53 protein-coding genes and 2 tRNA genes (2 of these 55 only partly in view) are annotated in these 56,064 nt (G+C 67.7%); 23 read left to right on the forward strand and 32 right to left on the reverse strand.

Annotated features, from left to right (window positions below; all coding sequences use genetic code 11):
• Positions 1 to 281: the end of a Nif3-like dinuclear metal center hexameric protein gene (locus TRAD_RS02855; protein WP_013177083.1), read on the forward strand. It extends 472 nt beyond the left edge of the window; only the last 281 of its 753 coding nucleotides appear in the window; its start codon lies beyond the left edge, outside the window; its stop codon occupies positions 279 to 281.
• Positions 278 to 931 (forward strand): dTMP kinase, encoded by a 654-nt coding sequence (tmk, locus tag TRAD_RS02860; RefSeq protein ID WP_013177084.1) that lies wholly within the window; start codon positions 278 to 280, stop codon positions 929 to 931. Before TRAD_RS02855 ends, tmk begins: the two co-directional genes overlap by 4 nt.
• On the opposite strand, the gene TRAD_RS02865 is transcribed toward tmk, so the two are convergent.
• From TRAD_RS02865 to TRAD_RS02890, 6 genes are all read right to left on the reverse strand, one after another.
• Positions 928 to 1,704, reverse strand: a complete 777-nt coding sequence (locus tag TRAD_RS02865) for an ABC transporter ATP-binding protein (protein WP_013177085.1) — start codon at positions 1,702 to 1,704, stop codon at positions 928 to 930. The genes tmk and TRAD_RS02865 overlap by 4 nt on opposite strands.
• Positions 1,701 to 2,492: an ABC transporter ATP-binding protein gene (locus TRAD_RS02870; RefSeq protein WP_013177086.1), complete on the reverse strand. Its 792-nt coding sequence runs from the start codon at positions 2,490 to 2,492 to the stop codon at positions 1,701 to 1,703. The genes TRAD_RS02865 and TRAD_RS02870 overlap by 4 nt, the downstream gene beginning before the upstream one ends.
• A gap of 42 nt (positions 2,493 to 2,534) precedes the next feature.
• Positions 2,535 to 3,707 (reverse strand): ABC transporter substrate-binding protein, encoded by a 1,173-nt coding sequence (locus TRAD_RS02875; RefSeq protein WP_013177087.1) that lies wholly within the window; start codon positions 3,705 to 3,707, stop codon positions 2,535 to 2,537.
• A 107-nt stretch (positions 3,708 to 3,814) separates the two neighbouring features.
• Positions 3,815 to 4,825 carry a branched-chain amino acid ABC transporter permease gene (locus tag TRAD_RS02880; protein ID WP_013177088.1) on the reverse strand — a complete coding sequence of 337 codons (1,011 nt, stop codon included), beginning with the start codon at positions 4,823 to 4,825 and terminating at the stop codon, positions 3,815 to 3,817.
• A 52-nt stretch (positions 4,826 to 4,877) separates the two neighbouring features.
• Positions 4,878 to 5,855, reverse strand: coding sequence for a branched-chain amino acid ABC transporter permease (locus TRAD_RS02885; protein WP_013177089.1), 978 nt, complete (start codon positions 5,853 to 5,855; stop codon positions 4,878 to 4,880).
• On the reverse strand, positions 5,852 to 7,612 hold the full coding sequence (locus TRAD_RS02890; RefSeq protein ID WP_041947111.1) for an AMP-dependent synthetase/ligase: 1,761 nt from the start codon (positions 7,610 to 7,612) through the stop codon (positions 5,852 to 5,854). The genes TRAD_RS02885 and TRAD_RS02890 overlap by 4 nt, the downstream gene beginning before the upstream one ends.
• A 409-nt stretch (positions 7,613 to 8,021) precedes the next feature.
• On the opposite strand from TRAD_RS02890, the gene TRAD_RS02895 reads away from it, so the two are divergent.
• The gene (locus TRAD_RS02895) at positions 8,022 to 8,807 is read left to right on the forward strand and encodes a glutaminyl-peptide cyclotransferase (RefSeq protein WP_013177091.1); all 786 of its coding nucleotides are present in this window, start codon (positions 8,022 to 8,024) and stop codon (positions 8,805 to 8,807) included.
• On the opposite strand, the gene TRAD_RS02900 is transcribed toward TRAD_RS02895, so the two are convergent.
• Positions 8,804 to 9,049, reverse strand: coding sequence for an FmdB family zinc ribbon protein (locus tag TRAD_RS02900; protein WP_013177092.1), 246 nt, complete (start codon positions 9,047 to 9,049; stop codon positions 8,804 to 8,806). The genes TRAD_RS02895 and TRAD_RS02900 overlap by 4 nt on opposite strands.
• A 216-nt stretch (positions 9,050 to 9,265) precedes the next feature.
• Between TRAD_RS02900 and TRAD_RS02905 the strand changes: the two genes are divergently transcribed.
• From TRAD_RS02905 to TRAD_RS02920, 4 genes are all read left to right on the forward strand, one after another.
• Positions 9,266 to 10,288, forward strand: coding sequence for an NAD(P)H-dependent glycerol-3-phosphate dehydrogenase (locus TRAD_RS02905; protein WP_013177093.1), 1,023 nt, complete (start codon positions 9,266 to 9,268; stop codon positions 10,286 to 10,288).
• 99 nt (positions 10,289 to 10,387) lie between these two features.
• Positions 10,388 to 11,299 (forward strand): ABC transporter ATP-binding protein, encoded by a 912-nt coding sequence (locus tag TRAD_RS02910; RefSeq protein WP_013177094.1) that lies wholly within the window; start codon positions 10,388 to 10,390, stop codon positions 11,297 to 11,299.
• 25 nt (positions 11,300 to 11,324) lie between these two features.
• Positions 11,325 to 12,284 (forward strand): ABC-2 transporter permease, encoded by a 960-nt coding sequence (locus TRAD_RS02915; protein ID WP_013177095.1) that lies wholly within the window; start codon positions 11,325 to 11,327, stop codon positions 12,282 to 12,284.
• 3 nt (positions 12,285 to 12,287) lie between these two features.
• Positions 12,288 to 13,490 (forward strand): MFS transporter, encoded by a 1,203-nt coding sequence (locus tag TRAD_RS02920; RefSeq protein ID WP_013177096.1) that lies wholly within the window; start codon positions 12,288 to 12,290, stop codon positions 13,488 to 13,490.
• A gap of 32 nt (positions 13,491 to 13,522) precedes the next feature.
• Here TRAD_RS02920 and TRAD_RS02925 read toward each other — a convergent pair whose 3' ends face one another.
• Positions 13,523 to 14,077: a molybdenum cofactor guanylyltransferase gene (locus TRAD_RS02925; RefSeq protein WP_013177097.1), complete on the reverse strand. Its 555-nt coding sequence runs from the start codon at positions 14,075 to 14,077 to the stop codon at positions 13,523 to 13,525.
• Between the two features lie 181 nt (positions 14,078 to 14,258).
• On the opposite strand from TRAD_RS02925, the gene TRAD_RS02930 reads away from it, so the two are divergent.
• Positions 14,259 to 15,050, forward strand: a complete 792-nt coding sequence (locus tag TRAD_RS02930; RefSeq protein ID WP_013177098.1) for a dienelactone hydrolase family protein — start codon at positions 14,259 to 14,261, stop codon at positions 15,048 to 15,050.
• Between the two features lie 12 nt (positions 15,051 to 15,062).
• Here TRAD_RS02930 and hemG read toward each other — a convergent pair whose 3' ends face one another.
• The 8 genes from hemG to TRAD_RS02970 all read right to left on the reverse strand — a co-directional run bounded on the left by hemG (position 15,063) and on the right by TRAD_RS02970 (position 24,980).
• On the reverse strand, positions 15,063 to 16,415 hold the full coding sequence (gene hemG, locus TRAD_RS02935; RefSeq protein WP_013177099.1) for a protoporphyrinogen oxidase: 1,353 nt from the start codon (positions 16,413 to 16,415) through the stop codon (positions 15,063 to 15,065).
• A 46-nt stretch (positions 16,416 to 16,461) separates the two neighbouring features.
• Positions 16,462 to 17,790, reverse strand: a complete 1,329-nt coding sequence (locus TRAD_RS02940; RefSeq protein ID WP_013177100.1) for a DEAD/DEAH box helicase — start codon at positions 17,788 to 17,790, stop codon at positions 16,462 to 16,464.
• Between the two features lie 296 nt (positions 17,791 to 18,086).
• On the reverse strand, positions 18,087 to 18,869 hold the full coding sequence (locus TRAD_RS14995) for a response regulator transcription factor (protein WP_013177101.1): 783 nt from the start codon (positions 18,867 to 18,869) through the stop codon (positions 18,087 to 18,089).
• A gap of 192 nt (positions 18,870 to 19,061) precedes the next feature.
• Entirely contained in the window at positions 19,062 to 19,952 is an 891-nt protein-coding gene (locus TRAD_RS02950) for a carbohydrate ABC transporter permease (RefSeq protein ID WP_013177102.1), read from the reverse strand.
• A complete protein-coding gene (locus TRAD_RS02955; RefSeq protein WP_013177103.1) occupies positions 19,949 to 20,881 on the reverse strand; it encodes a carbohydrate ABC transporter permease in 933 nt (310 codons plus the stop codon). Before TRAD_RS02955 ends, TRAD_RS02950 begins: the two co-directional genes overlap by 4 nt.
• 319 nt (positions 20,882 to 21,200) lie before the next feature.
• Positions 21,201 to 22,526 (reverse strand): ABC transporter substrate-binding protein, encoded by a 1,326-nt coding sequence (locus TRAD_RS02960; RefSeq protein WP_013177104.1) that lies wholly within the window; start codon positions 22,524 to 22,526, stop codon positions 21,201 to 21,203.
• A 249-nt stretch (positions 22,527 to 22,775) separates the two neighbouring features.
• On the reverse strand, positions 22,776 to 24,629 hold the full coding sequence (locus TRAD_RS02965; protein WP_013177105.1) for a protein kinase domain-containing protein: 1,854 nt from the start codon (positions 24,627 to 24,629) through the stop codon (positions 22,776 to 22,778).
• A 126-nt stretch (positions 24,630 to 24,755) separates the two neighbouring features.
• Positions 24,756 to 24,980 carry a hypothetical protein gene (locus TRAD_RS02970; RefSeq protein WP_013177106.1) on the reverse strand — a complete coding sequence of 75 codons (225 nt, stop codon included), beginning with the start codon at positions 24,978 to 24,980 and terminating at the stop codon, positions 24,756 to 24,758.
• A 315-nt stretch (positions 24,981 to 25,295) separates the two neighbouring features.
• Here TRAD_RS02970 and murA point away from each other — a divergent pair, with 315 nt between their 5' ends.
• Positions 25,296 to 26,591, forward strand: coding sequence for a UDP-N-acetylglucosamine 1-carboxyvinyltransferase (murA, locus tag TRAD_RS02975; RefSeq protein WP_013177107.1), 1,296 nt, complete (start codon positions 25,296 to 25,298; stop codon positions 26,589 to 26,591).
• Between the two features lie 145 nt (positions 26,592 to 26,736).
• Here murA and clpX read toward each other — a convergent pair whose 3' ends face one another.
• From clpX to uvsE, 6 genes are all read right to left on the reverse strand, one after another.
• Entirely contained in the window at positions 26,737 to 27,933 is a 1,197-nt protein-coding gene (gene clpX, locus TRAD_RS02980) for an ATP-dependent Clp protease ATP-binding subunit ClpX (RefSeq protein ID WP_013177108.1), read from the reverse strand.
• Positions 27,933 to 28,562, reverse strand: coding sequence for an ATP-dependent Clp protease proteolytic subunit (locus TRAD_RS02985; protein WP_013177109.1), 630 nt, complete (start codon positions 28,560 to 28,562; stop codon positions 27,933 to 27,935). The genes clpX and TRAD_RS02985 overlap by 1 nt, the downstream gene beginning before the upstream one ends.
• 94 nt (positions 28,563 to 28,656) lie before the next feature.
• Positions 28,657 to 30,096 carry a trigger factor gene (gene tig / locus TRAD_RS15000; RefSeq protein ID WP_013177110.1) on the reverse strand — a complete coding sequence of 480 codons (1,440 nt, stop codon included), beginning with the start codon at positions 30,094 to 30,096 and terminating at the stop codon, positions 28,657 to 28,659.
• Between the two features lie 182 nt (positions 30,097 to 30,278).
• Positions 30,279 to 30,363: transfer RNA gene (locus TRAD_RS02995), tRNA-Leu, on the reverse strand.
• A gap of 108 nt (positions 30,364 to 30,471) precedes the next feature.
• Positions 30,472 to 30,548: transfer RNA gene (locus tag TRAD_RS03000), tRNA-His, on the reverse strand.
• A 178-nt stretch (positions 30,549 to 30,726) separates the two neighbouring features.
• The gene (gene uvsE, locus TRAD_RS03005) at positions 30,727 to 31,659 is read right to left on the reverse strand and encodes a UV DNA damage repair endonuclease UvsE (protein WP_013177111.1); all 933 of its coding nucleotides are present in this window, start codon (positions 31,657 to 31,659) and stop codon (positions 30,727 to 30,729) included.
• A gap of 181 nt (positions 31,660 to 31,840) precedes the next feature.
• Between uvsE and TRAD_RS03010 the strand changes: the two genes are divergently transcribed.
• The 3 genes from TRAD_RS03010 (at position 31,841) to TRAD_RS03020 (ending at position 35,093) form a co-directional block, all read left to right on the forward strand.
• Entirely contained in the window at positions 31,841 to 32,449 is a 609-nt protein-coding gene (locus TRAD_RS03010; protein WP_013177112.1) for a hypothetical protein, read from the forward strand.
• A gap of 126 nt (positions 32,450 to 32,575) precedes the next feature.
• Positions 32,576 to 33,445 (forward strand): 3-keto-disaccharide hydrolase, encoded by an 870-nt coding sequence (locus TRAD_RS03015; protein ID WP_013177113.1) that lies wholly within the window; start codon positions 32,576 to 32,578, stop codon positions 33,443 to 33,445.
• Positions 33,446 to 33,554: 109 nt separating this feature from the next.
• A complete protein-coding gene (locus TRAD_RS03020; RefSeq protein WP_013177114.1) occupies positions 33,555 to 35,093 on the forward strand; it encodes a helicase C-terminal domain-containing protein in 1,539 nt (512 codons plus the stop codon).
• Positions 35,094 to 35,179: 86 nt separating this feature from the next.
• Here the strand turns inward: TRAD_RS03020 and TRAD_RS03025 are convergent, their stop codons facing one another.
• On the reverse strand, positions 35,180 to 36,334 hold the full coding sequence (locus TRAD_RS03025) for a nucleoside hydrolase (protein ID WP_013177115.1): 1,155 nt from the start codon (positions 36,332 to 36,334) through the stop codon (positions 35,180 to 35,182).
• Between the two features lie 156 nt (positions 36,335 to 36,490).
• On the opposite strand from TRAD_RS03025, the gene TRAD_RS03030 reads away from it, so the two are divergent.
• The 5 genes from TRAD_RS03030 (at position 36,491) to malQ (ending at position 43,244) form a co-directional block, all read left to right on the forward strand.
• Entirely contained in the window at positions 36,491 to 37,474 is a 984-nt protein-coding gene (locus TRAD_RS03030) for an AAA family ATPase (protein WP_013177116.1), read from the forward strand.
• Between the two features lie 29 nt (positions 37,475 to 37,503).
• A complete protein-coding gene (locus TRAD_RS15005) occupies positions 37,504 to 38,346 on the forward strand; it encodes a DUF58 domain-containing protein (protein ID WP_185095194.1) in 843 nt (280 codons plus the stop codon).
• A gap of 54 nt (positions 38,347 to 38,400) precedes the next feature.
• Positions 38,401 to 40,668, forward strand: coding sequence for an ABC transporter permease (locus tag TRAD_RS03040; protein WP_013177118.1), 2,268 nt, complete (start codon positions 38,401 to 38,403; stop codon positions 40,666 to 40,668).
• Entirely contained in the window at positions 40,665 to 41,597 is a 933-nt protein-coding gene (locus TRAD_RS03045; RefSeq protein WP_013177119.1) for an ABC transporter permease, read from the forward strand. Before TRAD_RS03040 ends, TRAD_RS03045 begins: the two co-directional genes overlap by 4 nt.
• Positions 41,598 to 41,690: 93 nt before the next feature.
• Positions 41,691 to 43,244, forward strand: coding sequence for a 4-alpha-glucanotransferase (gene malQ, locus TRAD_RS03050; protein WP_013177120.1), 1,554 nt, complete (start codon positions 41,691 to 41,693; stop codon positions 43,242 to 43,244).
• Here the strand turns inward: malQ and TRAD_RS15010 are convergent.
• The 5 genes from TRAD_RS15010 to TRAD_RS15945 all read right to left on the reverse strand — a co-directional run bounded on the left by TRAD_RS15010 (position 43,241) and on the right by TRAD_RS15945 (position 46,658).
• A complete protein-coding gene (locus TRAD_RS15010) occupies positions 43,241 to 43,828 on the reverse strand; it encodes a YceI family protein (protein ID WP_013177121.1) in 588 nt (195 codons plus the stop codon). The genes malQ and TRAD_RS15010 overlap by 4 nt on opposite strands.
• Positions 43,829 to 43,903: 75 nt before the next feature.
• Entirely contained in the window at positions 43,904 to 44,491 is a 588-nt protein-coding gene (locus tag TRAD_RS03060) for a phosphoribosyltransferase (RefSeq protein ID WP_013177122.1), read from the reverse strand.
• A gap of 195 nt (positions 44,492 to 44,686) precedes the next feature.
• Positions 44,687 to 45,247, reverse strand: a complete 561-nt coding sequence (locus tag TRAD_RS03065; protein WP_013177123.1) for a hypothetical protein — start codon at positions 45,245 to 45,247, stop codon at positions 44,687 to 44,689.
• A 594-nt stretch (positions 45,248 to 45,841) separates the two neighbouring features.
• Complete coding sequence (locus TRAD_RS03070; RefSeq protein ID WP_013177124.1) at positions 45,842 to 46,327, reverse strand: LuxR C-terminal-related transcriptional regulator; 486 nt, start codon at positions 46,325 to 46,327, stop codon at positions 45,842 to 45,844.
• A gap of 106 nt (positions 46,328 to 46,433) precedes the next feature.
• Positions 46,434 to 46,658: a helix-turn-helix domain-containing protein gene (locus TRAD_RS15945; RefSeq protein WP_148221172.1), complete on the reverse strand. Its 225-nt coding sequence runs from the start codon at positions 46,656 to 46,658 to the stop codon at positions 46,434 to 46,436.
• A gap of 129 nt (positions 46,659 to 46,787) precedes the next feature.
• On the opposite strand from TRAD_RS15945, the gene TRAD_RS16230 reads away from it, so the two are divergent.
• Genes TRAD_RS16230 through TRAD_RS03085 form a run of 4 tightly spaced genes read left to right on the forward strand, consistent with a single transcriptional unit; the run spans position 46,788 to position 48,743 of the window.
• Entirely contained in the window at positions 46,788 to 46,943 is a 156-nt protein-coding gene (locus TRAD_RS16230) for a hypothetical protein (RefSeq protein ID WP_013177062.1), read from the forward strand.
• A complete protein-coding gene (locus TRAD_RS03075; RefSeq protein WP_013177063.1) occupies positions 46,943 to 47,149 on the forward strand; it encodes a hypothetical protein in 207 nt (68 codons plus the stop codon). The genes TRAD_RS16230 and TRAD_RS03075 overlap by 1 nt, the downstream gene beginning before the upstream one ends.
• Positions 47,149 to 47,544 carry an IS200/IS605 family transposase gene (gene tnpA / locus TRAD_RS03080; protein WP_013177064.1) on the forward strand — a complete coding sequence of 132 codons (396 nt, stop codon included), beginning with the start codon at positions 47,149 to 47,151 and terminating at the stop codon, positions 47,542 to 47,544. Before TRAD_RS03075 ends, tnpA begins: the two co-directional genes overlap by 1 nt.
• On the forward strand, positions 47,544 to 48,743 hold the full coding sequence (locus TRAD_RS03085; protein ID WP_013177065.1) for an RNA-guided endonuclease TnpB family protein: 1,200 nt from the start codon (positions 47,544 to 47,546) through the stop codon (positions 48,741 to 48,743). The genes tnpA and TRAD_RS03085 overlap by 1 nt, the downstream gene beginning before the upstream one ends.
• Positions 48,744 to 48,925: 182 nt before the next feature.
• Here TRAD_RS03085 and TRAD_RS15015 read toward each other — a convergent pair whose 3' ends face one another.
• Complete coding sequence (locus TRAD_RS15015; RefSeq protein ID WP_013177125.1) at positions 48,926 to 50,002, reverse strand: sugar-transfer associated ATP-grasp domain-containing protein; 1,077 nt, start codon at positions 50,000 to 50,002, stop codon at positions 48,926 to 48,928.
• Positions 50,003 to 50,289: 287 nt separating this feature from the next.
• Here TRAD_RS15015 and TRAD_RS03095 point away from each other — a divergent pair, with 287 nt between their 5' ends.
• Positions 50,290 to 52,215: an acetoacetate--CoA ligase gene (locus tag TRAD_RS03095; RefSeq protein WP_013177126.1), complete on the forward strand. Its 1,926-nt coding sequence runs from the start codon at positions 50,290 to 50,292 to the stop codon at positions 52,213 to 52,215.
• A 102-nt stretch (positions 52,216 to 52,317) separates the two neighbouring features.
• Complete coding sequence (locus tag TRAD_RS03100; protein WP_013177127.1) at positions 52,318 to 53,079, forward strand: SDR family NAD(P)-dependent oxidoreductase; 762 nt, start codon at positions 52,318 to 52,320, stop codon at positions 53,077 to 53,079.
• Between the two features lie 96 nt (positions 53,080 to 53,175).
• On the opposite strand, the gene TRAD_RS03105 is transcribed toward TRAD_RS03100, so the two are convergent.
• The 3 genes from TRAD_RS03105 to TRAD_RS03115 form a co-directional block, all read right to left on the reverse strand.
• Positions 53,176 to 54,021, reverse strand: a complete 846-nt coding sequence (locus tag TRAD_RS03105; RefSeq protein ID WP_013177128.1) for a carbohydrate ABC transporter permease — start codon at positions 54,019 to 54,021, stop codon at positions 53,176 to 53,178.
• Complete coding sequence (locus tag TRAD_RS03110; protein WP_013177129.1) at positions 54,018 to 55,124, reverse strand: carbohydrate ABC transporter permease; 1,107 nt, start codon at positions 55,122 to 55,124, stop codon at positions 54,018 to 54,020. Before TRAD_RS03110 ends, TRAD_RS03105 begins: the two co-directional genes overlap by 4 nt.
• 120 nt (positions 55,125 to 55,244) lie before the next feature.
• Positions 55,245 to 56,064 carry the 3' portion of an ABC transporter substrate-binding protein gene (locus TRAD_RS03115; protein ID WP_013177130.1) on the reverse strand. Its footprint extends 521 nt past the window's final position, so only the last 820 of its 1,341 coding nucleotides appear in the window; its start codon lies beyond the right edge, outside the window; the stop codon is at positions 55,245 to 55,247.

Raw genomic sequence — 56,064 nt, forward strand, 5'->3', positions numbered from 1 at the left:
TCTTGGTGCACGCGGGGGGGGCGCTCGAGATCGAAACGCTGGGGATCATCTCGGGCGGTGCGGCGCGCGAGGTCGTCGCGGCCGCCGAGGCGGGGCTCGACGCCTTTTTGACCGGCGAGCCCAAGCACGAGGTCTTTTACGACGCCTTTGAACGCAAGATCAACGCGCTCTACGCCGGCCACTACATGACCGAGACGGTCGGGGTGAGCCTCCTAGCGGACAAGCTCGAGCAGGAGTTCGGCCTCGCTACCGAGTTTATCCTGCTGCCGACCGGCCTTTGAGCGGGGAGCCAGAGACCCGGGGCGTCTTTATCGCCTTCGAGGGGCCCGAGGGGAGCGGCAAGACGACCCAACTGGGGCGCCTCGCCGCGCGCTTAGAGGCGCTCGGGCAGGTGCCTTTGACGACCAAAGAGCCGGGCGGCACGGCGGTCGGCGAGCGCCTGCGCGCGCTCGTCTTGGACCCCGCGCTGCGGATGCACCCCGAGACCGAACTCCTGCTCTACGCCGCCTCGCGCGCCGAACTCGTGGCGAGCGTTCTTAAACCGGCGCTCGCGGCGGGCCGCGTGGTGCTCTGCGACCGCTTTACGGGGGCGACCGTCGCCTACCAGGGGGAAGGTCGGGGGTTGCCGAAAGACTGGATAGGGGTCCTTAACGCCCGCGTGACGGGGGGGCTCAAACCGCACCTGACGCTGCTCTTTGACCTCCCGCCCGAGGTCGGTCTGGCGCGGGTGGCGCGGCGCGGCGCGCGCGACCGGCTCGAGCAAGCCGCGTTCGCCTTTCACGAACGGGTGCGCAGGGGGTTTTTGCAGCAAGCCGAGCAAGACCCGTCGTGGCACGTGCTCGACGCGTCACGCCCCGAGGAGGAGGTCGCCGGCGCGGTGTGGCGCCTCGTCGCGCCGCTGCTCCGGGATAGGGGGGCTTTGGGGCGCTAGTTCCAGCGCCGTTTGCGTTTGACGAACGCGTCGCTCGCGTGCGCGCCCCCGACGCCCAGGTAGAGCTCGCGCACGTTTTCGTTGGCCAAGAGGTCTTGCGCGCCCCCCTCGAGCACGAGCCGCCCCGCCTCCAGCACGTAGCCGTAGTCGGCGATGGCGAGCGCTTGCGCGGCGTTCTGCTCGACCAACAAGACCCCGGTGCCCTCACGGTTGATGCTGCGGATGGTGCCGAAGATCTCCTCGACGAGGCGCGGCGCGAGCCCCAGGGAGGGTTCGTCGAGCATGAGAAGCGTCGGGCGGCTCATCAGGGCGCGGGCGATCGCTACCATCTGCTGCTCGCCCCCCGAGAGGGTGCCGCACGGCTGCTTGGCTCGCTCCGCGAGGCGTGGGAAAAGCGCGTAGATGCGCTCCAGGTCCCCGCGCACCGCCGCCGCGTCGCGCCGGTGAAAGGCGCCGAGCTGCAGGTTCTCGAGCACGCTCAGCTCGGGGAACATGCCGCGCCCCTCGACGACGTAGGCGATCCCCGCGCGGGCGATGCGCTCGGTTGCCCACCCCGCGACGCGCTCACCGCGCACGGTGACCTCACCCTTGCGCGGCTCGCCCTCTAAAAGCCCCATAATGGTCTTTAACAGGGTGCTTTTGCCCGCCCCGTTCGAGCCTAAAAGCGCGACGCACTGGCCCGGGGCGACCTCCAACGACACGCCGTGAAGCACGCTCAGGCGGCGCAGATAGCCGCTCTCGACGCCGACGAGCTTGAGGAGCGCTTCGCTCACGCGCTCACCTCCGCGAGGCGCGTGTCCCCCAAGTAGGCGCGGATCACCTCGGGGTCGCGCTGCACGGCCCCGGGGGGGCCGTCGGCGATCTTGACGCCGTAGTCGAGGACGATGATGCGCTCGGCGAGGCGGCTCACGACCCGCAGGTCGTGCTCGATCACGAGGAGCGTGATGCCGAGCTCCGCGCGCAGGCGCAGGAGCCGGAACATCATCTCGTCCTTTTCCTCGGCGGTCATCCCGGCGGTCGGTTCGTCGAGGAGCAGAAGCCGCGGCTCGGAGGCGAGCGCGCGGGCGACCTCGATGAGTTTTTGCACCCCGTAGGGCAGCGCCAGCACGGGGAAGTTCCGGTAGGGTTGCAGCTCGAGCAGCTCCAAAAGCTCCTCGGCGCGCCGGCGCTGCGCGGTCTCGTCGCGCCACCAGGCGCGCGGGGCGAAAAGTGCCCCCAGAACCCCCGCGCGCACGTGCAGGTGCCGGCCCAAGAGCACGTTGTCGAGGCAGCTCAGCGTGCCGAAGAGCTCGATGTTTTGAAAGCCGCGCCCAACGCCTAGGCGCGCGACGCGGTGGGGCTTGAGCCCGCTCACCCGCGTTCCGCGCAGGCGGATCTCGCCCTCTTGCGGGGTGTAAAAGCCGCAGATGCAGTTAAAGACGCTCGTCTTGCCCGCACCGTTGGGGCCGATCAGCGCGGCGACCTCACCCTCACGTAAGGTGAAACTCACCTGGCTGAGCGCCTGAATGCCGCCGAAGCGGAGCGTCACCTTGGCGAGCTCGAGTAGCGGCGCCTCAGGCACGGGGCGCCCCCGACGGCGAGCGAACGGGTGGGTGCGACGCCATCAATAGGTCAGGTAGTCCGAGGCGGGGCGCAGCCCTTCGGGGGTCATCTGCAGGAGCATGACCGAGTTGTTGCCCTGGTAGCCCTCCGTAAAGTCGAGGTTGGGAAAGAGCCCCTCGTCGTAACCGGAGATGCCCCGAAGCGCCTCTAAAAGGGCCTCGCGGGTCAGGTCGGGGCCGGCGGCCTCGAGGGCGACGATGAGCGGCTGCGCGAAGCCGACCCCGGCGAGCGCGCGAAAGGGGTCTTGCGCCGCTTCGGGGGCGTAGGGGACGACGATGGTGTTAAAGACCTCGTCGGCGATGGGGTCGCCGTTGCCCTCACCCACGATGACGCTGGGTAGGCGCATAAAGGTCGCGACGAGCGCCCCTTGCATGCCGGGGTTGGCGAGCAAGCTAGGGTCGAGCAGCGTCGAGCTCGCCAGGATGCGGGGGGTGTACTCGAGGCGTCCAAATTCGGCGATGAGCGAAGCGGCCGCCCCCGGGGTGCTGTACATCACCACCGTGTCGGCCTCACCGCCGCGCAGCCGCAGCGCCTGCACCGCCATGTTGGTCTCGCCCCGCTCGTACGAGACGCGGTCGACGATGGTGACGTCGTGGCCGGCCTCTTGCAGCGCCGCGACCTCGCGCTCGAGGCCGCGCAAGCCCTCCTCGCCGTAGCCGTCGTTTTGGTAGAAGATGGCGATGCGTTCGCTTTCAAGGTCCTGCACCGCGTAACGGGTCATCAGCGCCGACTCGACTTCGTAGTTGGTGTACGTGGCGAAGATGAGCCCGTCACTCTGGGCGGCGAATTCGCTCGAGCCGCTCGAAGGGCTCACCCAGGGAATGCCCTCGCGTTTGACGATCGGCATCACCGCCAGACCGTTGGCCGTACCGACGCCCCCGACGAGCGCAAACACCCGCTCCCGGTCGATGAGTTCGCGCACCGCCGCCACGCTCCGCGCCGGGTCGTAGCCGTCGTCGCGGGTAATCAAGACGAGGTTGCGCCCGTGAATCCCCCCTTGCGCGTTGACGTGGTCGAAGAGCGCCCCTATAGCCGTCATCACCGTGCCCCAAGCGGCGGCGGGCCCCGACTGCGGGCCAAAGGAGCCGATGCGGATCTCCGTGTCGCTGACGCCGGGCGTTTGGGCGAGGGCGACGCCGAACAGTGTCAGGAGGCTGAGGAAAAGTCGTTTCATCACCGTGTCCTTTCTACGGAATCTACGTGAGGGTTGCGTCAAAAGGGTTTGCGTTTGGGGGCCGTCGACAGCCTTTGCTGGCTTCTGGCCCCTGACGGCTGATCTCGTTACACCCGCCGCACCTCCGGTTTGCCCAAAAGCCCGTGCGGCCGCAGCACGAGCACCACCAACACGGCCAGAAAGGCGAACGAGGCGCGGAACTCGTTCGAGAGGTAGACACCCACGAGAAGCTCCAACACGCCGAGCACGTAGCCCCCCAAGATCGCCCCCGGCAGGCTCGTCATGCCGCCGATGACCGCCGCGACAAAACCCTTGGAGATGGGGTCGAGCATCATTGCGGGCGAGAGCAGCGTCGTCGGGGCGAGCAGCAGCGCGGCGGCGGCGGCGAGCAGCGCCGAGACGCCCCAGGTGGCAAACAGCACCGTGCGTACGGGCAGCCCCATCGCCTTGGCGACGTCCTCGCGTTGGGCGGTCGCGCGCATCGCCAGGCCGATCTTGGTGCGGCTTAACAGGAGCCAGAGGAGCAGCATGAGCCCGACGCCGATCCCCGACGTGAGCAGCGACAGCTGACTCACCGCCGCGCCGCCGAGGCGCAGCGGCACGTCGGGCACCAAGGGCGGGATGACCTTGTTGTCGGTGCCGAAGTAGAGCGCGTAAAAACCGCCCAGCGCGAGGCTGACGCCCAGGGTCAGGATAATGAGCCCGAGCGCGTTTGGCGTCCTCGCCGTGGGCTCCAAACGGGCAAAGGCCAGCACCCCCGTGAGGACGGCGACGAGCGCGGTGACCCACCACGCCGCCGCCAACCCGTAGGCGAGCGCGCCCGCTAAGACCCCTAAACCGACCGCGAGCGCCGCGCGGCCTGGTTTGACGAGCAAAAGCGAGTTAAAGCCGCCTAGGAGCAGCGCCGCCAAGAGCGAGAGGAGCAGCGCGAGCCCGTAGGGGAGCCCCGCGCCATGGAGCAGCGTAAAGGCGACAAAGGTGCCTAGGAGCCCGAACTCGCCGTGAGCGAAGTTGAGCACGTTGGTGGTGCGGTAGAGCAAGACGAGCCCGAGGGCGATAAGCGCGTAGATGCTGCCCGCTGCCAGGCCGCTCACCAGCGCCTGCAAAAGCCCTGCCATCAGCTGGGCCCCTGCTGACTTCTGACTACTGACTCCTGAATGCTGACGCCTCTCATAACGGCCACGTCTGCCAGTAGCGCCGCACCTTCTGCCAGCGCCCGTAGAGGCCCCTGGGCTCGAGCAGCATAATGAGGATCACCACGACCCCGAAAAGGAGCTGCGAGCGGTTTTGCTGCGCCGATAAGACCACCTCCAGACCCGTGATAAAGGCCGCGCCGAGGATCGCCCCTGGCAAAAAGCCGAGGCCGCCCACGACGATCATGAGAAGGAACTTCACCGACAGGATGAGGTTAAAGCTCTCCGGCGTGATGTACCCCAAGAGCGCCCCGTAGAGCCCCCCCGCGACGCCCGTCATGGCGGCGGAGAGGGCAAACGCCAGCGTTTTAAAGCGTGCCACGTCGACCCCGCTCATCTGCGCGGCGAGCTCGGCGTCGCGGATCGCCACGAACGCCCGCCCGACGTGTGAGCGCTTGAGGTTAAAGGCCAACCAGACGAAAAACCCCACGATCACGAGGGTGAAAAAGTAGAAGGGCGTGTCGCCGAAAAAGTCGACGCCGAGCAGCCGGGGCCTATCAGCCAGCATCCCCGTCGAGGCGCCCACGAGGCGCCAGTTGTTGAGGATCTGCTGAATGGCGAGGCCAAAACCCAAGGTAGCGATGGCGAGGTAGGGACCCTCGAGGCGCAGCGCGGGGAGGCCGATGACGACCCCCAAGGCGCCGCTGACGAGAAGCGCGGCGACGAGCGCCAGCACAAAGGGCCACCCCACGCTCACCAGGTAGGCCGTCGTGTAGGCGCCCGCGGCCAAAAAGCCCGCGTGGCCCAACGAGACCTGGCCGGTAAAGCCGACGAGGATCATGAGCGCCACCGCTACGAGGCTAAAGACGAAAAACAGCGTGACGTTGTAGACGATGTACCCCGGGGCTACCAGGGGCAAGAGGACGAGGGCGGCCAAGAGCCCGAGCAGCAGCACCCACCCCTGGGCGTCCTTGATGTGCTGCAGGTCCTGCTCGTAGCGCTCTAGGAGCCTCACGCGCGCCCCCCCACAGCGTCCTCGTAGAGGCTCTCGATGAGGTCGCGGTACCTCTCGGCGATCGCCCGGCGTTTGACCTTCATCGTGGCGGTGACCTCGCCGTCTTCAAAGTGCAGGCGCTTGGGCAAGATCGCGAAGCGCTTGAGGGTCTCCACGCGGGCGAGCCCCTTGTTGACCGCCGCGACCTCCCCCTCGATGAGCTTGACCACCTCGGGGTGACGCGTCAGGTCGGTGTAGGTGGTGTAGCTGACCCCCTTGTCGGTCGCCCAGCGGCCCACGTTGTCCTCGTCGAGGACCAAGAGGGCCACCAGGTACTTGCGCCCGTCGCCGATCACCACCGCGTCGCCGATAAAGGGGCTCGCTTTAAGGAGGTTCTCGAGCTTTTGCGGCGCGATGTTTTTACCGCCCGCGGTGATCAAGATGTCCTTTTTGCGGTCGGTGATCCTTAGGTGCCCCGCGTCGTCGAGCTCGCCGACGTCGCCGGTGCGCAGCCAGTCGCCGGCCATCGCCTCGGCGGTCGCTTCGGGGTCGTTCCAGTAGCCCTGGAAGGTACCGGGGCTGCGGGTGAGGATCTCGCCGTCCTCGGCGACGCGCACCTCGACCCCTGGAAAGGGGGTGCCGACGGTGCCCATCCGGAATTCGCCCTGGTGAATCGTCGCGAGGCCGCTGTTTTCGGTCATGCCGTAGCCCTCGCGCAGGTCGAGGCCGAGCGCGCGGAAGTAGAGCAGGATGCTCGGGCTAATCGGCGCCGCCCCAGAGATGGCGACGCGCACGCGGTCGAGCCCGAGCCGCAGCCTGAGCCAGTGGATCACGGTGAGGTCCGCCAGGGTCCGTTGGGCGCCGCGCCGGGGGCCGTGCGCGGCGCGCAGCGCCCAGCTGTAGAGGGCGCGTTTGAGGGTGTGGTTTTCGCGCATGTGCAGCTCGACGCGCGCGTGCAGCTTTTCCCACACGCGCGGTACGGCAAAGAGCACCGTCGGGCGGACTTCTTGGAGGTTTTGGGCAAAGGTCTCTAGGCTCTCGACAAAGGAGATGACAAACCCCGCGCGGAGCTGCGCGTAAGCGCCGTTGCGTTCGACGATGTGCGACAGAGGGAGGTACGAGAGCGCCTCGTCGCGCGCCGTGTAGCCGAGCGCTTGGGTCAAGGACGCCGACGACCAGAGCAGGTTGCCGTGGCTGAGCTGCACCCCCTTGGGGTTGCCGGTGGTGCCGGAGGTGTACATCAGCAGGGCGGTGTCGTGGGGGGTGAGCGCCCGGACGCGCGCCGCGACCGGTTCGGGGTCGCGCGCGTAGAGCGCTTCGGCCTCCCGCATCAGCGCGTCCCAGGCGAGCGCGTCCGTGGCGCCCTCGGGCTCGAGCGCGATGGCAAAGCGCAGCGCTGGGAGCGAGGCGCGCACCTCGCGCCACTTCTCGAGCTGCTCGGCGTTTTCGAGAATGACCCCCACGGCGCCCGAGTGCGCCAAGACGTAGCGCACCCCCGCCGCGCTGTTCGTCGTATAGATGCCTACCGAAATACCCCCCGCGCTCTGGATGGCGAGGTCGGCCACCAGCCACTCGGGGCGGTTTTCGCTCAGGATCGCGACCCGGTCGCCCGGCTCCACGCCGAGCGCGATGAGCTGGCGCGCGAGCGCCCACACCGAGCGCGCGTACGCCGACCAGGGGATGCGCTGCCAGAGCCCCAACCGCTTGACGCGGTGGGCGATGCCGGGGTCGTGCTCCCGCTGCGCGAGCAGGGCGGGGAGACACCTAGCTTCGGTCACGCTTACGCCATGGGGTGGAGCCTCGGTCACGTACACCTCAACACCTGCACCTTCATCATGGGCACCTCGGTTACCCGCTCTTGGGTGACCTGCCCCCGCAGCTCGGTAGCGTTCGCCGGGTCGGCGTAGGGAGCTGCCACGCAAGGGACGATTAAGGCGGGTCGGCGTCCCCATAGAGCCGACGGGAGCGGTTTGGTCGCGTTGCTGGTACCGAAAGTGTACCGACTGAGGCCGCGCTGAGGCAAGTGCCCGGTCACCGGGGTGCGGCGCGCGGCTACACACCGGGTCGCTACACCGGAGCCCGGAGCGCTAGGCTCCGGCGCCAAGGCCCTCAGCCCTTACGCCTCAAGGACGCCTTGGGGCCGCCTGGCGCCCCGGAGGGGCTTCGGAGCCCGGTTTATACTGGCTCATGCGTTGTTCGGTTAAAAGCTTAGGGCGGCGCGTCGCCACGCTGGTCGCCGCGTCGCTGCTCGGCGGGTGCAGCGCGCAGGCGGCGGTGCCGCTCGTGCCCGAGGTGCTCGCGACGTACCCGCACGACCCGGAGGCGTTTACCCAGGGGCTGCTCTGGGACGGGGGGCGCCTTTTCGAGAGTACCGGCCTCTACGGCGCCTCGACGCTGCGCGAGGTGGTACCGGAGACCGGTGAGGTGGTGCGCCTCGTCGCGCTAGACGCGCGGTACTTCGGCGAGGGCTTGGCGCTCGTCGGTGACCGGCTGATTCAGCTCACCTGGCAGGAGGGGACGGCCTTTGTCTACGACCGCGCGACCTTCGAGCGCGTCGGGACGTTTTCGTACGAGGGGGAGGGGTGGGGGCTCTGCTTCGACGGCGAGGCGCTCTATATGAGCGACGGTAGCGCGACGCTGACGCGGCGCGACCCGGAGACCTTCGAGGTGTTGGAGACGGTCGAGGTGACCCTGCGCGGCGAGCCCGTAGCGCTCCTTAACGAGCTCGAGTGCGCCAAGGGGAGGGTGTATGCCAACGTCTTTACCACGGACGTGATCGTCCGCATCGACCCCGCTAGCGGGCGGGTGCAGGGCGTCGTGGACGCGTCGGCCTTGCTGAGCGCCGAGGAGCGCGCGCGTCTCACGCGCGACGCCGTGCTCAACGGGATCGCCTACAACCCCGAAGCGGATACGTTTTACCTGACGGGCAAGCTGTGGCCCAAGCTCTTCGAGGTCCGCTTCGTCGCGCCTTAGTTGCCCTTGTCGCCCTTGCTGTCCGCGCTGCTCTCTTTGGCGCCGCCTTTGCCCTCTTGGCCGGTGCGGCGCGAGTCGGTGACGTAAAAGCCCGAACCTTTAAAGGCGATGCCGACCGGTTGCACAAGGCGCTTGACGGGGTCGCCCGTCTCGGGGTGGGTGCTCAGGGCGGGTTCGGTGATGCGCTGCTCGAACTCAAAGGTTTCGCCGGTGCTCAGGTTGCGGTAGACATACACGGGCATGTATGGGTTCCTCCAACGCGGTTTTAAGGTGGGGACGGGTGGGTGCTAGCCCACACCGACCTTACTATAGCAGATTCTCATGGAAGTTGATAAGAGCGCGCTAAGCCGCGGCGGGGGACGGGGCGACGGAAGCCGGGGGCGGGCGCTCATCGGGTGAGGGTAACACACGAGCACACCCGCAGATCAGCTGACGCGCGCCTGTTAAAGTGGGCGCGTATGGTGAGCGCCCATCACGACGCCTCTACGCCCCCCACGCGCGTCGCGGTTCTCGGCGCAGGGGCGTGGGGGACGGTCGTGGCGCGGCTTTTAACGCACCATGTGGGGCTTAGGGTCCGGTTGTGGGCGCGCCGCCCCGAAGCGGCCGAGGCGATGGCGCGCCTTCGCGAAAACGCCCCCTACGTGCCGGGGTTGCGGTTGCCCGAGAGCCTGCACGTTACCAGCGACCTCGCGGAGGCCGTGAGGGGGGCCGAGGCCGTCTTCGTAGCCGTGCCGAGCCGCGGCCTGCGCGAGGTGATGGCGCGGCTGAAGGCCCTCGGGGGCTCGAGCGCGCTCGTCAGCTGCGCCAAGGGGCTCGAGCTCGGCACCTTTAAACGCTTTAGCGAGGTCATGGCCGAGTACCTCCCCGAGGCGCCCTTGGCGGCGCTCTCGGGGCCCAACTTGGCGCTCGAGATCGCCCGCGGGCTCCCCGCTTCGGCAACCGTCGCCTCGCTCGAGGGCGCGCTCGCCCTGCGGGTGCAGGGGTGGCTCAACCAGCCGACCTTTCGGGTCTACACGAGCGGCGACCTCATCGGGGTCGAGATGGGCGGGGCGCTCAAAAACGTCGTCGCGCTCGCGGCGGGGATGAGCGACGGCCTCGGGCTCGGCGACAACGCCAAAGCGAGCCTCATCACCCGCGGCCTCGCCGAGATCGTCCGTTTAGGGGTGCACATGGGGGGGGAGGAAAAGACCTTCTACGGGCTTTCGGGTTTGGGCGACCTGGTGGCGACCTGCAGCAGCCGCGGTTCGCGCAACCACCTCGCGGGCGAGCGCCTCGCGCGCGGCGAGACCCTACAGGACCTCGAGGCGAGCCGCCTCACGGCCGAGGGGATCCCCACGGTGCGGGCGGTCGTGGTGTACGCGCAGGAGGTGGGGCTCGAGCTGCCGATCGCCCGCGCGGTCTACGACGTCATCTACGAGGGCAAAGCGCCGCAGCGGGTGTTGGGTGAACTCATGGCGCGGGGCGCGAAGCCAGAGCACTAGCCTTGGCGTGAGGGCCTCATGGCGTCTCATGGCGCGCTCTGACCCCTGCTGCACCCCCGACGCCTGTTAGCCTAAGCACGGGCAGCTTCGAGGAGGGTCATGTCGGCGATTAGAGCCACCCACTTAACCAAACGCTACCGGCGCGCGCACGCGGTCGATGACGTGAGCTTCGAGATCCAACCGGGGGAGATCGTCGGGTTTCTGGGGCCCAACGGGGCGGGGAAGACGACGACGCTGCGGATGCTGGCGGGGCTCGTGCGCCCGACGGCGGGCGAGGCCCGCATCTTGGGTGCGCGGGTGCCCGGGCCGAGCCTGTTGTCGGTCGGTACGATGATCGAGGAGCCCTCCTTCTACCCCTACCTGTCGGGGTGGGACAACCTGCGCCACACGGCGCTCTTGCACGGCGCTCTGGACGAGGCGCGCATCCGCGAGGTGCTCGCGTTTGTGCGGCTCGAGGACGCCGCGCGGAAAAAGCTCTCGGCCTACTCCCAAGGGATGCGGCAGCGTTTGGGGCTCGCGCGCGCGCTCCTGTCGCGCCCCAAGGTGCTGCTTTTAGACGAACCGACGAACGGCCTCGACCCCGTGGGCATCGCCGAGATCCGCGAGAACCTGCGGGAGGTGGCGCGCGGCGGGGTGACGATCCTCATCTCGAGCCACATCCTGGCGGAGATCGAAAAGCTCGTCGAGCGCGTGCTGGTGATCGAGCAGGGGAAGCTGCTCTTCGACGGGCCGCTGCGGAGCCTCACGGGGCGCTTGGAGGCGGCGTCGGTGACCTACGTGCTCGCCGCGACCGACCTCGCGGCGCTCCGGCAGGCGCTGCGGGGCTACGGCTACACCGTTGCCGAGGAGGCTGGCGGCCGCCTCAGCGTGCAGCTGCCCGAGGCGGACGCCGCCGGGTTGCTCGCGCGCCTGGCGAGCGACGGCCACAGCGTCACCGAGGCGCGGCGGCGCGAAGCGAGCCTCGAGGACGCCTACTTGCGCCTTGTGCGCGCCGACCAGCGGCCCGCTTGAGGCCGCTCACCATAGGGAGCACTTCGTGAAAGGTTTTCTGAGTACCGTCCGCGCTGAACTCTTTAAGCTCGCCCGCAAACGCCGCACCGTCGTGCTCGCGGCGTTTCTCTGGCTGCTCGTGCCCGCGCTGTTGCTCTTTATCGGCTGGCTCATCCAGACGCGCGTCGCCGGGACCTTCGCCGACGGGGGGCTTAACGTCCGCGAGCTCGTGCAGCTCGTCGCCTCGCCCGTAAGCATCGCCCGCAACCTGCTGCTGCTGTTGGGCAACCTCTCGCCGAGCTTGCTCATCATCCTCGTGGCGCTCACGGCGGCCCTGCTTATGGGCGAGGAGCGGACGCAGAACATGTGGAAAACGGTCCTCACGGTGCAACCAAACCGCGTCGCGGTGCTCTCGGGGAAGCTGGCCGCCGGGATGCTCTACCTCGGCGCGCTGCTCTTTGGCATGTTCCTGAGCGGCCTCCTCTGGGGCGCGCTCGGGACGCTCTTTTTACCCACGACCTTCGGTGCGGGGCTCGGGGAGCTCGCGGGGCTCTACGCGCTGCAGTGGCTTTTCTCGCTTGCCGCGCTGCTCTTCGCCTTTTTGATGGTCTGGCTTTTGCGCTCGTTGACCTTGGGGATCGTCGCCATCTTTTTCTTACCGGCGCTCCTCGAGGGGGCGTACGGCTTTTACCAGGTGGTGGTGGGGTTCGAGCGGCTAAACCGCTTCAACGCCCTGTTGCAGGCGCTGCGGCTGCGGAGCACCTTAGAGGAGCTGCCGCGCTACTTTTTTAGCACCAACCTCTACGCCCCTGCCAGGGAGCCCGTCGCCGCGCTCGCGCGCCTTTTCGGCGGTTTGGGCGGCGACGCTGCGGTGCAGCCCGGCTCCACCCCCTTCGGCAACCTCCTCGCGCCCAGCTTGTCGCATGCGGCGCTCGTCATGGGGGTGTACGCCCTCATTTTCGGGGTGCTCCTCTTCTGGAGCTTTGCGCGCCGCGACATCGTCTAGCCGGTGCGCACCCCCCCCGCCAGCGAGCACGCCACCGGCGCCGCGGCGGCGCTTGTCTACCTCGCGGTGCTGGCCGCCTTTATCAACATGTACCTGCCCCAGGCGATCTTGCCGGTGTTGGGGCGCGAGTTCGGCGTCTCGCCGAGCACCGCGAGCCTGTCGGTGAGCGTGATGATCCTCGGCATCGCGGTCTCGTCGCTCGTCATGGGGCCGCTCTCGGACCGGATCGGGCGCAAACCGCTCCTGGTAGGGTGCGCGCTCGCGCTCACGGGGCCGTCGCTCGTGTGCGCGCTCGCCCCCTCCTGGCCGGTGCTGCTCGCCGGCAGGTTGGTGCAAGGGCTCTTTATCCCCGGCCTCACGGCAGTCGGCGTCGCGTACATCGCCGAGGAGTTCCCCGAGGGCCGCGTCGGGCGGCTTTTGGGCGGCTACGTCGCGGCGACCGTCTTAGGGGGGCTTTTAAGCCGCGTGCTCGCCGGGCTGATCGCCGAGGCGGCGGGGTGGCGGTGGGCGTTCGTGTTGGGCGCGGCGAACGCGCTCGCGGTGGGCGGGGCGCTCACGCGGCTGCGCCCGTCGCGCCGCTTCGTGCCCTCGAGCGCCCTTAGAGGGGCGTACGCGGGGATGCTCGCGCACCTGCGTTCGCCGCGCCTCGTCGGTGGCTTCGCGGTCGGGTTCAGCCTCTTTTTCGCCTTTATGGCGGTCTTTACCTACCTGCCCTTCTACGTGGAGGCTCCCCCCTTCGGCTTCTCGCCGGGTGAGGTTGGGCTCGTTTACCTCGTCTACGCCGCGGGGGTCGTCTCGTCGCCGCTCGCGGGCGCCCTCGCGGCGCGCGTCGGGCCGCGCGGGGTGATGGTCTTGGGGCTCGGTACGGCGCTCGTCGCCGGCGGGTTCACGCTGCTGCCGAGCGCGCCGCTGCTGATCGCCGCGCTTTTGGCGCTCTGCTTCGGCAACTTCGCCGCGCAGAGCACCGCGACGGCGTTCGTCGCGACCCAAGCCGAGGGGGAGCGCGCCGGTGCGAGCGCGCTCTACCTGTTCGCCTACTACGTCGGGGGGAGCCTGGGGGCGTTCGTCCCCGGCCTCGCCTTCGCGCGCTCGGGGTGGGGCGGGGTGCTGCTGCTCAGCACCGCGGCGCTGCTTGCAGGGATGAGCGCGGCGGCGCTGCTCTGCCGCGCCGACGAGCCCGTGTCCGGTACGCAACCGTCACCCTAGAGGGACGCAGGGCGCGGTTTCACGATGGGCGCTCAGGGGAGGTCGCTCGGGGTGTTGGCGTTAAGCAGCACCTGCGCGCCGACGGCGGCGCGGACCCGCTCCCACGGCACCTCGCGGGCGTTGACGCGCGCCACAAGCGCGTGCATGCGCCCCTCCCCGGCCTCTAACTGCTCGGTCACGGTGGGGAGCAGGGCGCGGTGGTAGAGGGCGGCCAAGGGCTCGAGCCGCCCCGCTGCGGAGCGCACGACGACGACCTCCGCCCCCGCGCGCTCCGCCCACAACAGCGACCAGTAGGTGGGAGTCAGGTGGGGCAGGTCGCACGCGGCCAGGGCTACCCAGTCGCGGGTTGCGTAGAGGAGGGCGGCGTGAAGGCCGCTCAAGGGGCCGCCTCCGGCGATCACGTCGGGGTAGACGGGCACCCCGACCGCGTAGGGGCGACCCGAGACGACGAAGCGCTCGTCGGCCCCTGAGAGGCTCGCCAAGGCGCGCTCGAGCAGCGTCTTCCCGCGGTAGCGGTAGCGCGCCTTGTCCGAGCCGAAGCGGCTCGAGCGCCCCCCCGCTAAGACCGCGCCGCTAAAGCCGCTCACGGTAGCGGCCCCCTAGCGGTTTCGGCCCCGCTACCGACGGCTCCCACGAGCCGCCCGTCCCGGAGGGTGCCTGCAGGGCCACGCGCTTTTTGTGGGTGCACCTCCTCGCCAACGTCGTGCCTCGCTCGCTAGATGATACCTGCGCTTGTTGCGTCCCCGAGTGAAGGGGCATGATAGACGGATGCGCACCCTCCGGAGGCTCCTCATCGGCTTGCTGGCCGCTCTCACCCTCACCGCACTCGCCGTGGCCCTCTCCATCCCGCTCGGGTGGGAGCTCGCGCCCGACCGCGTGGCGGCGCTCACCAACGTGCGGGTGCCGGGTGGGGGCGCGGGGGCGGTGGCGGCCTACCTCGCGCGCCCGCCCGGCGAGGGGCCCTTTCCCGCCGTGGTGATGATCCACGAGTTCTGGGGGCTGCGCGAGGACATCGTTCGCAAGGCGGACGCGCTCGCCGAGGAGGGGTACGTGGTGCTCGCCCCCGACACCATGCGCGGGCGCAGCACGGCGTGGCTGCCGACGGCGATCTACCAGACGGCGACGCAAGCGCAAGAGGACGTCAACGCCGACCTGGACGCCGTTTTCGCCTGGCTTGCGGCGCGCCCCGAGGTGGACCCCGAGCGGGTCGCGGTGATCGGCTTCTGTTACGGCGGCCGGATGGCGCTGCGCTACGGCCTGCACAACCCGCAAGTGGCGCTTATCGGCAACGTCTACGGCGAGACCGAGACCGACGTCGCGCGGCTGCGGGCGCTGCCGGGGCCGCTGCTGGGTATCTTCGGCGCCGAGGACCGGATGATCCCTTTAGCGGACGTGCGCGCCTTTGAGCGCGCTTTGGAGGCGGCCGGGGCGACCTTCGAGGTGACGGTCTACGAGGGCGTGGGGCACGCTTTTATTGACGCCGGTGACCCCCGCGCCGCGGGGGGCGCGCAGGCGGCGGCGTGGGCGCAGATCGTGCGGTTTTTGGCGCGCCACCTCTAGGGCGCGTGGCGTCTAGAGGGTCTCGGCGAGCGCCTGGGCCGCGTCGCGCGCGCTCCGCACGGTGTCGTTGACGCCGACGCCGTCGTAGGCGTTACCGGCGAGCAGGAGCCCGGGAAAGCGCCCTAGCGCCGCGCGCGCCCTCCGGACGCGCTCCTGGTGCCCGAGGGTGTACTGCGGGATCCCCTTGGGCCACGGCACGCGCTCGACCCACTCGGGTTCGGCGACGACCCCCAAGGTCACGCGCAGGTCGCGCCGAACCGCCTCGAGCTGCGCCGCCTCGGAGAGCCCCCCGAAGTCGGGGTCGAGGCTGCCCCCGGCGATGACGCGCAGCAGCACCCGGCCCGCGGGCGCCTGGTCGGGGAAGATCGACGAGCTGTAGAGCACGCCCAAGACGCGCACCCCTTCGCCGCGCGGGACGAGGAAACCGAAGCCGTCTAGGGGGTTGGGGACGTCGACGCGGTGGTAGCCGAGGCCGAAGACGGTGACGTCGGCGTAGGGGATGCTGCGCAGCAGGGAGCTCGCCTCGGCGCAAACGCTTTGGAGGAGCTCGGCCGCGACGAAAGCCGGCGCGGCCAGGATGAGCGCGTCGGCGGCCAAGCGCTCGCCGCCCCAGGCGACCTCGTACCCCGTCGCGGTGCGGCGGAGCGCGGTGACCTCCGCGCCCGTGCGCACGCAGTCCCCCAACTGCTGGCGCAGCCTCTCGGTCAAGCGGCTCATCCCCCCCCCGCGAAAGCTCGTGAGGCGCTCTGGTGTACCCGCCGCGCTCTTGGCGCGCCGCTGCGCGCGCAGGAGCCCGAGCAGGACGCTGCCGTGCTCGCGCTCGAGCGCCCGCAGGCGCGGAAAGAGGGCGTCGAGGCTGAGCGCCCCCGCGTCCCCGGCGGTGATGCCGAGGACGAAAGGCCCCGCGAACGCCTCGGCGACGCCGCGCCCGAAGCGCCGCGCCACAAACGCGTAGACGCTCTCCTCGCCGTCGGCGCGCCGCGCGAGGAGGGGCTCCAACGCTGCGCGCAGCTTCTGTGAGGGGAGTAGCAGGGGCGTGGTGAGCAGCTCGGGGGGCGAACTCGGCAGCGCCCTCAGCCCCCCCTCCCGGTAGAGAAAGCGTTTGGCGGCGACCGGCGAGGCCTCCTGCAGCTCGCCCGCTAGCCCGAGCGCGCGCGCTAGGTCCAAGGTCTCGGGGACCGGCAAAAAGCCGTTCGCGGCCCAGTCGACGGTGTAGCCCCCGTGGGTGCTCGAGCCGATCTTGCCGCCCGCGAGGGGCGCCTTTTCAAGGACCGTGAGGCGCAGCTCCGGCCGCGCTCGCCGCAGAAAAAACGCCGCGCTGAGCCCCGCGAGCCCCCCACCGACGATGACGACGTGACGGTTCATGGCCCTAGCCTACGGCATGGGCGCGCGTCCCGGCGCTGCGCGGAAGCTACCTCGAGCGGTCCTTGGGCGCCGGTCGCCCGCCGCTCCGCGCCCGGCGCGCGGGTGTTTGCGCCCCCGAGCGGCCCGACCGTGGAGCGCCGCTCGGGGCGTGGCGCTTGTGCCCCGGCGACTTGCCGCGCGGGCCTTGCGGCCAGGCGGCGCGCGCCGCCTGGCCGCTTTCGGAGGGCGCTGCCACGGGGTCGAGGTAGGCGAAGCCCTCTAACCGCACGCGCCGCAGGGGCCCCTTGAGGGCGCGCTCGATCTGCCGCACCACCCCCTCGTCGTCCGGCGTGACGAAGGTGCAGGCTTCGCCGGTCCGCGCCGCCCGCCCCGTGCGCCCGATGCGGTGCGTGTACGCCTCGGCGGTCGTCGGCACGTCGTAGTTAAAGACGTGGGACACGCGCGCGACGTCGATGCCGCGCGCGGCGATGTCGGTGGCGACCAGCACGTGCACCTCCCCAGCGCGAAAGGCGTCGAGGGCCTTTTGCCGCTTTGTCTGCGAGAGGTTGCCCTGCAAGGAGGTCGCGAAGAAGTTGTCCCGCTCGAGGCTCTCGGCGAGGCGCTTGGCGCCGCGTTTCGTGCGGGTGAAGACCAGGGCGCTCCGAATGTCGTGGTGCCGCAAAAGGTGTTTGAGGAGCGCCGTCTTCTGCTCCCGTGCGACGGGGTAGAGGGCGTGAGAGACGGTCGCGGCGGCCTCGGTGCGGCCGATCTGGAGCGTTACGGGCGCGCGCAGCAGCGCCTCGGCGAGGCGGCGCAGTTCGGGGGGCATGGTGGCCGAGAAGAGCAGCCGCTGGGCCCCTTCGGGGACGCGTCCGACGAGCTTGCGCACGGCGGGCAGGAAACCCATGTCGAACATGTGGTCGGCCTCGTCGAGGACCAACACCTCGAGCTTGGCGAGCGTGCCGGTGCCGCGCTCGAGGTGGTCTAAAAGCCGACCGGGGCACGCCACGATGATCTCCGCGCCGCCGCGCAGCGCCCGCGCCTGCGGCGCCATCCCGACGCCCCCGTAGACGGTGGCGCTGCGTAAACCCGTCGCGCGGCCCAGCACCCCGATCTCACCGTGGATCTGCTCGGCCAGCTCGCGCGTCGGCGCGACGACAAGGGCGCGGACGCAGCTCCTGGGGCCGTCCATGAGGCGGTGCAACAGGGGCAGGACGAAGGCGGCGGTTTTGCCGGTGCCGGTCTGCGCCAGGCCCAACAGGTCGCGCCCTGCGAGGGCCGCCGGGATGGCCGCTCGCTGAATGGGCGTCGGGGTGGTGTAACCCGCGGCCTGCAGCCCTTGGTCGAGGCGCGGATGCAAGTGAAAGCCGTGAAAACTGTTCTGTGGATCGGTCATAAGGTCTCCTGGCGTGCAGTCGAGCACGCCGTGATCAAAGGGGCGAAGGGAGCGGGCTACCGTAACGGCCTACCGTAAGGGTGTGGGCGCAAGCGGCCCGCTGCTCGCGGGCGAGGGTGAGGGGCGCAAGCGGTGCGCCTGCGCTCCGGTGACCAACGTGGCGGCAGCCAGCGACCTGGCGGGTCACAGAGGTAGCGCAAGGTGTGCAGCGTACCCCACATGGACGCCAAAAGGGGTCGCTAGCTTACCGATGGGTGTCGTTCGTCGGCGGCGGGGGCTAGGGCCCCGAGCCCCGTTTAGGTGAGCGTCGCCCGGATCTTTTCGACCAGCTCGCGCGGGTTAAAGGGTTTTTCGATAAACGCTTGCGCGCCGAGCGCCTGGCCCCGCAGCATCTGCTCCTCTTGCCGCAGCGCCGAGAGGATAAAGACGGGGGCGTCGGTGCGGTCGCGGATAAGCTTGAGGAGCTCGAAGCCGGTGCCCCCGGGGAGGTTGATGTCGAGCAGGATGAGGCTGACCAGGTGCGCCCGGCTTTCGATCAGAGCGCGCGCCTGCGGAACGGTCGCGGCGCTCTCGACGCGGTAGCCCTGACGGTGCAAGATGTCGCCGATCAGCCCGCGGAGCGCCGCCGAGTCCTCGATGACCATGACCGTGTGCTGCTGCACCGGGCCGCTCGGTGCCGGGGCGTCGAGCAGCGCTTCGACCGCCCCCCGGAGCTGGCCGCCGGTAAAGGGTTTGGGGAGCCGCGCGGCGGCGAGCTCGGTTGCGGGGGCCGTTTGGGCGCCCCCCAACAGCAGCAGCTTGGTCTGCTGCAGGCGCGGGACGCGGCGCAAGCGCTCGGCGAAGGCGCGTTGCGGGTCCTCGCCGCTGCGGTTCGGGTCGGCCTCGAGGTCGCCGACGATGACCAGCGCGGGCGTGCTGTCTTGCAGCTGAGCGAGCGCCGAGGCGCCGCTAGCGCAGTCCAGCACGGTGTAGCCGCGCGCGCGCAGGGTGAGCGTGACGAGCTCGAGGAGCCTAGCGTCGCGCTCGACGACCACGATGTGGGCGCCCTGCTTCGGCACCTCTTCGGGAGCACCCCTCACGCGACCGCTCCCGGGTGTCGGGGGCGGGGCGGCGCGGGGACCGCGCGGTGCGCCCTGCGGTGGGTGGGGCGCGCTGCGGTCGGTAGGAGCGTCAGGGGGGCGCGGGTCATGTCCCCATTGTAGGTGCCCCGTCGCCTCGCTTCGGGGCAGCGCTCACGCGGCGTTCACGGGGCGCCGCCCCCCGACGCGCGCTTACTTGTCCGACGAGAGCGCGAACCCGCGCATGAACTGCTCTTGCAGCAGCCCGAAGACCACGAGGGGCGGCAAGATGGTGATGAGCGCTGCCGCCATCACCTGCCCCCACTCGGTGCGGTCGCTGGCGTTAAGGATAAACGAGAGCCCGACCTGGACGACCTGCGTCTCCTCGCGGCGGATGATGATGCGCGGCCAGAGGTACTGGTCCCAGACGTAGACGAACTGGATCACCGCCAAGGCCCCGATGGTGTTCCAGCTCATCGGTACGAGCACGTTGGCGAGAAAGCGTAGCGGCCCCGCCCCGTCGATCTTGGCGGCGTCGGCGAGGCTCCTGGGGATCGAGCGGAAGTGTTGGTGAAAGAGGAAGACGCCCGTCGCCGAGGCCAAAAAGGGGACGATGATGGCGAAGTAGGTGTTCGCCCAGCCGAACCCGAAGGGGCCGGGCTCGAGGAGCACCGCGCGCGGGTCCCTGAGCCACGCCCAGAGCGCCTCCCAGGAGGCCGGAGGCGGCTGCGAGACGAGGTCGAAAAGGGGCAGCACGAGCACCTCTAGGGGGGTGAGCAGCGTCAGCAGGATAAAGCCGAAGAAAAAGCGCTTGAAGGGAAACTGAAAGTAGACGAGCGCGGTCGCCGCCATCAGCGACAGGAGGGTTTTGCCGAAGGTCACGGCGAAGGCCACGACGAGCGAGTTGCGCATGTAGACGCCCAAGTTACCCGTCGTCCAGGCGGCCCGCACGTTGTTGACGAGCTCGGTACCCGGGACCAGGCTCGGCGAGAGCACCTGCGCGCGCGTCTGCGTCGCCTTGACCATCGCAAAGACGATGGGCGCCGTGACGATCACGCACGACAGCACGAGGAGCAGGTGGATCAGCCACGTGCGCCGGCTCACGCCCCCTCCCCCCCGTAGTAGACGCGGCGGTTGCCGAAGCGGAACTGCAACAGCGCGAGCGTCGCTACGATAAAGAGCAAGATGATGCTCTGCGCGGCGGCGGCGCCCAAGTTGCCGGTGCCCGAAAAACCGTCCTGGAAGATCTTGTACATCAAGGTCGTGGTCACCCCCGTCTCGTCGAAGGGGGGGCGGCCGATGGGCCCGCCGCGCGTCATGATGTCAATCAACCCGAACGAGTCGAAAAAGGCGAACGTCAGGTTGGTAAACACCAAAAAGAAGGTCATCGGCCCGAGCATGGGGAAGGTCACGCGCCAGAAGCGCCCCCACGCGCTCGCCCCGTCGAGCTGCGCCGCCTCGCCGAGTTCGGCGGGGATGTTGCGCAGCGCCGCTAGGTAGAACACGATGTTGTACCCCAGGTTTTTCCAGATGGCGGCGGCGGTTACGAGCGGAAACGTCAGGCTCGGGGTGTCGATCCAGCGCGGCCGGATCCCGAAGAGGCTGCCGAGGATGTCGTTGACGACCCCGACTTGGGGGTTAAACAGGAAGAGGAAGATGGTCCCCGCGACGGCGGGGGAGAGGGCAAAGGGCCAGATGAGGAGCAGGCGGTAGACGCGGGCGCCGCGCACGTTCTGGTTGGCTAGGCTCGCCATCGCGAGCCCCACGGCGAGCCCGATGACGACGACCAAAACGCTAAAGACGAGGGTCTGCCCCATGGCCTGGTAGTAGGCGGGGGCGAGCGGACCGGCAAAGAGCGCCCGGAAGTTGTCCAGACCGACGAACTGCCGCGTGCCGAGGAAGAGGTTGCTGCGCGTGGTGCTCAGCACGAACGACTGCAGCAAGGGGTAGTAGATGAAAACGAGCAAGATAAGGAGCGTGGGCAGCAGCAGCAGCAGCGCCAGCCAGCGGCTTTTAAAAACGGGTTGGGTCATGGCTGACAGCGCCCCGGGCGTTCGGGAGCCCGAGGCCGTTGCGCCCTCCGGCGCGGGCGGGGGGCAGGGAGCGTGGGGGAGGGTGGGGGTAAGAGGGTCGACGGCGCCCAGCTGGTGCGGGTGGGGCCTGCTACGCCGATGCGAAAACCGAGTTGGACCAAGGGTGCACCTCGAGAGTCTAAAAGGGGAGAGTCTAAAAGGGGAGAGTCTAAAGGGGTTCAAAACGCGTTGCTACCGGTATCGCCTGCGCGCCCAAGGCGCTTTCGGGGGTGACGCAAAGGGGGTGGCCGAGGCCACCCCCTCTGTTATCGGCAGCGGCTTAAAAGTTGCTGTTGTACTCGGCTAAGCGCGCTTCGGCTTGCGTCTTGGCGCGCTCGAGTTCGGCCTGCACGTCGGCGCCGTTAAAGATGCGCTGCATGGTCTCGGCGACGATGGTGCGCAGCTCCTGAAAGTTGCCCATGAGCCCCCCCGCGGTCGCGGGGCTCACCCGCGTGTTGAGGAGTTGGTCGAACGCCACGCGGTAGGTCGGGCGCTCGTCAAACCACCCTTCGGCCTCAAGCGCCTCCACGGCGCTCGTGCGCACGGGGTAGTAGCCGGTCGCCTTGTGCCAGTCGACCATGTTCTCGGTGTTGGTCATGTACAACACGAAGTCGAGAGCGGCCTGCTGCTCCTCGGTGGGTTTGTCGGCCAGCAGCCAGAGGCTGGCGCCGCCGATCACCACGCCGTTGCGCTCGACGCCGTCGGGGATCGGCATGAGCCCGGCGCCGAGCTCGAAACCGTTCTCCTCGGCGGCGGCACTCAGGTTGGCGAGGTCGGCGGTCGAGGTGATGTGAAAGACCACCTCTTGGTTGGCGAAGATGGCGTCCGAGCCGTCCCAGTCCTCGAGCCTGCCCGTGTACGTGTAGAAGCCGCGGTCGTTCATCTCCTTCATAAACTCGGCGACGCGCACGAACGCTTCGCTGGTGAGGTTGATCTCCGTGGCGCGGGCGCTGCGGCCGTTGTCGTTATTCAGCAGCGGCTCGCCCTGCTGCGCCATCCACTGCTCGAAAAACCAGCCGTTTAGGCTCATTCCGAAGCAGCTCGCGCTAAGGCCCGCCGCCTCGACCGCTTCGCACGCCGCTAAAAGCTCGCCGAAGGTCTCGGGCGGGTTCTCGGGGTCCAGGCCCGCCTCCTCCATGAGGTCGCGGTTAAAGTAGAGGATCGGCGACGAGCTGTTAAAGGGGATCGAGTTGACTTGCCCGTTGATGGTGTAGTAGTTGATCACCGGTTCGATGTAGTCCGACAGGTCGAACGCGCCCTCGACTTCGGCCACGGGGACGAAGATACCCGCGTCGAGCGCGAGCTGCGAACCGATCTCGTAGATCATCACCACGTGCGGCGTGTCGCCCTGGCGCGCGCCCAGGATGGTCGCCTGGAGCGTTTCGGCGTACGAGCCCTGCGAGGTGGTGTTCATGACGTACTCGGGGTTCATCTCGCTCCACTCGGCGGCGCGCTCGGCGATCCAGTTCGAGCGGGGCGCGTCGGAAAACGCGTGCCAGAAGTCGAGCTGCGTCTGGGCGTGGGCCACGCCGAGAGCGGCGGCCCCCAAACCGAGCGCGAGCACGCGGCGCGGCACCCCACGGCGTTTCGTTACACGGCGTTTCATCACACGGGTCCTCCTATGGGTTTGTACGCTCTGCCGGCCGTAGTGTAGCAGATGTGCGGTAGACGCTTGCCATCGTACCAAGCGCCCGTCAGGCGTTCGTCAGCTTGGGGCTAGCGACCTTCGCGCGCCACCTAACCGACGCGTTGGCCTTTAGCGCGGGCGCGGCTCGTGGCCCACAGGCTACGAGCCACAGGCCACCGACCGCTCTCGAAACGGTTTGTGTGGCAGCTGAAGCAGCGTCAACGGCACCTAACGGTAAGCCCGCACCGTGCCGTCGAGGGCGGCCACGAGGAGCGTTTCGCCGAGCACCAGCGGGCTCGCCTGGATGGGGCTGGGCGCGACCTGGTCGCTAAAGAGGCGCGCGCCGGTGCGCGCGTCCAGGGCGACGAGCTCGCCCGCCTCGGTCGCGACGTAGAGCACCCCGCTCGCGAGCACCGGCGCGGCGGTGACGCGCGCGCCGAGGTCGGCCTCCCAGAGGTCGTCGCCGGTCTCGAGCGCCAAGCAGCGCATCACCCCCGCCCACGAGGCGCAGTACACGAGGCGCCCCCACAAGAGCGGGGAGGCCCAGAGGGGGCCCTCCATGTCGTAGCTCCAGCGCACCTCGAGGCGCTGCAGGTCAAACGCATGCAGGTCGCCCGAGCGCTCGGGCAAGAGCAGCACCTCGGGGGTCGCGGCGCACTGCGCGACCGTCTCGCCCAGGTGCAGCTTGAATCGCCCCGACCCGTCGCGGGCGTCCACGCAGTGCAGCCACCCCGAACGGGTGGTGAAAAAGACCCCCCCCGCGACGGCCGTCGGGGCGGTCGCCGCTTCGTCGCTGGGGTAGCGCCAGCGCACCTCGCCGCTCAGGGTGCGGCGCTCGAGCCCGCTCTGGGTGGTGAGCAGGAGCTCCCCCGCGTAGGGCAGCAGCCCCACCGCGCCCGCGCCCTCGTCCGTCCAGGCCAGGTCGCCGCTCGGCCAGCGGTGGAGGCTGAGAGCGCCCGCGCGCGAGGTGTAGGCGAGGTGCTCCTCGCACCAGACGACCGCGCTGTTGACCTCGTCGTCGGCCGCAAAGCGCCCCTGCACGCTGCCGTCGGTCGGGTGCAGCACGATGACCTCTTCGCTGCGGGTGCCGAGCAGCACGAAGCCGTCGGCGGCGGTCAGCGCGGCGGGCCACTGTGGCCCCTCGGGGAGTTTGAGGTGCCACCGGCGCGTTAAGCGCACGGGGTGAAGTGGTCCCTCGGCGAGCACCCCGCGCTGCCCCGGCCCCCCGAGGCGCTGCGTGAGGCTGCGCCTGGCGACCTCCGCGCGCACGGTGCGCAAGGCGTCGGCGACCCGCTCCCCCGAGGCGGGGCGTTCCTCGGGGCGTTTGGCGAGGAGGCTCTCGATGAGACGAGCGAGGCTCGGCGGCAGCTCGGGGTTGAGCGCCTCCGGTGGCACGAGGTCGCTGTAGACGTGTTTGTAGAGGAGCGTGAGGTCGTTTTCCGCCTCGAAGGGCGCCTCCCCCGTGACCGTTTTGTAGAGCACCGCGCCGAGCGCGTAGAGGTCGGTGTGCGCGCCCGTCGCGCCCCCTTGGGCCTGCTCCGGCGCCATGTACTGCGGGGTGCCCAGGGTGAGGCCGGTGCGGGTGAGCTGCCGGCTCGCTTCGGCGAGCTGCACGAGGCCGAAGTCCATCACCTTGGGTTGGCCGGAGGGGGTGAGCAGGATGTTGCGCGGGGTGAGGTCGCGGTGCACCATGCCGAGGCGGTGCACGTAAGCGAGCGCGTCGGCGACGGCGATGGCGGCGTCTAAAAAGTCAAGGAGCGGCTCGAGGTCGCCCGTTAGGGGGCCGAGGTCGGTAAAGGCGCCGCCGGAGACGAGCTCCATGGTGAAGTAGATGTGCTCGCCGCGCCCGAGGTCGAAGATCGAGACGATGTTGGGGTGCGCGAGCTTGGCGAGCGTCATCACCTCGCGGCGGAAGCGCTCGCTGTCGGCTTCGGTGAGGTGCGGCCGCAGCACCTTGAGGGCGACTTCGCGTTCGAGGTGCCGGTCGAGCGCGCGGTAGACCTGCGCCATGCCGCCGTGCCCCAAGCTGCCGGTAATCTCGAAACGCCCGTCGATAAGCTCGCCTACGGAAAAGCGCGACACGCTAAGAGGATAACGCGTTTCGCGGTTGCAGCGGCCTTCGGCGCTCTTGGGACGATGCTCTTAAAGCGGCGCGCCTCGGGGCGGTGGCCTAGGTGACGGTAGGCGTACGTGTGGTCGCGCGGCCCTTTACCCCTCCTCCCCTTCGCCCTCGCTTAAAGTCGCTAAGAGCTTGGGGTCGAGCTGCCCCTCCTCGACCGCGCGGTTAAGCATCTCGATGCCTAGGCGCACCACTTCGGATTTGGAGACGAGCCGCTCGGGGTTCGACAGCTGGTACGCCGTTTTGGTCAGCAAGGAGTCCTGTTTCTCGGTAATGACCACCTGGAGTCGCTTGCTCTTCTCGCGTTTGGGCATCCTTGAGCCTCCGTGAAAAACCCGGGCGGGCCGCTGCGACCGGAGCCGAGGCCGCCGACTACGCACCGCGCGTTACGCGCCCACAGCGTCGCCGCACCACCCGATACCCTAGTGTAGCATTAACTTACACACCTTGACAGTACGGAAGTCGGCACTTAAACTATGTTTGTGTAGCTCATGGAGATGTGTAATTTACACAATCCCATGATAATGTGTCAAGCAAAGGCCTGCACGGCGGCGTGCAATCTGCTAAGTTAAAGCACGCCCCGCAGGGTGCTTCGCGTACGGACCCTTGGGTAGGGTTGTAAGGAGACTATGGAACTTCATCATGACGCCTTTTTTGTGACGGGGGGCGTCCCCCTGCGCGGCGAGGTCGGCGTCCACGCAGCCAAAAACTCCGCGCTCTACCTGATGCTGGGTGCGCTCTTGACCCGCGACGAGGTCGTGCTCGAGGAGGTGCCGCAGCTCAGCGACATCCTCGCTCTCTGCGACCTGCTGCGGCACTTCGGCGCGCGCGTCACCTGGCGCGGGCGTGACCTTCACCTCGACGCCGCAAAGCTCGTGACCTGCGAAGCGCCCTACGCCTTGGTGAGCCCCTTGAGGGCGAGCTTCGTGGCGATGGGGGCGCTTTTAGGCCGCTGCGGCGAAGCGCACATGTCGATGCCGGGGGGGTGCGCCTTCGGACCGCGCCCGGTCGACCGCCACATCAAAGCGTTTCGGCAGCTCGGGGTCGCTTTCGAGGAGACCAAAGGCGACTTTCACGCGCGCCGCCTTCAGCCACTTAGGGGGCGGGTGCTCTTCGACGCGCCAACCGTTGGTGGGACGCAAAACGTCATTTTGGCGAGCGCCGTGGGCAGCGAGCGGGTGATCATCGAGAACGCCGCTTTGGAGCCCGAGATCGCCGACCTCGCGGCGATGCTGAACGGCATGGGGGCGCGCATCGCGGGGGCGGGCACGCCGACGATCACCATCGACGGGGTAAGCGCGCTGAGCGGGACGCGCTACCGCCCGCTACCCGACCGCATCGAGGCGGGGACGCTGATGCTCGCCGCAGCGGCCACGCGGGGGCGGGTGACCCTCACGGGCGCGCGCGCCGAGCACCTGCGGGCCGTTATCGCCAAGCTCGAGGAGACCGGGGTGCGGGTGTGCGAGGAGGGGCCCGAGCGGCTCTCGGTCGACGCGACCGGTTCTCTCAAACCGACCGACATCACGGCGCTCGAGTACCCCGGTCTGCCCACGGATCTGCAGGCGCCGTTTGGCGCCTTTCTGGCGACCATCCCCGGCCGCAGCGTGGTCACCGACCGCGTCTACCCCGACCGCTTCACCCACGTCGGTGAACTTGCGCGCACGGGGGCGCAGCTCGAGCTCGATGGGCGCACGCTGGTGATTCACGGCGGGGTGCTGCGCGGCGCCACCATGCACGCCGCCGACATCCGCGCCGGGGGCGCGCTGGTGATCGCCGCTTTGGCTGCTCACGGCGACTCGACGATCACCGGCGTGCAGTATATCCGCCGCGGCTACGAGCGCCTCGCAGAGCGGCTCAACCTCCTGGGGGCCAGGGTGCGCCTCGGTGCGGCGCCCGCGCTCGCGGCCGGCCTCTGCGGCGACTAAAGGGTGCTGTTGCGGCGCAACGTCGGCGCGAACGTCGGCAAACCCGCGCCTTCTGGGAGGGTGGCGGCTTCCCGAAAGGTTCAACCCAAAAAAACCGGCAGCGCTAAGCTGCCGGCTGGCGTTATGGTTGCATGGTTGACGCCGCTTAGGCGGTGCGGCGCCTCTCGGCTTGTGCCAGGATGAGCTGCGGGTCGTCGAGGTTCTCGAGGGTGATGTTGACGGCCGTGATGTCGCTGCCCGGTACCTCGAACATCAGCTCCAAAAGCGTTTTTTCGAGCACCGAACGGAGCCCCCGCGCCCCCGTACCGAGCGCTTTGGCGCGCCGCGCGACCTCGTAGAGCGCCCCTTCGCTAAACGTCAGCTCGACCCCCTCGAGCCGAAACAGCTCCCGGTACTGCTTGACGAGGGCGTTTTTGGGTTGGGTGAGCACGTCGACGAGCGCCTCGAGGCTGAGCTCCTCTAAGGTCGCGGTGACCGCCAAGCGCCCGATCAGCTCGGGGATCAGCCCGAAACGCACGAGGTCTTCGGGGATGACCTGGGCGGTGACCGCACCCCGGTCCCCCTCACCGTCGTAGTTAAAGCCGACTTTGGAGACGTCGACGCGGTTGCGGATGATGTCCTCAAGCCCCTCGAAGGCGCCGCCGCAGATGAACAGGATGTTGGTCGTGTCGATCGCGACGAGCTCTTGGTGGGGGTGTTTGCGCCCCCCCTGCGGCGGCACGTAGGTGACGGCCCCCTCGATGATCTTGAGGAGCGCCTGCTGCACCCCCTCGCCGGAGACGTCGCGGGTGATGCTCGTGCCCTCGCTTTTGCGAGCGATCTTGTCGATCTCGTCGATGTAGATGATGCCCCGCTCGGCCGCCTCGACGTTGTAGTTGGCGGTCTGCAAAAGCCGCACGAGGATGTTTTCGACGTCGTCGCCGACGTAGCCGGCTTCGGTCAGGGTGGTCGCGTCGGCGATGGCGAAAGGCACTTGTAAGATGCGGGCGAGCGTCTGCGCGAGGAGCGTCTTGCCGGTGCCGCTCGGCCCGAGCAGCAAGATGTTCGCCTTTTGCAGCTCCGAGTCGGGGTGTTGCAGCCTGAGGTAGTGGTTAAAAACAGCGACCGCGAGCGTCTTTTTGGCGGCCTCTTGTTCGACGACGTAGGCGTCGAGCTGCGCTTTGACCTCGCGGGGGGTGACGAGCCGCGGGGGGGCGCTCGGACGCGCGCGCGCCTGCTCGAGCACCTGCGCGATGCGCGTGACGCAGTCGCCGCAGATATGCGTGATACCGCTCTCGGAGGCCACCAAGTGGCGCACCTCGGCGTGGGTGCGCCCGCAGAAGTTGCACCGCGCTTGCGCCACTACCCCTGGTCTCCGGGCAAGGGGGCGGGGCTAAAGCGTTTGACGCTGCGCGGTTCGATCACCCGGTCGATGAGGCCGTACGCTTTGGCCTGTTCGGGCGACATGAAAAAGTCGCGCTCCATGTCGCGCAAGATCTTCTCACGCTCCTGGCCGGTGTGGCGCTCGTACAACCCCAAGATGGTGTCGCGCACGAACATAAACTCGCGCGCCTGCACCTCGAGGTCGGGCAGGCTGCTGCGCGGAAAGCCCGCCGAGCCCTGGTGGATCATCACGCGGCTGTTGGGGAGCGCCGCGCGTTTGCCCTCAGCGCCCGCCATGAGGATAATCGAACCCATCGACATGGCGATGCCGACGCAGGTCGTGGCGACGGGGGCGGAGATAAACTGCATGGTGTCGTAGATCGCGAGCCCCGCATAGACCTCGCCGCCGGGGCAGTTGATAAACAGGTTGATCTCCTGCTCGGAAGACTGCGAGTCGAGGAGCAGCAGCTGCGCCACGACGACGTTGGCGACCTCCGAGTCGATGGGGGTACCCAGAAAGATGATGCGCTCTTTTAGCAGGCGGCTGTAGACGTCGTACATCCGTTCGCCGCGTCCGGTCTGCTCGATGACGTAGGGGACTAGGGGCATGAGCAAGCTCCTCGGGTCGAAGGGCCCGCACCCGCTGCCGGACACTGAGGCGACGGGTGCGGGGTGAGGTGTGTCGGTGCGCGCCTCGCTAGGGTTACTGGACGCTCTCGGAGGACGCGTCCTCGGCGGCGCCGCTCGAGGTGACCGAGACGGCCGTCTCGGGTGCCGTCTCGGCGTCCGCGTCGGCCCCCAAGAGTTCGCGCAGGCTCTCGCGGACGGCTTTGTCGCGGGTGAGCAAGAAGCGGTAGTTGGCGAGCCCCTGTTCGCCGAGCTCCTGGCGGAGTTTGGCGGGGGTGCTCCCCTGCTGCTGCGCCATAAAGGCCAGAGCCGCCTCGAACTCCGCGTCCGAGAGCCGCGTACCGCGCGTTTCGAGGAGCTTCTCCAAGACCAGGTCGCGTTTGACGGCGTTCTCGGCGGCCTCTTCGAGCTCCGCTTCGAACTCGGCGCGTTTCTCTTCCTGGTCGAGCTTTTCCAGGTACGCCTGCATGCTGAGGCCGCGCCCCTCGAGGTCGCGCGCGAGGTTCTGCAAGAGCACGGCCTTGCGGCGCTCTTTGAGGCTCTGTGGGACGTGCGGGTTGCTCTCCAGGGTGAGCTTCTCGGTGAACTCCTCCCGCTGCGCCGAGAACGCTTCCTGCTCGAGCTGCGCCGCCAAGGACTCGCGGACGCGCGCTTCGACCTCCGCCCAGGTCGCAAAGCCGAGCGTCTGGGCGAACTCGTCGCCCCTTTCGGGGAGCTCTTTGGCCTTGATGTCTTTGATCACGACGCGCAGCGTCGGGGGCGTAGCGGCGCCCTCGTTGCTGCCCGCGCCAGTGTTCGCGTCGGTCTCCGCGTCGACTGCGGCGGGCTCTTCGGACGTGTCAGCGGCGCGCGCCGCCTCTAGCTCCGCGTCCTCGCCGGCTTCGTTCTCGTCGGGTTGGTCGAGCGTCACCTCGACCTCGTCGCCGATGGCTTTGCCGTAAAGCTGCTCGGCGAACGCCGGTGAGACGGCGTCGAGGTCGACCGGGAGCGTCGAACCCTCCTCACCGCCCGCGAGCTCCAGGACGAGGTGATCGCCCGCCTCGGCGGGGCGCTCGACCGGGATCAACGTGGCGTGCTGGCGCTGCAGGTTCTCGATAGCCTCTTGCACCATCTCCTCGGTCAGGGGGGGCTTTTCCGTGTCGATGACGATTTCGGAGAGCTCGGGCAGGGTGACTTCGGGGTAGAGCTCGACGTCGACCTCGAAGCTGTAGGCCTCCCCCTCGACCGGTTCGTGAGCGTGTACGCGCTGCGCGATGGGGGTCAGCGAAAGCTCCCGCACGGCTTGGGGGAGGTGCAGGCGGACGAGCGCGTCGCGCACCTCTTGGGCGACCGCGTCTTTGCCGACGCGCGCCTCGATGACGCCGCGCGGCGCTTTGCCGGGACGAAAACCGGGGACGCGCACCTGCCGCGCGAGCTCGCGCAACACGCGCTCGTAGGTGTCGGTTACCGCCTCGGCGGGGACTGAAACCTTGAACTTCGCGCGGTGAGCGTCTTTTTCCAACATCTGCGTCTGCATAGGTACTCCTCGAAAGTAGCCTGGGGGGCCTGGTCGTAGCTGGGCCGCGACGCCTAGCAGCGGCCGCCAAACGGTCTAGTCTAACAAGCGGCGCGCACGTGTGAGGGTCGGCCGGGGCGCGTTTGGGCGTGCGCGGCAGAGCGGGGACGCTACAAAAAAGGGCAAGCGTTAGCTTGCCCGAGTGGTGCGAGGAATGGGACTTGAACCCACACACCTTGCGGTACTAGATCCTAAGTCTAGCGCGTCTACCAATTCCGCCATCCTCGCCTGCAGCAGATGCCGTGTCGCAAGAACGAAGGTATCACCTTCGCGTAGAAGATGATACCCCTTTAGCCTCGCGGGTACCACGGGTCGTGGGTGGTACCTGTACACCGTTGGGGTGGATGATGGGATTTGAACCCACGGCCCCCGGAACCACAATCCGGTGCTCTAACCGGCTGAGCTACATCCACCGTGTAGGGTCGGCGACCCGCACCTAGGCGCAGCGGCGCGACCACCTAAGCCCTAACGCTTAGGGAAGTCTACGCTAGCATCTTCCGCGCGCTTTTGCAATCGCTGCGGCGACCTGGCGCTGCCGCCCCGCGAGGACGCGCACGCGCTTGGCGCCACGGCGGGGTCGCGCCGTGGCCGCTAGTGGGCCGCGGAGATCACGCCGCGCAGCTCGGGTGCCCGCAGGAGCCGCAAGAGGGCGGCGTCCTTTTGCTTGGCCTCGAGCATGAGGTCAAAAGGGGCGTCGCCGCCAAACTGCGCGAGCGCGTCCGTGACCTGGAGAAAATCGACCGGCTCGACGAAGTCGGCGTGCGCGGTGGAGAGGTCGCGGGGTGATGAGAGGTGGAACTTGGGGACCTTGGCCGCTAGGCTCGAGGCGTCCCAGGTCGCCACCGCGCGCGCTAACAGCGGCACCAGCTCCGCTTCCCAGCTTTCTGAGACCGGGTTGAGCTTGTGGTGCAAAAAGTCGAAGACCATCGGCAGCTGGAGCGCTTCGCAGAGCTCTAAAACGTCGCCGGCGTGAAAGGTGCGGTCGTCGTTCTCCAGAATGAGCCGCGAGCGCGCCTCCGGGGAGAGCAGGGCGGCGTTCTCCGCAAAGCGCCGTTTGGCCGATCCCTTGTCGCCGTAAGCCCCGCCGACGTGCAGCGTCATGGTGCCGCTGCGGGGATCGGTAGCCGCGAGAAAGGCAGCGTGGTACTCGAGCTCGCGCACCGCCGCCGCGACGACCTCCGGGCGCTGGGCGTTGAGGATGGTGTACTGGCCGGGGTGCATCGAGAGCCGAAGGTGGTGCTCTGCGACGAGCGCGCGGACCTCGGCGAGCTCGGGGGCGAACTGCACCGGCCAGTCGAGGGGGAACGCTTCGTGCGAAGCGAGCGGGATCACCGACGAGGCGACCCGAAAAAATCGGATGCCGCGCTCTACGTTCCAGAGCAGCAGCCTCCGCAGCGTGGCGAGGTTTTCGCGGATCACCGCCGACAGGCGCGGCTCTTTAAGGTTGGCGAGCCTTAAGGTGCGCCCCGTCGTCGCGCCAAGCGTGACGTTGGTGCAGGGGTAGCCCAGGTAGCGGAGCTTCATAGCCCCTTGTACGCCACGGGGCTTAGGAGTGCCCCGCGCCGCCCTACAAAGCCCCCCTGGCAGGGGCCGCCGACGCGCGACCCTCCTCACCCTTAACCTCGTTAATGTGTAACTTGTGTATTTTACACATCAACGTGCTAGCCTGGTGACGAGTCGGGGTGGCGAGGAGCAGGAGGACGAGATGCGTCGGAAGAGCCTTGAGGTGTTCGTGTGGGGTGCTGCCGTGGCGTGGGTGGTCGCCTCGACCCCCTTGACGGTGGCGCGGGCTGGGGGCGAGTTGATGGAGCCGCTCGCCGCCGTGGAGCTCTACGGGACGGTCTGTGACGCGCGCGCCCTACGCGTCGGCGGCGAGACGGTGCACTTCGTCTGCGAGTTCGACCCCGCCTTTGAAGCGGGGCTCATCGGGATGCCGCGCATCACCGAGGAGACCGTCGCCGCCGTGACCCTCGTTCAGCGCCACGCCGCCAGTGGCGCACCCTTGGAGCGGCAGGCGGTGCAGGGGAGGGTGTCGCAGCTGCGCCTCTACGGCGGCACCGAGTGCCGCCACAGCGGGGAGGGTGAGGTGCTCGCCGCAGGGGGCGAGCGCCTCACCTACACCTGCACCAGCGCGGGCGCCGACGCGGGGACGGAGGTGGCGCTCGTGGGCCCGCTGCGCGTCGAGGGGGACGCCGTGCTCGCCGACCGGGTGGTGCTCGCGCGCACCGAGCGCGGCCCCTCGCCCCTGCGCAGCGAGCGCTTCGCGGTCGAAGCGCTGACCGTCGACGTCGAGGGGTACTTGCAGGGGCGCTAGGGGGTGTCACATACTACGCGCTAGGCTGCCCCTGCCGTTGCCGTGCGGCGGCCCTAGCACACGTTGCTTTCGGGGACTATCCAAGGGCCCACAGTTTGCCGCGCCGCCGCGTCCTACATTGGCACCATGACCGACAACCGTGTGACCCGCACGCTGCTCGCGCTCGCGCTGCCGACGCTTCTCTTGGCGGCGTGCGCTACCGAACCCGCCGCTCCCGCCGAACCGACCCCGCCGCCGGGCGACGAGAGCCCGCAACCGCCCCCCGGAGACGGCCCTGGCGATGAACCCGGCGACGAACCCGGTGCTGACGCGCCCGACGCCGCCGAGTGGGTGCCGGTGTTCGCCGACGGTTTGGAGGGGTGGACGCCGCGCATCCGCAACGCCGCGCCGGGGGAGGATCCGGGCGGTATCTTCCGCGTCGAGGACGGCGTGTTGCACGTGCTCGAGGTGCCCGCTTCGGCGCGCGACCTGGGCTACTTGCGGAGCGAGGCGAGCTACAGCCACTTCCGGCTGCGCTTCGAGTATGCCTGGGGCGAAGCGGACTTTAGCGGCCCCGACGAGGGGCGTATCAGCGGGGTCTTCTACCTCGCCGACGACGTGGGCGGCAACTGGCCGCGCAGCGCCGAGCTCGACATCCAAGAGGGGGTTACGGGCGACCTGTGGCTTTTGAGCGGGGTGTCGGTCGACACCACCGTCGAGGACGCCTCGGCGACGCCGCTCGTCTACAGCGCTGGTGGCGAAGCCGTCACCACCCCGCCCGGCAACTTCGTCCAGGTGGTGCGGAGTGCGACGCTCCAAAACGATGAGGGTTGGACCCAGGTCGAGCTCGTCGTGACGCCCGAGGAGATCGTGCACCTCGTCGAGGGGCAGGAGGTCGTGCGGGCGAGCAACCCGACGCTCGAAGGCTCACCCCGCACAGAGGGGTTTATCGCCTTTCAGGCGCGCAACACCGGGGTGCGCTACCGCAACGTCGAGCTGCTGGTGCTAGAAGACTGATGACTGATTGAAGGTCGCACGCAAGGGGCGTGGGGTGCGTTCGGGTGAAGCGCACTCCACGCGCCGCTTTAGGAGCACCTCGAAAGCCCAAGGTGCTAGGCTGTAGGGCGTGCTGTTTCCGTTCAAGGTCCCCCGCAAGGGCCAGCTCGAGGCGATCGCCGCCGCGCGCGAGGCGTTCGCGCGGGGCAAACGTTTTGTGGTGATCGAAGCGCCGACCGGTTCGGGGAAGTCGGGGGTGGCGGTGACGCTCGCCCGCGAGGCGAGCAGCGCCTACCTTGTAACGGCGCAAAAACTCCTGCAAGACCAGTACGCGCGCGACTTTCCCGAGCTTGCCCTCATGAAAGGCCGCGCCAACTACCGCTGCTTGGTGGCGCCGACCCACGCCGCCGCCGCCCCCTGCATCGCCGGTCGGAAGTTTCCCGAGTGCGACGACTGCCCCTACTTCTGCGCCAAGGAGGCGGCGATGGCGGCGTCTGGCACGCTGCTCAACTACGCCTACTACCTCACCGAACTCAACTACCAGGGAGGCTTCGGACCCCGCGAGCTGCTCGTGCTGGACGAAGCGCATAACGCCGAGGGGGCTCTTATGAGCTTCGTCGAGGTGAGCTTTTCCGACGCGCAGCTTAGGCGGGTGGGGATCGGTGAGGCGCTGCCCGTGGTGCTCGATGAGAACGAGTGGTTCGAGGTCGCCGAGGACCTCGTGCCGCTTTTTAGGAGCAGGCGCCGCGAGCTCGAGGCGCAGCTTAAAGGCGCTAGGCTGCCGACCGAGACGGCGCTCGAGCTGCTCGCTCACAAGGGGTGGTTGGAGTCGCAGCTGGCCCGCCTGGAGCTCTTGGCGTACAGCCGCGACGAGGAGAACGTCGAGTGGGTCGCGCTGCGCACGAGCGGCAGCGGCGGGCAGAGCGTCACCTTAAAGCCCGTCAAGGTCGCCGCCTTTGCCGAAGAGCTGATGTTCCGCTTTGGCGAGCGGGTTCTGATGCTCTCAGCGACCATCCTCGACCCGCCGACCTACCTGCGCAGCTTGGGCATCGACCCGGGCGACGCCGAGGTCATCACCATCGCCTCGGACTTTCCGCCCGAAAACCGGCCCATCTACCCGCGGCCGGTCGCCCGGCTGACACGGCACCACCTCGAGCGCGACCTGCCCAAACTGGTCCACGAAATCATCGAGCTCCTCGAGGCGCACCCCGAGGACAAAGGGGTCATTCACACCCACACCTATAAGATCGCCGCCTATATCGCTCGTTACCTCCCCAAACGCCACGCCGCGCGCCTAGTCACGCACGACAGCGCCGAGGGGCGTGAGGCGGCGCTCGACAAGCACCTCCGGAGCCGCCAGCCGACCGTGCTCCTCACCCCCAGCATGACCGAGGGGATCGACCTCCCCGGCGACCTCTCGAGGTGGCAGGTCATCTGCAAACTGCCCTACCCGTACCTGGGCGACCCGCAGATCGCCCGCCGCCGCGAGCTCGACCCCGCCTGGTACGACTGGCGCACCTGTCTGACCGTCGTGCAGGCGTACGGGCGGAGCGTCCGGAGCCGCGACGACTTCGCCGTGACCTACGTTTTGGACGCCGACTTCGGGGCGTTCGTGAGGCGGCAGCGCGCGCGGCTGCCGGGGTGGTTTTTGGAGGCGGTGCAAGGGTAAGCTACCGAGCCCCCGAGGAGGGACCACGACAGAGGGCGCCACCTAGCGTGTGGCGCCCTCTGTCGAGCGTGGTGAAAGGGGAGCGCTCAGGGCGCCGCCGCAGCGCGCGGGGGCTGCACGAGCAGCTCGTCTAGGACGCTCTTGACGTCATCGGGGTCGGTTTGAAACGCCAAAAACGCCCGCACGGGGTCGGCCGCGCCGGGGTGCCAGCGGTGCGAGCCGTCCTCGAAGACCTCGATGTGCTCGTCTTCGAGGACGGTCCACAGCTCACCGGCGCCGCGCACCGCGTAGAGGACGGCCGTCAGGTCCCAGCTCTGGCGCTCGCCCAAAGCGTTCGTCCCGGGGTAGAGCTCGTAGGCGCGCGCGACGGGGTTGTCCGGGAGGGTGTCGGCGAGGCCGCTGCCGGTGAGAACGGCGTTGCCGATCTCCGCACCGCTAAAGACGATGCGCGTCGGCCAGTCGCGCACGACAGTCTGGGTGGCGCGGCCGTCGTTTTCGGGGCCGCCGCGAAAGTTGAACTCGATGTTCTCGCTGTCTTCGGGGTGCTCGCCGCCCATGACGACGAGCTCCTTGACCTTCTGCGCGACCAAGTCGGCGCCGCTAAGGGGGCTGTGCTCGTCGGGGCCCGAGGCCAAGAGGTCGGCGAGGTTCTGCAAAAACCCCACGGTAACGACTGTCACGCTGTTGTCGGGTTGCGCGGCGAGCGTCTTGCGGTAGAGCGACACCGCTTCATGTGCCTCGTCGCGCGTGCGGATCGGGCTCGGGTACTCCTCGACGAGGGGCTTTAAAAAGTCGCTGCCGTCTTCGAACCAGTAGGGGTAGGCGTCGAGCCAGCGCTCGCCCATGTAGGCGCCCACGGGGAGTTCGGGGCGGCCGTAGTAGGTGTTGATGACCGAGAGCGCGCCGGCGCTATAGGGGTCACCGACGACGGTGATGGTGGCGAGGATGTCGGCCTCGCCGTTGTCGGCCAGCGCGTGCAGCACCGCGAGGGCGCCCGCGTCGTCGGCGTCGTAACCGAGGTCGGTGTCGAAGATGATGCGCGGGCGGAGCCGGTCGAGACTCGTGTCCTGTGGCTCTTCGGGTTGTTCGGTGCTCGGCGGCGCCGTTTCATCGGGGGGGGGCGAAGCCGAGGGCGTCTGCGCGCAGGCGGCGAGCAGCGCGACGAGGCACGCGGCGAGGTATGGGGTGAGCGTCGACCAAACCCTGGCTGATCGTGTGGGGGGGGAGGCTTTTTGCGACATCACCCGTCAACGTTAGGGGCTCTAGATGAGATCAGGGTGACTTGCTACTACATTTCGCTACGATATTTCGCCAAGCGCGTGACCCCTTTACCACTGGGTCAGAAAAACGCCACGAGGCGGCGCGAGAGCGCCGCCTCGTGGTAGGCTGGGGCCATCGTGACGGAGACCACCGGGCAGGGAAGAGCCGCACCGACCGTTTTCGCCGAGCGCTTCAAGGTCCTCAAAGACGCCATCGGCGAGGTGATCGTCGGCCAAGAGGCGATGATCGAGGACCTGCTCATCGTCGTTCTAGCGGGGGGGCACGCGCTTTTGGAGGGGGCGCCGGGGCTCGGCAAGACCCGCCTCGTGCGCGCTTTTGCCGAGGCGACTGACCTCTCGTTCGGGCGCATCCAGTTTACCCCCGACCTCATGCCGTCGGACGTGACCGGCACCGTGCTCTTAAGCGAGGAGCCGGGGCGCGCGCGGCTCGAGTTTCAACCGGGGCCGGTGTTTCACAACGTGCTCCTAGCCGACGAGATCAACCGCGCGACCCCCAAGACCCAGTCGGCGCTGCTCGAAGCGATGCAGGAGCGTTCGGTGACCGTCGCGGGCACCGTGCACCCGCTGCCGCGCCCCTTTTGCACGCTCGCGACGCAAAACCCCCTGGAGATGGAGGGCACCTACCCGCTCCCCGAGGCGCAGCTCGACCGCTTCCTCTTCAAGCTGCTCGTGCCGCGCCCCGACGCGGCCACCTTAACGCGCATCCTAGAGACCACCACGGGCGCCCACGAGGGGCGGGTGCCGCGCATCTTCGGGCAGGGCGAGCTGTTGGAGCTGCAGCGCCTGTTGCGGGCGGTGCCGGTCTCGAGCCGGGCGCTCGCGTTTGTCGTGGAGCTGATCGAGGCGACCCACGCCCACCCCCTGGTGCGGCTCGGCGCCTCGCCGCGCGGCGCGCAGGCGATCGTCTTGGCGGCCAAAGGCTACGCGCTCGCCGCCGGTCGCCCCAACGTCGAGCTCGAGGACCTGCGCCGCGCGGCGCTGCCCGCCTTACGGCACCGGCTGCTGCTCTCCTTCGAGGCGGAGGTCGAGGGCGCGAGCAGCGACGCGGTGCTCGCCGAGCTGCTGCGCAAGGTCGGTGGGGTAGGCCGCGCCGGTCGCTAGCGGTGATCTCCGAGCGCACCCGCGCGCTGTTGCCCCGCTACACGCTCGCCTCGAGGGCAACGGGCACCCTCGTCGGCGAGCGGCTGGCGCACGAGGCGGGGCAGAGCCTGGAGTTTTTCGACGTCCGCCCCTACGGGCCCGGCGACGAACCCCGCTACGTCGACTGGAACGCCTACCGGCGGACGGGCCGCCTCTACACCCGGCTCTACCAGGCCGAGCGGACGGCGGCGGTGCACATCCTCCTCGACACGAGCGCGAGCATGGCCTTAGGCGGCAAGCTCGAGGCGGCGCGGCGCCTCGCGCAGCTTTTGATCTACGCCGCGCAGGGGGCGCGCACGCAGGTACACCTCTTTAGCGGGGTGCAGAGCCCGCCGGCGCACACGGGGGTGCAGCGGCAGGCGCTGGCGCGCTGGGTCGACGCGGCGGCCCCCGAAAAGCCGGGGGTGGCGCCGGACGTGGCGATCACCGACTTTGTGCGCCGCGCGCCGCGCGCCCCCGGGGCGGGGCTCGCGGTTGTGATCTCCGACCTCTTTAGCGAGACCCCGCTGCGCAGCTCCTTCGCGGCGCTTCGCGCGCGCGGTTTCGACGCCTCGTTTTTGCACCTCGTGGCGCGCGCCGACCTCGAGCCCGAACCGGGGCTCTTGGAGCTGTTGGACGCCGAAGGGGAGGCGCGGCTCGAGGTCGGCCCCGACGAGGTGCGGCTCTACCGCGAGGCGGTGCGCGGTTTTGTGGCGCGCACCCGCGAGGCGATCCTGGGGGCGGGGTTTCGCTACCTGCTGCTGACCGAGGAGCCGGCGCCAGAGGACGCGGGGGCGCGCGAGCGGGCGCTTTTTGCCGCGCTCGTGCGCGCGGGCGTGCTCGTGCGGCGTTAGCGGTTTTCACGCCGACCTCAAGCGGCACCCCCGCCCGTACCGTAAAATGGTCGCGTGAATGAACGCGCCCTTTTAGCAGCCCTCGCCGCGCTCACGCTCCTCAGCCTCGTCTTCGCCCCCTGGGCCGCCATCAACCGTGAGACCGGCGCGCGCGGCACGCTGCTGCTGCTGCCCAACCGCACGGTCGACTTTACCGGACGCACCGAAGGCGTGACGGTGCCGGGGCAGGGGGCGGTGCTCGCGATCTGCGCCCTCTCGCTCGTGGCGATCGCGGGGGGGGCGGCGCTGCCGGAGCGCCGCCGTCAAGCACTCTGGCTCGGCGCCGGGCTCGTGCTGCTGACGACGACGGTGGTCGGTCTGCAGGGGGTGTCGCGCGCGACCCAAGGGGCGCAGTTCGCGGAGCTCGTGCGCAGCGCCCAGCTCGAGCTCGCCGACCCGGGCCGCCGCGTCGACGCCGAGGCGCTGCGGGCGGTGTTGGCGGAGGCCGAGGGGTTGGAGGTCGACGAACTCGCCGAGGCGCTGCGCGGCGCCGGCCTGCGCATTCGCAGCCTCCCCTACGAAGCGACCTCGTCGGGGCTGGCGGCGGCGCTCTGCTTCGCGGTGGGGGGGCTCGCGCTCCTCTTGGGGCTCTACCGCTTCTCGTGGGCGCGCCGCGCGCTCGGCCGCGTCGGGGCGGCGGTGGCAGTGCCCGCGGCCTCGATCGCGCTCGCACTCGTGGCGGCGGCGGTGGTCATCTTGGCGCTGCAACCGACGCCCACGGGCGGCGGTGTCACGGTCTCTGGGCCGGTGATGTACCTCGCGGGGCGGCTCGACGTCCTCTGGTACGCCTACTTGAGCCTGTTCGCCTCGTCGCTCGGGAACGCGGCGGGGTTTATGGAGGCGCTCAAGTTCGCCACCCCGCTCATCTTTACGGGGCTCGCGGTGGCTTTCGGGTTTCGCGCGGGGCTCTTTAACATCGGTGCGCCCGGGCAGATGGTGCTCGGGGCGATCTTCGCCGCCGTGGTCGGGATCTACCTGCCGGGCCCGCGCCCTTTCGTGCTCCCTCTAGCGATCCTCGCGGCGGCGGTCGGGGGCGGTCTGTGGGGGGCGTTGCCGGGGTGGCTCAAAGCGCGTTTCGGGGCGAACGAGGTCATCAACACGATCTTGCTCAACTACATCGCGGCCTCCTTGCTCCTGTTTTTGCTCTCGTCGCAGCAGGTGTTCGCCGCCCCCGTGCTGCGCATCTTTACCGCCGTGGGCCTTTTCGCGCTCGCGCTGGTAGCGCTCAGCCTCGCGCGGCCTATTCGGCGCCGTTTGGGGGCGGCGCCGCGGCGCTCGTTCGCCGTGCTAGGCGTTCTGCTGCTCTTGGTGATGGTCTTCGCCGGGCTCCCCCGCGAGGGGGACGCGCCGGTCAACCTGGGGCTGGCGTTTAAAGCGCCGGGCTCGGAGCCCAAAACGCACGAGCTCTCCGAGGCCGCGCGCCTGCCCAGGGTCCCCGACCTCGTCGGGGTGCCGCCCGGCACCTTCGGCGCGGCGGTGGTGCCCGTCAACGTCGCGCTGCCGCTCGCGCTCGCCGCCGTGCCTTTTGTGTTCTGGCTGCTCGGGCGCGCCCGCCGTCTGCGCTGGCCGCAGCGGCTCCTCCTGGCGCTCGGCCTCGGTGCGCTTTTCTACGCCCTCTTGGCCGCGCTCGGCCTCTCGGCGCGCCCCATGACGGTGCCCCCCTCCAACCTCAACGTGTCGTTTCTCATCGCTCTGGGGGCGGCCGCGCTGATGTACGTGATCCTCTGGCGGACCAACTGGGGTTTCGAGCTGCGCGCGGTCGGTCTGGCGCCCAAAGCGGCCGAGTACGGCGGCGCCAACTTGCCGCGCAATATCGTCTGGACGATGGCGCTGAGCGGCGCCTTCGCGGGGCTTACCGCCTGCCACTACGTGCTCGGGGGCGCCTTGGAGGACTTCGCCCTGCGCCAGTCGCTGCCCACCTCCGACGGCTTTGACGGTATCGCCGTGGCGCTCCTTGGGCAGAACACCCCCCTCGGGGTGGTGCTCGCGGCGTTTCTTTTCGGCGTACTTAAAAACGGCGGTTCGGTTTTAAATATCACCTTCCCCGACCTGACCCGCGATGTGGTGAACATGGTGCTGGCTTTGGTGGTGCTCTTTATCGCGGCGCGCGGCTTTTTGCCCGAGCGCCTGACCAACCCGCTGCGCCGCGCGCCGGGTCCTGCGGAGCCCGCGGCGACCGCGGCGGGTGTGGGGGCGAGCCCCACTCGCGAACCCGGGGTGCACGCGGTTGCCAAGGAGCCCCTGGACCCGCCTGGGGCACCCTCGAGGGGGGGCGGCGCATGATCGAGACAGCCCTTCTCGCGACCCTGATCGCCTCGGCGCTGCGCGCGACGACGCCGCTGTTGTTGGCCGCTCTAGGCGGCATGTTTAGCGAGCGTTCGGGGGTCGTGAACATCGCGCTCGAGGGCATTATCCTCTTCGGCGCGCTCGCCGCTGCGGTCACCGCCCGCTTCGCCGAACTCCCCGCGCTCGCGCAGAACCCGCAAGCGGCCGTCCCGTACGCGCCCTGGCTCGGGGTGCTCGCCGCGGCGCTCGTCGGCGGGCTCGTCGGTTGGCTGCACGCGGTCATCTCGATCCGCTTCAAAGCTGATCAGATCATCTCGGGGGTGGCGATCAACCTCATGGCCATCGGGCTGCCCGCAGTGATCCTGACTGGGCTCTACGACAACGCCACCAACAGCGAGCCCATCCGCAACCGCTTGCCGGAGTGGGGCGCGGGCGCTTTTTCGTTTTCGCCGATCGTCTACCTCGCCTTTGTGCTCGTCCCCGTCTCCTTGTGGGTGCTCTTCCGCACCCCCTTCGGGCTTCGGCTGCGCGCGGTCGGGGAGCACCCCGAAGCGGCCGACAGCGTCGGCATCGACGTGAAAAGGATGCGCTACTACGGCGTCATCATCTCGGGGGTCTTGGCGGGGTTGGGTGGGGCCTACTTGAGCATCGGTACGCTCAACCAATTTATCGCCGAGATGTCCGGCGGGCGCGGGTTTATCGCCTTAGCCGCGCTGATCTTCGGCAAGTGGCACCCTTTGGGGGTGCTCGGCGCGACGCTCCTCTTTGGCGCGTTCGAGGCCGCCGCGACGCTTTTGGGCGGGGGGCAGCTCATGCCGCCGACCATCGTGCAGAGCCTGCCGTTTATCCTCACGATGCTCGTGTTGGCCGGTTTTATCGGTCGCGCGACGGCGCCGCGGGCTATCGGCAAACCGTTTGAGAAGTAGCGGGGTTGTGAGCCGTGGCCCGCAGCCAGTAGGCTTAGGCCGCAGGCTACGCGGGCCGCCGGCGGAGCCGGGCCCCACACGAAAAGAGGATCTATGGAACGTGCAGCTGGACTCCTGTTACACCCCACGTCGCTCCCCGGCGGGCACGGTATCGGCGACCTGGGCGCCGCAGCGTACCGCTGGGTCGACTTTTTGGCGGCCGCCGAGCAGCACCTCTGGCAGGTTCTTCCATTAGGGCCGACCGGTTACGGCGACTCCCCCTACCAGAGCTTTAGCGCCTTTGCCGGCAACCCTTACCTGATCAGCCTGGACAAGCTCGTCGAGGCGGGGTTGCTGGCGGCGAGCGCGCTCGCCGACGCGCCCGCATTCCCCGAGGGGCGCGTGGACTACGGCCAGGTCATCCCCTTTAAGCTGGAGCTTCTGAGCCGCGCCTTCGAGCACTTTCGCGCGCACGCCAGCCCCTCGCAGGAGGCGTCGTTCGAGCGCTTTTGCGAGGCGCAGCGCTACTGGCTCGACGACTACGCGCGCTTTATGGCCCTTAAAGACCACCACGATGGGCGGCCCTGGAACGCCTGGGACGAGGACCTAAGGACGCGGAAAAAGCGGGCCTTGGCGCGTTTTGAGGCCGAGCATGAAGACGCCGTGCTGCGCTACAAGGTCTGGCAGTGGATGTTTTACGAGCAGTGGTTTGCGCTGCGGCTCTACGCCAACGAAAAGGGCATCAAGATCATCGGCGACATCCCCATCTTTATCGCCTTCGACTCCGCCGACGCGTGGGCGAACCCCGAGCTCTTCTACTTCGACAAAGCCGGTAACCCCGAGGTGGTCGCGGGCGTGCCGCCCGACTACTTTAGCGCCACGGGGCAGCGTTGGGGCAACCCCCTCTACCGCTGGAAAAAGATGGAGAAGCGCGGCTTCGCCTGGTGGATCGCGCGCTTTCGCTCGTCGCTCGACTTTTACGACCTCATCCGCGTCGATCACTTCCGGGGCTTCGAGTCGTACTGGGAGATCCCGGCCGAGGAGCCGACGGCGGAGCGTGGGCGCTGGGTCAAAGGCCCTGGCCAAGCCCTCTTCGACGCCCTCAAGGCGGCGCTCGGCGAGCTCCCCATCATCGCCGAGGACCTGGGCATCATCACGCCGGAGGTCGAAAAGCTGCGCGACGACAACGCTTTGCCCGGCATGAAGGTGTTGCAGTTCGCCTTTGCCGCCGACGGCGCCGACCCCTACTTGCCGCACAACTACACGCGCAACTGCGTCGTCTACACGGGTACCCACGACAACGACACCACGCTCGGGTGGTACCGCAGCGCGCCGGAGGCCGAGCGCGACTTTGTGCGGCGCTACTTAGGGCGCGACGACAGCGCCGTGCCGTGGGAGCTCATCCGCCTGGCCTACGGCTCGGTCGCCAAGTACGCCATCATCCCCCTGCAAGACGTCCTCTCGCTGGGTTCGGAGGCGCGCATGAACACCCCCGGGGCGGCGCAGGGCAACTGGAGCTGGCGCCTGCGTGAGGGGCAGCTCGCGCCGTGGGTCGCTCCGGCGCTCGCGGAGATGGCCGCGACCTACGGCCGCGTGCCGGGGCAGGAGCCCGAGGACACGCCCTACCGGCAGTCGGCCACCGAGGCCGAGGTGGGGGCGCCGCGCTAGCCGGGCTCGAGGCGCGCTGTGATGTCGAACTCGAGCCGCACGGTGTCGTCGACGGTGACGAACAGAAAGCTCGGGCGGTGCATGTCGTAGTCGCTAAGCCGCACCGCGAACGCCCCCGTCGCGGTAAGGGCGTTCTGCGCCCGCCTCACCGTGACGGGGACGGTGATGGTGCGTTCGACGCCGTGCATGGCGAGGGTACCGGTGACGCGCGCCGCTTGGGTGCTGCCGGGGGGGAGGGGGCCCGCGAGCTCCGCTTGGGTCAGCGTAAAGGTGATAAGGGGGTACGCGTCGGTGCGAAAGACCGTGCGCTGCGCGTTGATGTCGCGAATCGCGATGCCCGAGCGGAAGGCGCCTGGCTCGAGCGTGACGGTCAGCCTTAGGCTCCCGGCGACGTCTCGGTCGTCAAACGACCCGCTGAGGCTCGCGACGGGGGCCTGTCCCCGCCACCTCTCGAAGGGGGTGGTCGCCTCGTACGTGATGACGCTCGCGGGGTCGAGGTGGAGGGTGTAGCTCTCGGCGTGCGCAAGCGCGCCCACGAGCCACCAGAGTGCGAGCCACCGACCGGGACGCCGCCACGCCTGCATGCCGCACGATACGCCTTGCGAGCGCGCGACATCGCGGCGGCGCGCCACGTTTACGCGCGCCCGCCAAACGCCGCGCTAGGCGCTCTTGCGCGCGCGCTCGAGCAGCGCCTGCACCTCCGCGTCGCTCGTCTGCGGAAAGTGTTCGTACCAGCGCCCGACACCCCAAAAGGGTTCGGGGGAGAAGACGCACACGACCGCGTCGGCTTCGCGCCGCAGCGCCGTGACGGCCGCGCGCATCGTCGCCCCCGTCGCGAGGCCGTCATCGACGACGATCACCGCGCGCCCCGTGAGGTCGGGAAAGGGGCGCGCGCCGCGGTAGAGCGCCTCGCGGCGGGCGAGCTCGCGCGCTTCGCGCGCCGCGGCCTCCGCGACCGTACGCTCCGAAAGGTCGAGGCTCGAGATGATCTCCTCGTTAAGCACGCGGCTGCCGCCCGAGGCGATCGCCCCCATCGCCAGCTCCTCGTGCCCCGGCACGCCGAGCTTGCGCACCACGAAGACGTCCAAGGGCGCGCCGAGCGCTCGAGCGACCTCGAAAGCGACCGGCACGCCGCCTCGCGGCAGCGCCAGCACGAAGACGTCTGGCCCTAGCGCGGCAGCGCCCAGGCGGCCGAGCTCAGCGGCGAGGCGACGCCCGGCGTCGCGGCGGTCGCGAAAAAGCGTCACGTGCCCGGAAAACGCGCCACATCTGAGCGCGTAGGCGCCCCTGTAGGGCGTTCAGCTAAAGGGAAGGGTGCGGCGGTGAGCGGCCGCCAACAGGGTGACATCTCCCATAGTCTACGCGTTTTCCTGCAGACGACGCCGTTAAGTGTAGGTGAGGGTACATGGCGCGCCCTTTGGTGACCCAGCCGCGTCCGCTAGTTAGCGTCTCATGTAACGCAGCAGCCGCACAAGGCCTGCGCCGAAGAGCGCAGATCCGGTGACGGTCAACAGCAACGCAAGCCCTCCCGAACGTCCTATCGGCAGCGCCGTGGCGACGCTACCCGAAGCGAGTGAAAGCAGAGCGTACACGTAAAAACGTTTTCCACCACGGTAGTTGTAAAGGAAGACGACCCCCATAAGAGCACCCAAGTAGATGGGGAGCCCCTCATTGACGATAAACGCGTCGGGTAGCAAGAAGAACGGGGTCACAAAAAGCGCGAAGACTAGAGAGAAGCCTATGACGAAACCCCCTCTGTTGGAGGTCTGCCCGTCGCCGCCTTTTGTGGTCTGAGCGCCCTGTAACCGCCTCTGCAACGAGGCTGCTCCGCGAAATAGCAGAGAAGGGATGACGACAAAGGGCACGAAAACGTAGGGACGGAAGGTCGTCGGTAAAAGTTCTACCAAGAGGACGAGGAGGGCGCAGAGTAGCAAGCTGACGCCAATGGTTGTCTCAAAAACACCATCGTAGTAGAGTTCATCGCTGAAAGTGGATTTCCACATCGCCAGTTTTGTTCTCCTCTCCCGCTGGTGGTTTGTGTCCGTCTTTTGCGTAGCGGCGACCCCAGCTCACCGCCGCAGCCCTGTAAACGAGGTAGAGGTGGCGATGCTGCGGTCTGTCGGGGCGAACGCGATGCGTGCTCCTCTTAAGCGCAGCGAAGCCAGCCGGTAGCCCCGCTTCCAGCACGCTCCACTGTTTCGTTCTTTATCAACGAGAGGTCGTCATGGGATGGACGGCGTCTATATGGTTTTTTTGCGTCGGCAGTTACCGTAGCAGACACCCCGCGCAATAGACAATCCCGCAGGCAGCCGCACCTGGACGGATCACGATCCAGCCCCTTATCTCGCCCTAGGTTCGCCCTTGCAGGGAGCGTCCCTAGAGCCTCGAAGCGCTGCATTTCACCCTGCAAAAAAGCTTTCCCCGCAAGTTCGGGTGAGTGCAACCTCTGCTTGGGACACGCTATGAGCAGTGAGGGGCAGAAAACTGTGAAGACAACGTACCGGTTTTTAGGTGCCGCCTCAGGGTTTTTCATGGCCGAACAGTACGCTTCTTTAAAAACCTTGCCAAGTGGCGGGTATCATGTGATGGGTCTAACGTTACAAGTAGGTCTCTAAATAGTGCTGAGGACGCCAGCCGTGCTCTAGCTCCAGGATGTCCCAGCAACCGTAGTAGTAGAGGGCTAGTTTGACGTGCGAGTCGAGTTGGAGCTTGCTGTAGAGCTCGGAAACTGTGTTCCGGACGGAGTTAATACCCACTCCGCGCCATCTGGCGATGTCACGCATGTGATGTCCCTGAGCGATGAGATGCAGCGTCGTACGTTCGGCCGCCGTCAGCGATGTCTTTAACGTTGGGTACAACCGGGTTCCGCGCCGTACGGCGTCAAACGCGTCGATGACGTCATCAAGGACGAGGTTGCTCACCACCGCTGCGGGGCGCTGCTCAACCAGGAAGAGGCAGTACTCCGGACAGGGATTGTCGGTCACGACGATGGTTGAAGCGTCGAGGGCGGCTGCCTGCCTAACTGCCCACCCTATGGGAGCGTCGCATAAGAGCTTCCAGGTAGCGCCCGGATGAACCTCCACGGAGGCGGCTTGGAGCGCTCTTATAGAAGTTGGGGGTATGGGGGGCTGCAAAACCCACGTGCTTTAGCCGTGGGATGTAGCAGCCCCCCAACTAGCTCTGCAAGAGCTAGCTCTTCTGGCTGTTCGCAGTCGAGGGTTTTTCTCTGACGTAGAGTTCGAGGTTTAGAGCGTCAAGAAGTTGCTGCCAGCTTTCAGGAACCTCTCCAACGTGTTCGTTTAGCATTCGGCCTAGATACTGCCGCTGCAATCCTAGACTTCGCGCCACCTCGGCTTGGCTTTTCCCAAGCTCGTCAATTCGCCTTTTAACAGCTTGTCTAATGGAGTCAGTCATGAAGACAGTATAGCAGCATCGTCACCACAACATGTTGACAGCCGTCACCATATTGTGTATACTTAAAGCATCTGAGCGGCATAGCCGCCAAGCACACGCCGCTCAGAAATTCCGTTAAGGGGAATCAAGATGAACGATAGCACGAACCTCCCAACCGAAGCCGAGCAAGCATCACTCCGCGACTGGCGCACCTGGCAAGCCGAGCACCACGCTCGCCGCGAAGCCAAAGGCTACAACGAGCCGGTATCCGATGAAGAAGCTCTCGACATCCTGGGGTTGCTCTAATGAGCAGCCCCATCAAACAGGCGGCCAATACCCTGCCGGGCTGCCATTGCACCCCACTTGAAGCCCTCCTCGAGAACTGCACTGAACAGCTTGTGCAGGAGTACAAGTTCCTCTCCGACAACGACCTTCGTATTGTCGAACTGGTGCGAGAGGCACTGAAACGGGGCGTAGAACTCGCCAACAGCCGGGTAGGGGACTTTCTCTGATGCCCCGCGCCTACCAGCACAAGACCACCTCGGTATTCCTCTTGAACTACCATCTCGTGTGGATACCGAAGTACCGCAAGAAGCTGCTGGTAGGGCGCGTCAGTGACAGGCTCAGCGAACTGCTTAACGACAAGTGCGAACGGATGGGGTGGGAGGTCATCGCCTTAGAGGTGATGCCCGACCACCTCCATCTCTTCATCGGCGCTGACCCCAGCACCTCGGTGGATTGCATCGTTCGTCATCTCAAGGGCTACACCTCCTTCAAGTTGCGGCAGGAGTTTCCACATCTGGCGCGGTTGCGTAGTCTGTGGACGCGCTCGTATTTCGTTTCGACCGCTGGTAACGTCAGCTCCCAGACGATTGAGCGGTATATTGCAGAGCAGAGGAAACGCTGATGCTGCTTCGCAAGGTCTACCGCTTCCAGATGCGCCCCACAAAGGCGCAGGAAGAACTGCTGTGCCAGATGGCTGGGGCGAAACGCTTCGTGTTCAATTGGGCGCTGGCTAGGCGTCGTGACTTCTATGAGGCGAACAAGGAGGGCATCAGTGCCAAGCAGCTTTCAAGCGAGCTAACCGACCTGAAAAAGCAACCTGAAACCGGGTGGCTTAAGGGCGTTGACTCGCAGCTCCTTCAACAGGCGCTCAAGGACGTTGACCGCAGCTTCAAGAACTTCTTTGAGAAACGCTCGCGCTTTCCTCGGTTCAAGTCGCGCAAGCGAGAGATGCCGAGCTTCCGCATTCCGCAACGGGTCAAGGTTGAAGATGGCAAGGTCTACGTTCCTAAAATCGGCTGGGTACGCATCCGCCAGTCTCAAGACATTGACTGCAAAACCAAGTCGGCCACCTTCAAGCGCGACGCCACCGGCAAGTGGTATGTGACGCTGACGGCCGAGTTTGAAATGCCGGACGTGCCACTACCGCCCGCCAAGCCTGAGAACGTCGTAGGCATAGACCTCGGGCTCAAAGACTTCGCTGTCCTTTCCAGTGGTGAACGGGAAGCGCCGCCCAAGCACTACCGCGCCGCCGAGAAGAAGCTGAAACGCGCACAAAGGGCGCTCTCTCGCAAGCAGAAGGGAAGCAAGAACCGTGATAGAGCCAGACAGCAGCTAGCTCGTATCCATCAGAAAGTCAGGAACAAACGTCAAGACTTTCTCCATAAGATGACCACCTCCCTAGTGAGGGGCTATGAGGGTATCTGTATCGAAGACCTATCGCTCAAAGGCATGGCGAGAACCAAGCTAGCCAAGAGCGTGTCTGATGCGGCCCTCGGAGAGTTCCGTAGGCAACTCGAGTACAAAACGGTGTGGCATCGAAAGCACCTGGCAGTCATAGACAGGTTTTTCCCAAGTTCCAAGCTGCACATGGAGTGCGGCGCTATCAACGACGCCCTGACACTCGCTGATAGGGTTTGGACGTGTGCCTGTGGTGCGGTGATAGACCGCGACCTGAATGCGGCGCACAACATCAAAGTAGAAGGACTTAAACAGCTTGTCGCGGCGGGGCACGCCGAGACGCTAAACGCTTGTGGAGCGCAGGTAAGACCGACCCTAATCAGTCGGCACAGCGCTGTGAAGCAAGAATCCCACGTGCTTTAGCCGTGGGAGTGTCAAGAGTTCTTGCTCGAGCGAGGCTACGCCACAAGAGAGGCGTAGGCTCCTGCTTTGTGACCCTACCTGCAGCACAGGGGCCCCCGTGGACGCGGACTAGGTTGCAGTATGACCAAAAAGTATGGGGGTGTCAAGGCGGCACGCTCGGTCCCTTGGCTTTGCGTTGGCTGTCAAACCACCCCATAATGCGCAAAAAAGCGCCGCACCTTGGGGTCTTTGAGGTAGGGGTGGAACATCTGCACGGCGGGGGAGGGGTTGTGGTTGGCCTCGAGGATCCACCATGTACCCCCGGAGATGAGCACGTCCCAACCGACGTAGCGCAAAAAGGGGAAGCGCGCGGCGACCTCGAGCAGCTGGTCTTGGAGCGTCCCCCAACCGGGGACCTTGACCCCCTTGATGGGGGCGGCCGTGTCGGGGTGGTGCGAGCACCAGAAGAGCTCGCCGCCCGTCTCGCGTGGGAACTTGACCGCTAACCCTAGCTCGCCCGTCTGGAGGTCGATAGGGGCCATTAGCCCGCCGCGCGAGACGTTGTCGGTGGGCCGCGTCGTGTTGGAGCCGAAGCGGTGTACGGCGACGGCGACGAAGGGCCGATGGCCGTCGTCCGGGTCCTGCATGGTGGTGACGCGGATGCTGTTGGCCGCTTCCGGAAAGATCGCCGCCGCGTAGCCCGTCTGCACCACGCGCTCCGTGACCAGGGTGCGGTCGCGCCCTGCGACGTGCGTAGCGACCGTCTCGGGGCTCACGGGTTGCCCGTTGAGGTAGGGGGTGCCGTCCGCTACCGTCAGGCTGGCGATCCCCTGACCCTGCCAGCCGTCGGTCGGTTTGAGGACGACGCCGGTGCCTCGGCGGCAAAACTCGAGCAGCGCACCTACGCTGCGCAGCTCAGCGGGGCCGCCCGGTAGGGGGAAGAGCTGCCCGCGTTCGATGAGCGCGACGACCCGGGGCATCTCGAAGGTGCCCTCAAAGGCGTCGCCGAACACCCGCCAGAAGAGCAGCTTGTCGTGCAGGATGCGGCGGCAGAAGGGGCCGTTGATCAGCGTCGCCTCGCGAAACGCGCTGTCGGGGAGGTAGTCGTCGGGGTCGTTGTGATCAAAACTGTAAAGGGCGTACGAGGCGCTCCGGAAGCCGCGCCGGAACATCTCGAAACGCTTGGAGAGCGGCATGCGCAGCGGCGCATCTTTCTGGTAGCTCACCGCCCGCCGCAGCTCTTTAAGCGGCCCGCGCCAGTGCCGTTTCGTCCGCGCCATCGCTGTAGTCTACCCTTTGGCGTGCGCGCGGGCGCAAGCGGTCCTGCCGGGCGGTGTTCTTTGCGCGCCCGTGCCAGCGCTCTCGGGGGGCGCGCGCTCGCGTAAGATGAGCTTGTGCCGACGCGCAACCCGTAACCCTCGAGCTGAAGCCGTAGGTCGCTGCGCCCCGAGCTTGGAAGACGAGCGGGCGCGCGCAGGCGACCCCTAACCCGTCCCCACACCCCGGTGGGTACCTGCGGTGGTCACGGGCCCCCGCAAGGTGTGGGTGCGCCGCCGAAGGAGAGACCGTGGAACCGCTGTGGACCCCCTCCCCCGAACGCGTTGAACGCGCCGAGCTCACCCGCTTCCGCCGCGCCGCCGAGGCGCACCTCGGTCGCGCGCTACCCGACTACCGCGCTCTGCACGCCTGGACGGTCGCCGACCCCGCAGCCTTCTGGGCGTTTTACGCCGCCGACGCGGCGTTGCCATTAACGCCGCCCACAGGCGCCGTGATGAGCTCCGACCCGATGCCCTACACCCGCTGGTTCGAGGGGGCGACGCTCAACTACGCCGAGGCGCTCCTCTTTCCCCCTGCGCTGACCGACCCCGCGCAACCCGCGCTGATCGCCACCGATGAGACGGGCGGCGAGCGCACCCTGAGTTACGCGGAGCTGCGCCGCGCGGTTGCGCGCTGCGCGGCGGCCTTGCGGCGCAGCGGCGTCGGCCCCGGCGACCGCGTAGCGGGGGTGCTATGCAACATGCCCGAGGCGGTCGTGCTGCTCCTAGGCTGCGCGGCCGTCGGGGCGATCTTCTCCTCGTGCTCGCCGGACTTCGGTCTGGGCGCGGCGGGCGACCGCTTCGGGCAGATCGAGCCGAAGCTGCTCGTCGGGGTGAGCGGTTACCGCTACGGCGGCAAGGCCTTTTCGACGGTGGAGATGCTGACGGGGTTGCGCGCGCGGCTCTCACCCGAGGTCGCCGTCGTCATCGGGGAGGGCGCGCTGGAGGGCTGGGTCCCGTGGGAGAGCTGGCTCGGCGAGGCGGCGGCGCCCCAATTCACCCCACTCCCCTTCGACCATCCGCTCTACATCCTCTACTCCTCGGGGACGACGGGGCTCCCCAAGGCGATGGTGCACCGCGCGGGCGGCGCGCTCCTCGCGCACCACCGCGAACACCGCCTCCACAGCGACATCCGCGCGGGCGACCGGGTGATGTACTTCACCACCTGCGGTTGGATGATGTGGAACTGGTTGATCTCCGCGCTCGCGCAGGGGGCGACGCTCGTGCTCTACGACGGCTCGCCCACCTACCCCGACCTCGGCGCGCTCTGGCGCCTGGCGAGCCGCCTCGAGGTGACGCACTTTGGCACCTCGGCGCGCTTTATCCACGCCTGCAAAGCGGCCGGGGAGCGCCCCGGCGACGCGTCGGCCTTTCCGGCGCTGCGCTGCGTGCTCTCGACGGGGTCGCCGCTCTCGCCCGCCGGTTTCGTCTGGGTCTACGAGGCGCTTAAGCGCGACGTGCACCTGGCGAGCATCTCCGGCGGCACGGACATCGTGAGCTGCTTTATGGGGGGGGACCCGACGGCGCCCGTGTACGCCGGGCAGATCCAGGCGCCGGGGCTCGGGGTCGACCTGGCGATCTTCGACGAGCGCGGCGAGGAGACCGTGGGGCCGGGCGAGCTCGTGTGCCGCAAACCGCTCCCCTCGATGCCGCTCGCCTTCTGGGGGGACCCCGACTTCAGCCGTTACAAAGCCGCCTACTTTAGCGTCTACCCAGGGGTGTGGCGGCACGGCGACCTCATCGCTTGGGCGCCGGAGGGGGGGATCGTCGTCTACGGCCGCAGCGACGCCACCCTCAACCCCGGCGGGGTGCGCATCGGCACAGCCGAAATTTATCGCCCGCTCGAGACCGTCCCCGAGGTCGCCGACGCCCTAGCGGTCGGCAAGCGCGAGGACGGCGACGAGGTGATCTGGCTGTTTGTCGTGCTGCAAGCGGATGCCGTGCTCGACGAGGCGCTTAAAGAGCGGATCAAGGGGGCCATCCGCCGCCTCTCGAGCCCGCGCCACGTACCCAAGCGCATCTTCGCGGTGTCGCAGCTGCCGCGTACTAGAAGCGGTAAAACGGTGGAGATCGCCGTCTCGCGGCTTTTAAATGGCCTCGAGGTGCCCAACCGGCAGGTGATGGAGAACCCCGAGGCGCTCGAGGAGATTTTGGGGGTCGTCGGCGGGGCACAGTAGGCCGCGGTAGGGACACGCGCGCCGAAGGGCACCGTCTAGCCCGCTTGGGAAGGTGGCCGCGTACGCCCGCCAGAGCGTTGTTGGGTTTTGGAAGGAGACGACGTGAGACTAAAGGACAAAGTGGCTATCGTTACCGGCGCGGCCTCGGGGATGGGGCTCGCCATCGCCAAGCGTTTTGCGCAAGAGGGCGCTGCGGTCGTCGCCACGGACTGGAACGGCGAGCGGCTTGAGGCGGCTGTTGCGTCCATAGAGGGCGAAGGCGGCAGCGTCGTCAGCGTTCAGGGGGACATTGCCGAGCGCGCCACCGCCGAAACGCTCGTCGCGGAGGCGCTGACGCACTTCGGTCACCTCGACGTGCTCTGTAACAACGCTGGGGTGATGGACTACATGCAGGGGGTCGGTGAACTCAGCGACGAGGTGTGGCGCCGGGTGTTGCGCATCAACCTAGATGGCCCCATGTACACGAGCCGCGCGGCCCTCCCGCACCTCTTGGGGCGTGGCGGTTCGATCATCAACGTCGCCTCGACAGCTGGCATCAGTGGGGGGGCGGCGGGGGCCGCGTACACCGCGTCCAAACACGCCTTGGTCGGCCTGACGCGCAACACCGCCTGGATGTACGCGACCCGAGGGGTGCGCTGCAACGCCATCTGCCCAGGGGCGACGCGCACCAATATCGGGGAGAGCATGCCGCAAGAAAAGCTCGATCCCGCCGGGGCAGCGCGCGCTCAGGCTTTCGCTGGTCTCATCCCGGCTGTGCTCGAGCCGAACGACATCGCCGAGCTAGCGCTCTTTTTGGCTTCAGACGCGTCGCGGCATATTAACGGTGCGATCATCCCTGCAGATGGCGGTTGGAAAGCGCTTTAGCGTTAGGGCGTCTTGCAGGGGTTTCAAAAAACAGCCGCTAAAACAACAAAAAAGAGGTGGACAAGCACCTCTTTTTGACCGAAAGCGTAGCGCCTCCTACCCCTTGACGGCCCCCGCGGTGAGACCATCGACGATGCGCGCTTGAAAGATCAGCACGAGCGCGATCAGCGGCACGGTGACGACGATTGCCGCCGCCATGATCTCGCCGAACGGCTCCTGCCGGGCGATCTGACCGGAAAACTGTGCGATCGCTACGGGTACCGTCTGCGCTGGGCGGTTAAACGCGGTAAAGGTCAGCGCGAAGAGGTACTCGTTCCATGCAGCGATAAAGGCGAGCAAGCCGGTGGTGACCAGCGCCGGCGCGGTGAGCGGCAGCAGCACCTGCCAAAAGGTCTGCATCATGTTGGCCCCGTCGACCTGTGCAGCTTGGAGCAGGGAGGACGGCAGCCCCTTGAAAAACGCCGTCAGTACCCACGCCGTAAAGGGGAGCGAGAAGAGCAGGTAGGAGAGAATCAGCGAGAGCGTGGTCGGGATGTTTAAAAAGCGGATGACCTGGTACAACCCCGCGAGGATGGCGATCTGCGGAAACATGGTCATCGCGAGGATCGTATAGAGCGAGATCGCCTTGCCGCGAAAGCGCAGCTTGCCGAGCGCGTAGCCCGCGAATGAGCCCACTAGAAGGCTTAGGAGCGTCGTCGACCCGGCGACGATGGCGCTGTTCAGTAGGCCGCGCAAAAACGCCTGGTTGTTAAACACCGCCCTAAAGTTCTGCAGGGTGGGGTTTTGCGGCCAAAGCGTCGCGGGGGTGCGGATAAGCTCGGGCTCCGCTTTGAGGGCCGAGACCGTCGCCCAGTAAAAGGGGAACATCAGGTAGAAGAAGATAATGATGACCAGGAGCCAGAAAAAGATCCGACCGATGGTTTGGCGCGCAGCTTTGCTCATTCTGTGTCCACCCTCAGGATGCGAATGTAGAGAAAAGCGAAGCCAAAGAGCAAAAAGAAGATGATGACCGAGGCGGCCGACGAGAGCCCGACGTTACGGGCGCCGATCAGCTGAAAGTAGGCAAAGCTCGCCATCGACAAACGGCCTTCGCCGAAGATCACCTGAAAGGCGTCGAAGATGCGGAGCGTATCGAGCGTTCTAAAGACGAGGGCGACGGCGAGGGTCGGCATCAAAAGGGGCAGGGTGATGGAGAAAAACTGCCGCACCTTGTTGGCGCCGTCGATCTCGGCAGCCTCGTAGAGCTCCCCCGAGATGGTCGACAGACCGGCGAGGAGCAAAAGCGCCATAAAGGGCGTTGTCTTCCACACCTCCATGGCGATCAGGCTCGGGAGCTGCAAGCTGGGGTTGCCCGTCCAGTTGGTAAACCCGTCCGAGAGGCCCAGGTAGCTAAAGACGGTGTTAAAGAGCCCCTTGCGGTCGGGCTCTAACATCCACTCCCAGATGCGCGCCGAGACGACCGTGATGATCGCCCAGGGAACGAGCATCGCCGCGCGCATCACCCCGCGCCCGAGAAACTTGGTGGCCACGGTCAGCGCGATCACCATGCCCAGGATCGTCTGCAACGAAACCCCGATGACGGTGACGACCAGCGTGTCCCAGATCGCGCGGATAAAGTCGGGGCTGGTCGCACCTAAAACGTAGCGCCTGCCGCCGAAGCCAAACTGCCCGACGGCGCCGTAACGCACCGGTTCGCGGGGCAGGATGCGAAAGGGGCTTTCAAACTGCGTGACCCCGTCTTGGACGATGGGTTGTCCGGTCTCCTCGTCGATCCGCGGCGGCAGCTCGCGGATCGTCATGCTGAGCAGGTTGCGGTAGTTGCTAAAGCCGACGAACGAGGTTTCGTGACCGGCCGTGGCGAAGCGCGCGTCGGTAAAGCTCTGCACGAACACCTGGCCGAGCGGGTAGATGGCGAGCACGAGAAGGGTCAAAAACGTCGGCGCGAGGAGCCACAGCGCGGTGCGTTCTTCGGCGCGGGCGAGCGCCGAGGTGCCCTCTTTCCGCTGACGGATGACCTTGACGGGTTGGCCTTGCGTTTGCGCCACCGCAGGACCTCCTCCTGAAACGTGAGGCGCCGGCTACGCCGGCTTGACGAAAGGTTGCAGGGGTTGGGGGGAGCCCCCCGAACCCCTGTGACGTCCTGAAAGCGGGTTGTCGGCTGCTGTCTACCTCGAGGCGACGTCCTGCGCGCCGCCGGCGACCGGCAGGCCGGTGAGCTCTTCGAGGGTGAATTCAAGCTCGCCGAGCGCCGTTTCGGCGTCGGTCGTGCCCATCAAAACGCCGTGCACGGCGGTAAAGAAAGCGCGCGAAACCTCGTTGTAGCGCGGCGCGGTCGGCGTCGAGGGGCGCGCGACGGCCGACTGGAAGACCGGCAGCAGGTCGGCAAACCACGCTACCGGCGAGTTGAGAAGCCGCTCGTCTTCGTAGATCGCTTCGATGGTGGGTAGGTTGTTGACGACCAGCGCGCGCTGGAGCTGCTCTTCGTAGGAGGTGGCGAAGAGCGCGAAGTCGACCGCGACGTCGATGTTGCTGCTGTAGCGCGAGACGCCCATCTGCCAGCCGCCCAAGGTAGCCGCGGGGGTGCCGCCCTCTTCGCCGGCGGGCAGCGTGGTGACGCCGACGTTCTCGGTCGTCACAGGGCCTTCAGCGTCGATGAGGAGCGAGTAGGCGTACGGCCAGTTGCGCATAAACACGGCGTTGCCGGCGGTGAAGATGCGCCTCGCGTCCTCCTCTTGAAAGCCCGTGACCGCCTGCGGCGAGATGGTGCCGACCCAACCGGCGGCCGTTTCCAGCGCGGCGATGGCTTGGTCGTTAAAGACCTCGATCTGCCCCTCTTGGCTGACGATGGTGCCGCCGCCAAACGAGGCGATCCACTCGAGCGCGTTGCAGGTCAGCCCCTCATAAGCTTCCCCCTGCCAGACGAAGCCGGTGAAGTCGGGGTTGTCCGCGCGCTCACCCTCCATGATGGTGCGGGCCATCTCCTCG

This window comes from Truepera radiovictrix DSM 17093, assembly GCF_000092425.1.
GTDB classification, from domain to species: Bacteria; Deinococcota; Deinococci; order Deinococcales; family Trueperaceae; genus Truepera; species Truepera radiovictrix.

Excerpts from the sequence above, each read along its gene's own strand:
- TRAD_RS02955 (WP_013177103.1), bottom strand. The coding sequence starts at position 20,881 with ATGACCCAACCCGTTTTTAAAAGCCGCTGGCTGGCGCTGCTGCTGCTG.
- TRAD_RS02910 (WP_013177094.1), top strand. The coding sequence starts at position 10,388 with ATGTCGGCGATTAGAGCCACCCACTTAACCAAACGCTACCGGCGCGCG.
- TRAD_RS02930 (WP_013177098.1), top strand. The coding sequence starts at position 14,259 with ATGCGCACCCTCCGGAGGCTCCTCATCGGCTTGCTGGCCGCTCTCACC.
- TRAD_RS03010 (WP_013177112.1), top strand. The coding sequence starts at position 31,841 with ATGCGTCGGAAGAGCCTTGAGGTGTTCGTGTGGGGTGCTGCCGTGGCG.
- TRAD_RS15945 (WP_148221172.1), bottom strand. The coding sequence starts at position 46,658 with ATGACTGACTCCATTAGACAAGCTGTTAAAAGGCGAATTGACGAGCTT.
- tig (WP_013177110.1), bottom strand. The coding sequence starts at position 30,096 with ATGCAGACGCAGATGTTGGAAAAAGACGCTCACCGCGCGAAGTTCAAG.
- TRAD_RS02880 (WP_013177088.1), bottom strand. The coding sequence starts at position 4,825 with ATGGCAGGGCTTTTGCAGGCGCTGGTGAGCGGCCTGGCAGCGGGCAGC.
- TRAD_RS15010 (WP_013177121.1), bottom strand. The coding sequence starts at position 43,828 with ATGCAGGCGTGGCGGCGTCCCGGTCGGTGGCTCGCACTCTGGTGGCTC.
- TRAD_RS03015 (WP_013177113.1), top strand. The coding sequence starts at position 32,576 with ATGACCGACAACCGTGTGACCCGCACGCTGCTCGCGCTCGCGCTGCCG.
- uvsE (WP_013177111.1), bottom strand. The coding sequence starts at position 31,659 with ATGAAGCTCCGCTACCTGGGCTACCCCTGCACCAACGTCACGCTTGGC.
- TRAD_RS03075 (WP_013177063.1), top strand. The coding sequence starts at position 46,943 with ATGAGCAGCCCCATCAAACAGGCGGCCAATACCCTGCCGGGCTGCCAT.
- TRAD_RS02875 (WP_013177087.1), bottom strand. The coding sequence starts at position 3,707 with ATGAAACGACTTTTCCTCAGCCTCCTGACACTGTTCGGCGTCGCCCTC.
- TRAD_RS16230 (WP_013177062.1), top strand. The coding sequence starts at position 46,788 with ATGAACGATAGCACGAACCTCCCAACCGAAGCCGAGCAAGCATCACTC.
- TRAD_RS02985 (WP_013177109.1), bottom strand. The coding sequence starts at position 28,562 with ATGCCCCTAGTCCCCTACGTCATCGAGCAGACCGGACGCGGCGAACGG.
- hemG (WP_013177099.1), bottom strand. The coding sequence starts at position 16,415 with ATGAACCGTCACGTCGTCATCGTCGGTGGGGGGCTCGCGGGGCTCAGC.
- murA (WP_013177107.1), top strand. The coding sequence starts at position 25,296 with ATGGAACTTCATCATGACGCCTTTTTTGTGACGGGGGGCGTCCCCCTG.
- TRAD_RS02940 (WP_013177100.1), bottom strand. The coding sequence starts at position 17,790 with ATGACCGATCCACAGAACAGTTTTCACGGCTTTCACTTGCATCCGCGC.
- TRAD_RS03105 (WP_013177128.1), bottom strand. The coding sequence starts at position 54,021 with ATGAGCAAAGCTGCGCGCCAAACCATCGGTCGGATCTTTTTCTGGCTC.
- TRAD_RS03065 (WP_013177123.1), bottom strand. The coding sequence starts at position 45,247 with ATGTGGAAATCCACTTTCAGCGATGAACTCTACTACGATGGTGTTTTT.
- TRAD_RS02905 (WP_013177093.1), top strand. The coding sequence starts at position 9,266 with ATGGTGAGCGCCCATCACGACGCCTCTACGCCCCCCACGCGCGTCGCG.
- TRAD_RS15015 (WP_013177125.1), bottom strand. The coding sequence starts at position 50,002 with ATGGCGCGGACGAAACGGCACTGGCGCGGGCCGCTTAAAGAGCTGCGG.
- TRAD_RS03045 (WP_013177119.1), top strand. The coding sequence starts at position 40,665 with ATGATCGAGACAGCCCTTCTCGCGACCCTGATCGCCTCGGCGCTGCGC.
- TRAD_RS02895 (WP_013177091.1), top strand. The coding sequence starts at position 8,022 with ATGCGTTGTTCGGTTAAAAGCTTAGGGCGGCGCGTCGCCACGCTGGTC.
- malQ (WP_013177120.1), top strand. The coding sequence starts at position 41,691 with ATGGAACGTGCAGCTGGACTCCTGTTACACCCCACGTCGCTCCCCGGC.
- TRAD_RS02900 (WP_013177092.1), bottom strand. The coding sequence starts at position 9,049 with ATGCCCGTGTATGTCTACCGCAACCTGAGCACCGGCGAAACCTTTGAG.
- TRAD_RS03025 (WP_013177115.1), bottom strand. The coding sequence starts at position 36,334 with ATGTCGCAAAAAGCCTCCCCCCCCACACGATCAGCCAGGGTTTGGTCG.
- TRAD_RS03085 (WP_013177065.1), top strand. The coding sequence starts at position 47,544 with ATGCTGCTTCGCAAGGTCTACCGCTTCCAGATGCGCCCCACAAAGGCG.
- TRAD_RS02970 (WP_013177106.1), bottom strand. The coding sequence starts at position 24,980 with ATGCCCAAACGCGAGAAGAGCAAGCGACTCCAGGTGGTCATTACCGAG.
- tnpA (WP_013177064.1), top strand. The coding sequence starts at position 47,149 with ATGCCCCGCGCCTACCAGCACAAGACCACCTCGGTATTCCTCTTGAAC.
- TRAD_RS02960 (WP_013177104.1), bottom strand. The coding sequence starts at position 22,526 with ATGAAACGCCGTGTAACGAAACGCCGTGGGGTGCCGCGCCGCGTGCTC.